The 56,617-nt window shown below is 67.9% G+C and carries 52 protein-coding genes, 1 tRNA gene and 1 riboswitch (1 of these 54 cut by a window edge); of the genes, 28 read left to right on the top strand and 25 right to left on the bottom strand.

The window, feature by feature from the left end; all coding sequences use genetic code 11:
- Positions 1-708: 708 nt before the first annotated feature.
- The 6 genes from gcvH to IEX13_RS01250 form a co-directional block, all read right to left on the bottom strand.
- Positions 709-1,104, bottom strand: a complete 396-nt coding sequence (gcvH, locus tag IEX13_RS01275) for a glycine cleavage system protein GcvH (protein WP_188660277.1) — start codon at positions 1,102-1,104, stop codon at positions 709-711.
- A gap of 82 nt (positions 1,105-1,186) precedes the next feature.
- A complete protein-coding gene (gene gcvT, locus IEX13_RS01270) occupies positions 1,187-2,278 on the bottom strand; it encodes a glycine cleavage system aminomethyltransferase GcvT (protein ID WP_188660275.1) in 1,092 nt (363 codons plus the stop codon).
- A 160-nt stretch (positions 2,279-2,438) separates the two neighbouring features.
- Positions 2,439-4,025 (bottom strand): ABC transporter permease, encoded by a 1,587-nt coding sequence (locus IEX13_RS01265; protein WP_188660272.1) that lies wholly within the window; start codon positions 4,023-4,025, stop codon positions 2,439-2,441.
- 4 nt (positions 4,026-4,029) lie between these two features.
- Positions 4,030-5,022: an extracellular solute-binding protein gene (locus IEX13_RS01260; RefSeq protein ID WP_188660269.1), complete on the bottom strand. Its 993-nt coding sequence runs from the start codon at positions 5,020-5,022 to the stop codon at positions 4,030-4,032.
- Positions 5,023-5,106: 84 nt separating this feature from the next.
- Positions 5,107-5,538 carry an NfeD family protein gene (locus IEX13_RS01255; RefSeq protein WP_188660266.1) on the bottom strand — a complete coding sequence of 144 codons (432 nt, stop codon included), beginning with the start codon at positions 5,536-5,538 and terminating at the stop codon, positions 5,107-5,109.
- A 3-nt stretch (positions 5,539-5,541) separates the two neighbouring features.
- On the bottom strand, positions 5,542-6,510 hold the full coding sequence (locus IEX13_RS01250) for an SPFH domain-containing protein (RefSeq protein ID WP_188660263.1): 969 nt from the start codon (positions 6,508-6,510) through the stop codon (positions 5,542-5,544).
- Between the two features lie 148 nt (positions 6,511-6,658).
- Here IEX13_RS01250 and IEX13_RS01245 point away from each other — a divergent pair, with 148 nt between their 5' ends.
- From IEX13_RS01245 to IEX13_RS01220, 6 genes are all read left to right on the top strand, one after another.
- Complete coding sequence (locus IEX13_RS01245) at positions 6,659-8,860, top strand: TonB-dependent receptor family protein (RefSeq protein ID WP_188660260.1); 2,202 nt, start codon at positions 6,659-6,661, stop codon at positions 8,858-8,860.
- Between the two features lie 92 nt (positions 8,861-8,952).
- On the top strand, positions 8,953-9,525 hold the full coding sequence (locus IEX13_RS01240; RefSeq protein WP_229668412.1) for an RNA polymerase sigma factor: 573 nt from the start codon (positions 8,953-8,955) through the stop codon (positions 9,523-9,525).
- Positions 9,518-10,087: a hypothetical protein gene (locus IEX13_RS01235; RefSeq protein ID WP_188660257.1), complete on the top strand. Its 570-nt coding sequence runs from the start codon at positions 9,518-9,520 to the stop codon at positions 10,085-10,087. Before IEX13_RS01240 ends, IEX13_RS01235 begins: the two co-directional genes overlap by 8 nt.
- A 24-nt stretch (positions 10,088-10,111) precedes the next feature.
- Positions 10,112-11,269 (top strand): PDZ domain-containing protein, encoded by a 1,158-nt coding sequence (locus IEX13_RS14315; protein ID WP_188660254.1) that lies wholly within the window; start codon positions 10,112-10,114, stop codon positions 11,267-11,269.
- Between the two features lie 68 nt (positions 11,270-11,337).
- Positions 11,338-12,366: a hypothetical protein gene (locus tag IEX13_RS01225; protein ID WP_188660251.1), complete on the top strand. Its 1,029-nt coding sequence runs from the start codon at positions 11,338-11,340 to the stop codon at positions 12,364-12,366.
- Positions 12,363-13,331: a hypothetical protein gene (locus IEX13_RS01220; protein ID WP_188660249.1), complete on the top strand. Its 969-nt coding sequence runs from the start codon at positions 12,363-12,365 to the stop codon at positions 13,329-13,331. Before IEX13_RS01225 ends, IEX13_RS01220 begins: the two co-directional genes overlap by 4 nt.
- 1 nt (position 13,332) lies before the next feature.
- On the opposite strand, the gene IEX13_RS01215 is transcribed toward IEX13_RS01220, so the two are convergent.
- Entirely contained in the window at positions 13,333-14,316 is a 984-nt protein-coding gene (locus IEX13_RS01215) for a DUF6607 family protein (protein ID WP_229668411.1), read from the bottom strand.
- Between the two features lie 16 nt (positions 14,317-14,332).
- Positions 14,333-16,528 carry a TonB-dependent hemoglobin/transferrin/lactoferrin family receptor gene (locus IEX13_RS01210; protein ID WP_188660246.1) on the bottom strand — a complete coding sequence of 732 codons (2,196 nt, stop codon included), beginning with the start codon at positions 16,526-16,528 and terminating at the stop codon, positions 14,333-14,335.
- 211 nt (positions 16,529-16,739) lie between these two features.
- On the opposite strand from IEX13_RS01210, the gene IEX13_RS01205 reads away from it, so the two are divergent.
- The 5 genes from IEX13_RS01205 (at position 16,740) to dusB (ending at position 21,868) form a co-directional block, all read left to right on the top strand.
- Positions 16,740-17,306, top strand: a complete 567-nt coding sequence (locus IEX13_RS01205; protein WP_188660243.1) for a TMEM165/GDT1 family protein — start codon at positions 16,740-16,742, stop codon at positions 17,304-17,306.
- Positions 17,307-17,382: 76 nt separating this feature from the next.
- Complete coding sequence (locus tag IEX13_RS01200) at positions 17,383-18,519, top strand: GGDEF domain-containing protein (RefSeq protein ID WP_188660240.1); 1,137 nt, start codon at positions 17,383-17,385, stop codon at positions 18,517-18,519.
- 64 nt (positions 18,520-18,583) lie between these two features.
- On the top strand, positions 18,584-19,876 hold the full coding sequence (locus tag IEX13_RS01195) for a NupC/NupG family nucleoside CNT transporter (RefSeq protein WP_188660237.1): 1,293 nt from the start codon (positions 18,584-18,586) through the stop codon (positions 19,874-19,876).
- 1 nt (position 19,877) lies between these two features.
- Positions 19,878-20,834 (top strand): ribokinase, encoded by a 957-nt coding sequence (locus IEX13_RS01190; protein WP_188662935.1) that lies wholly within the window; start codon positions 19,878-19,880, stop codon positions 20,832-20,834.
- Between the two features lie 35 nt (positions 20,835-20,869).
- Complete coding sequence (dusB, locus tag IEX13_RS01185) at positions 20,870-21,868, top strand: tRNA dihydrouridine synthase DusB (protein WP_188660235.1); 999 nt, start codon at positions 20,870-20,872, stop codon at positions 21,866-21,868.
- Here dusB and IEX13_RS01180 read toward each other — a convergent pair.
- The 4 genes from IEX13_RS01180 to IEX13_RS01165 all read right to left on the bottom strand — a co-directional run bounded on the left by IEX13_RS01180 (position 21,814) and on the right by IEX13_RS01165 (position 26,262).
- Positions 21,814-22,917, bottom strand: coding sequence for a metal-dependent hydrolase (locus IEX13_RS01180; protein ID WP_188660232.1), 1,104 nt, complete (start codon positions 22,915-22,917; stop codon positions 21,814-21,816). The genes dusB and IEX13_RS01180 overlap by 55 nt on opposite strands.
- A gap of 47 nt (positions 22,918-22,964) precedes the next feature.
- On the bottom strand, positions 22,965-23,786 hold the full coding sequence (locus IEX13_RS01175; RefSeq protein ID WP_188660230.1) for a UDP-2,3-diacylglucosamine diphosphatase: 822 nt from the start codon (positions 23,784-23,786) through the stop codon (positions 22,965-22,967).
- Positions 23,783-25,507, bottom strand: a complete 1,725-nt coding sequence (olsF, locus tag IEX13_RS01170) for a bifunctional ornithine lipid synthase OlsF (RefSeq protein WP_188660227.1) — start codon at positions 25,505-25,507, stop codon at positions 23,783-23,785. The genes IEX13_RS01175 and olsF overlap by 4 nt, the downstream gene beginning before the upstream one ends.
- 155 nt (positions 25,508-25,662) lie before the next feature.
- Positions 25,663-26,262, bottom strand: a complete 600-nt coding sequence (locus IEX13_RS01165) for an OmpA family protein (RefSeq protein WP_188660224.1) — start codon at positions 26,260-26,262, stop codon at positions 25,663-25,665.
- A gap of 175 nt (positions 26,263-26,437) precedes the next feature.
- Between IEX13_RS01165 and metK the strand changes: the two genes are divergently transcribed.
- A complete protein-coding gene (metK, locus tag IEX13_RS01160; RefSeq protein WP_188660221.1) occupies positions 26,438-27,652 on the top strand; it encodes a methionine adenosyltransferase in 1,215 nt (404 codons plus the stop codon).
- Between the two features lie 78 nt (positions 27,653-27,730).
- On the opposite strand, the gene IEX13_RS01155 is transcribed toward metK, so the two are convergent.
- Positions 27,731-28,474 (bottom strand): SDR family oxidoreductase, encoded by a 744-nt coding sequence (locus IEX13_RS01155; RefSeq protein WP_188660218.1) that lies wholly within the window; start codon positions 28,472-28,474, stop codon positions 27,731-27,733.
- A 93-nt stretch (positions 28,475-28,567) separates the two neighbouring features.
- Between IEX13_RS01155 and IEX13_RS01150 the strand changes: the two genes are divergently transcribed.
- Entirely contained in the window at positions 28,568-29,473 is a 906-nt protein-coding gene (locus IEX13_RS01150) for an AraC family transcriptional regulator (RefSeq protein ID WP_188660215.1), read from the top strand.
- Here IEX13_RS01150 and IEX13_RS01145 read toward each other — a convergent pair.
- Positions 29,459-30,577 carry an McrC family protein gene (locus IEX13_RS01145; RefSeq protein ID WP_188660212.1) on the bottom strand — a complete coding sequence of 373 codons (1,119 nt, stop codon included), beginning with the start codon at positions 30,575-30,577 and terminating at the stop codon, positions 29,459-29,461. The two genes, IEX13_RS01150 and IEX13_RS01145, sit on opposite strands and share 15 nt — an antisense overlap.
- Positions 30,578-30,720: 143 nt before the next feature.
- Entirely contained in the window at positions 30,721-32,937 is a 2,217-nt protein-coding gene (locus IEX13_RS01140) for an McrB family protein (RefSeq protein WP_188660209.1), read from the bottom strand.
- 568 nt (positions 32,938-33,505) lie between these two features.
- Between IEX13_RS01140 and IEX13_RS01135 the strand changes: the two genes are divergently transcribed.
- From IEX13_RS01135 to ahcY, 4 genes are all read left to right on the top strand, one after another.
- Positions 33,506-35,719: a DEAD/DEAH box helicase family protein gene (locus IEX13_RS01135; protein ID WP_229668410.1), complete on the top strand. Its 2,214-nt coding sequence runs from the start codon at positions 33,506-33,508 to the stop codon at positions 35,717-35,719.
- Positions 35,716-36,897: a restriction endonuclease subunit S gene (locus tag IEX13_RS01130; RefSeq protein WP_188660202.1), complete on the top strand. Its 1,182-nt coding sequence runs from the start codon at positions 35,716-35,718 to the stop codon at positions 36,895-36,897. The genes IEX13_RS01135 and IEX13_RS01130 overlap by 4 nt, the downstream gene beginning before the upstream one ends.
- A 2-nt stretch (positions 36,898-36,899) precedes the next feature.
- Positions 36,900-38,813, top strand: a complete 1,914-nt coding sequence (locus IEX13_RS01125) for a class I SAM-dependent DNA methyltransferase (protein WP_188660198.1) — start codon at positions 36,900-36,902, stop codon at positions 38,811-38,813.
- Between the two features lie 190 nt (positions 38,814-39,003).
- A riboswitch (S-adenosyl-L-homocysteine riboswitch) is annotated at positions 39,004-39,092 on the top strand.
- A gap of 55 nt (positions 39,093-39,147) precedes the next feature.
- Positions 39,148-40,584, top strand: a complete 1,437-nt coding sequence (gene ahcY / locus IEX13_RS01120; protein ID WP_188660195.1) for an adenosylhomocysteinase — start codon at positions 39,148-39,150, stop codon at positions 40,582-40,584.
- 72 nt (positions 40,585-40,656) lie between these two features.
- Here the strand turns inward: ahcY and IEX13_RS01115 are convergent, their stop codons facing one another.
- Positions 40,657-41,211, bottom strand: coding sequence for a DUF3228 family protein (locus IEX13_RS01115; RefSeq protein WP_188662934.1), 555 nt, complete (start codon positions 41,209-41,211; stop codon positions 40,657-40,659).
- Between the two features lie 96 nt (positions 41,212-41,307).
- On the opposite strand from IEX13_RS01115, the gene metF reads away from it, so the two are divergent.
- The 3 genes from metF to IEX13_RS01100 all read left to right on the top strand — a co-directional run bounded on the left by metF (position 41,308) and on the right by IEX13_RS01100 (position 43,847).
- Positions 41,308-42,132 carry a methylenetetrahydrofolate reductase [NAD(P)H] gene (gene metF / locus IEX13_RS01110; protein ID WP_188660191.1) on the top strand — a complete coding sequence of 275 codons (825 nt, stop codon included), beginning with the start codon at positions 41,308-41,310 and terminating at the stop codon, positions 42,130-42,132.
- Between the two features lie 21 nt (positions 42,133-42,153).
- The gene (locus IEX13_RS01105) at positions 42,154-42,873 is read left to right on the top strand and encodes a DUF4124 domain-containing protein (RefSeq protein ID WP_188660189.1); all 720 of its coding nucleotides are present in this window, start codon (positions 42,154-42,156) and stop codon (positions 42,871-42,873) included.
- Between the two features lie 62 nt (positions 42,874-42,935).
- Positions 42,936-43,847 (top strand): branched-chain amino acid transaminase, encoded by a 912-nt coding sequence (locus IEX13_RS01100; protein WP_188660187.1) that lies wholly within the window; start codon positions 42,936-42,938, stop codon positions 43,845-43,847.
- A 34-nt stretch (positions 43,848-43,881) separates the two neighbouring features.
- Here IEX13_RS01100 and IEX13_RS01095 read toward each other — a convergent pair whose 3' ends face one another.
- The 6 genes from IEX13_RS01095 to IEX13_RS01070 all read right to left on the bottom strand — a co-directional run bounded on the left by IEX13_RS01095 (position 43,882) and on the right by IEX13_RS01070 (position 48,066).
- Positions 43,882-45,162, bottom strand: coding sequence for a sensor histidine kinase (locus IEX13_RS01095; protein WP_188660185.1), 1,281 nt, complete (start codon positions 45,160-45,162; stop codon positions 43,882-43,884).
- 3 nt (positions 45,163-45,165) lie between these two features.
- A complete protein-coding gene (locus IEX13_RS01090) occupies positions 45,166-45,846 on the bottom strand; it encodes a response regulator transcription factor (protein WP_188660184.1) in 681 nt (226 codons plus the stop codon).
- A 3-nt stretch (positions 45,847-45,849) separates the two neighbouring features.
- Positions 45,850-46,317, bottom strand: coding sequence for a hypothetical protein (locus IEX13_RS01085; protein ID WP_188660182.1), 468 nt, complete (start codon positions 46,315-46,317; stop codon positions 45,850-45,852).
- Positions 46,318-46,578: 261 nt separating this feature from the next.
- The gene (rimK, locus tag IEX13_RS01080; RefSeq protein ID WP_188660180.1) at positions 46,579-47,502 is read right to left on the bottom strand and encodes a 30S ribosomal protein S6--L-glutamate ligase; all 924 of its coding nucleotides are present in this window, start codon (positions 47,500-47,502) and stop codon (positions 46,579-46,581) included.
- Complete coding sequence (locus tag IEX13_RS01075) at positions 47,499-48,020, bottom strand: ATP-dependent zinc protease family protein (protein ID WP_308423878.1); 522 nt, start codon at positions 48,018-48,020, stop codon at positions 47,499-47,501. Before IEX13_RS01075 ends, rimK begins: the two co-directional genes overlap by 4 nt.
- Positions 47,993-48,066: transfer RNA gene (locus tag IEX13_RS01070), tRNA-Gly, on the bottom strand. Before IEX13_RS01070 ends, IEX13_RS01075 begins: the two co-directional genes overlap by 28 nt.
- A gap of 66 nt (positions 48,067-48,132) precedes the next feature.
- Here IEX13_RS01070 and thiS point away from each other — a divergent pair.
- From thiS to IEX13_RS01050, 4 genes are all read left to right on the top strand, one after another.
- Entirely contained in the window at positions 48,133-48,333 is a 201-nt protein-coding gene (gene thiS, locus IEX13_RS01065) for a sulfur carrier protein ThiS (protein WP_188660178.1), read from the top strand.
- 66 nt (positions 48,334-48,399) lie between these two features.
- Positions 48,400-49,203, top strand: a complete 804-nt coding sequence (locus tag IEX13_RS01060) for a thiazole synthase (protein WP_188660176.1) — start codon at positions 48,400-48,402, stop codon at positions 49,201-49,203.
- A 13-nt stretch (positions 49,204-49,216) separates the two neighbouring features.
- Positions 49,217-49,930: a tRNA (guanosine(46)-N7)-methyltransferase TrmB gene (gene trmB, locus IEX13_RS01055; RefSeq protein ID WP_188660173.1), complete on the top strand. Its 714-nt coding sequence runs from the start codon at positions 49,217-49,219 to the stop codon at positions 49,928-49,930.
- Positions 49,931-49,945: 15 nt separating this feature from the next.
- Positions 49,946-51,784, top strand: coding sequence for an SLC13 family permease (locus IEX13_RS01050; protein WP_188660170.1), 1,839 nt, complete (start codon positions 49,946-49,948; stop codon positions 51,782-51,784).
- Here IEX13_RS01050 and IEX13_RS01045 read toward each other — a convergent pair.
- Positions 51,781-52,122 (bottom strand): Rieske (2Fe-2S) protein, encoded by a 342-nt coding sequence (locus IEX13_RS01045; protein ID WP_188660167.1) that lies wholly within the window; start codon positions 52,120-52,122, stop codon positions 51,781-51,783. The two genes, IEX13_RS01050 and IEX13_RS01045, sit on opposite strands and share 4 nt — an antisense overlap.
- A gap of 32 nt (positions 52,123-52,154) precedes the next feature.
- On the opposite strand from IEX13_RS01045, the gene IEX13_RS01040 reads away from it, so the two are divergent.
- The 4 genes from IEX13_RS01040 to IEX13_RS01025 all read left to right on the top strand — a co-directional run bounded on the left by IEX13_RS01040 (position 52,155) and on the right by IEX13_RS01025 (position 55,073).
- Positions 52,155-52,421 carry a hypothetical protein gene (locus IEX13_RS01040; RefSeq protein ID WP_188660164.1) on the top strand — a complete coding sequence of 89 codons (267 nt, stop codon included), beginning with the start codon at positions 52,155-52,157 and terminating at the stop codon, positions 52,419-52,421.
- 17 nt (positions 52,422-52,438) lie between these two features.
- Positions 52,439-53,128: a fumarylacetoacetate hydrolase family protein gene (locus tag IEX13_RS01035; protein WP_188662932.1), complete on the top strand. Its 690-nt coding sequence runs from the start codon at positions 52,439-52,441 to the stop codon at positions 53,126-53,128.
- A 54-nt stretch (positions 53,129-53,182) separates the two neighbouring features.
- Entirely contained in the window at positions 53,183-53,599 is a 417-nt protein-coding gene (gene mscL, locus IEX13_RS01030; protein WP_229668409.1) for a large-conductance mechanosensitive channel protein MscL, read from the top strand.
- Between the two features lie 61 nt (positions 53,600-53,660).
- Positions 53,661-55,073 (top strand): M28 family peptidase, encoded by a 1,413-nt coding sequence (locus tag IEX13_RS01025; protein WP_188660160.1) that lies wholly within the window; start codon positions 53,661-53,663, stop codon positions 55,071-55,073.
- Between the two features lie 22 nt (positions 55,074-55,095).
- Here IEX13_RS01025 and IEX13_RS01020 read toward each other — a convergent pair whose 3' ends face one another.
- Together IEX13_RS01020 and IEX13_RS01015 are read right to left on the bottom strand one after the other, a co-directional pair.
- Positions 55,096-56,007, bottom strand: a complete 912-nt coding sequence (locus tag IEX13_RS01020; protein WP_188660157.1) for a class I SAM-dependent methyltransferase — start codon at positions 56,005-56,007, stop codon at positions 55,096-55,098.
- Positions 56,007-56,617, bottom strand: the final stretch of a protein-coding gene (locus IEX13_RS01015; protein ID WP_188660154.1) for a M61 metallopeptidase family protein. Its footprint extends 634 nt past the window's final position; 611 of the gene's 1,245 nt are visible here — the last part of the coding sequence; its start codon lies beyond the right edge, outside the window; the stop codon is at positions 56,007-56,009. Before IEX13_RS01015 ends, IEX13_RS01020 begins: the two co-directional genes overlap by 1 nt.

The raw sequence follows: 56,617 nt of genomic DNA, 5'->3' as shown, positions 1-56,617 counted from the left end.
TTGGACTGCCCAGTCTCAAAGGCACCGTCACGGGTCAGGGCCCGGGACGTACCGCCACCACGGTCATGCCGTGGCGATCGGATTCTTGCCGGCGCGGGGCGGCGCCGGATACACAAACGCCCGGGCCGCAACCGGTCCGGGCGTTGGAAAAAGGGATGTCGCTGCGGGACGAATTCGATTTCGCGAAGGGATGTTTGCCCTGATCCACCATGATGATTCCTGGGGTGGACTTGAGTTTGGTGGCTCGCGTTGTCGATACGTTCCTGATCACTCGCTTCCGCAGTTTGCATCTGCTGGGCGAAAGCTAATCAGGGGATTTCGGGATGTCAACAACTTTGCACAATAATTTTCAAGGGGTGTCGGCCAGGTTGCGACCCTCCGGCTTCGCCTTGCCGGTCCGTGGATGCACGCCCGTCGTCGCGTACGAAAACGCGCATTGAAAAAAACATCGGTAAAAAAGCCTCCGTTGCAATTGCATGCAAAGCGCGACGAGCACGAAGACAGGCTTTCGGCAACCGCCACCTGCAGCCCGAAGCGACACAACCGCAGCTTAAAAAAACATTTCGCCCGCCCGCCCGGAACCGGCGATTGCGCACCGCAAAAAGCAAAACTGCGCGGATTTCCGACGCCCCCGGCGCCGGTTCGAACACCCGAAAAAAAGACGGCCGCCCAAGGGCGGCCGTCTCCATGCGACGCGGAAAGGCGGGGTCAGTGACCGTCGTCCTCGAGCAGCTGGGCGTAGTCGTCCGGGGAAAGCAGCTCCTTGAGCTGCTCGGGTTCGGAGGGCTCGACCACGAAGATCCAGCCTTCGCCGAAGGCGTCTTCGTTGATCGTCTCGGGCTTGTCCGACAGCGCCGAGTTGACCTCGACGATGGTGCCGGCGATCGGCGAATAGACGTCGGAGGCAGCCTTGACCGACTCGACCACGGCGCTGGCGCCGCCCTGCTCGACCGTGTCGCCGACGTTGGGCAGCTCGACGTAGACCAGGTCGCCAAGCAGGCCCTGGGCGTGGTCGGAAATGCCGACGGTGACGCGCCCGCTGTCTTCGACGCGGGCCCACTCGTGGGACTTGAGGAACTTCAGGTCGCCGGGAATTTCGCTCATGTTCTGGGCCTCGGTTCGGGGGCAGCGGGGGTGGCCGCTAGTTTAAACGCGGCCGGGGCGACATGGCACCCGGCCGGGCGGATCAATCGAGCACGCCGGGCTGGGCGGCGCCGTCGCGCACGAACGGGTACTTCACGACCCGCACCGGCAAGTGGCGGCCGCGGATATCGACCGTGACCTCGCCCAGCTCGCCCGCCGGCACGCGCGCCAGCGCGATGGCCTTGCCCAGGGTCGGCGAAAAGGTGCCGGACAGCACCTCGCCCTGGCCGGCGGCGGTGGCCACCGCCTGGCCGTGGCGCAGCACGCCCTTTTCGTCCAGCACCAGGCCGACGATGCGGCGCGGCACGCCGGCGGCCTTCTGGGCCTCGAGCGCGGCGCGGCCGTTGAAGTCACGGCCTTCGTCCAGCGACACCGTCCAGTCCAGCCCCGTTTCCAGGGGCGTCACCGATTCGTCCATGTCCTGGCCGTACAGCGCCATGCCCGCCTCCAGGCGCAGCGTGTCGCGCGCGCCCAGGCCGGCCGGCTTCACCCCGGCGTCGAGCAGGCGGTTCCAGAAGTCCACCGCCATGGCTTCGGGAACGATCACCTCGAAGCCGTCCTCGCCGGTGTAACCGGTGCGGGCGACGAACAAGCCGTCGGCTTCGCAGGCTACGAACTTGCCCAGTTTGCCGGCGGCGTCGGCCGCCGCGGGCGACAGCAGGCCCAGCACCTTCTCGCGCGCCTTGGGTCCCTGCACGGCGATGATGGCCAGGTCGCGGCGCTCGGTGACGTGCAGGCCGAACGGCGCGGCCTGGGCGGTGATCCAGGCGATGTCCTTGTCGCGGGTGCCGGCGTTGACCACCAGGCGGAAGAAGTCCTCGGCCAGGTAATAGACGATCAGGTCGTCGATGACGCCGCCCTTTTCATCAAGCATGCATGCGTAGAGCGCCTTGCCCGGCTTCTTGAGCTTGTCCACCGAGTTGGCCACCAGCTTGCGCAGGAAGGCGCGGGACTGGTCGCCGCGCAGGTCGAGCACGGTCATGTGGGAGACGTCGAACATGCCGGCGTCGCGGCGCACCTGGTGGTGTTCCTCGATCTGCGACCCGTAGTTGATCGGCATGTCCCAGCCGCCGAAGTCCACCATCTTGGCGCCCAGCGCCCGGTGGGTGTCATTCAATACCGTCTTCTTGCTCATTGGCCTTCGCTGCCCGCGGGAAAGCCAGCATTATCGCAGGATGAAGAGCCCCCTTGGTCAAGGGGGCGCGCCGACAGGCGCGGGGATCGGGAGGAATGAGCCGGGGCCCGCGATCTGCGCAGCAGATCGTGGGGGTGATCCTGCCGCGAATGCGGGAGGATTACCGCTGCTGGCGCACCAGCCACCACACGGGCAGCAGGCCGATCAGGCACAGCCACAGCGCCGGCCAGGCCGCCTGCATCCACAGGCCTTCGCTGGTGTAGGCGTGGATCTTCACCGCCAGGGTGTCCCAGCCGAAGGGACGCAGCATCAGGGTGGCCGGCAATTCCTTCACCACTTCGACCAGCACCAGCAGGCCGGCCGCGACCAGGCCCGGGCGAAGCAGGGGCAGCACGACCCGGCGCAGGCGCTGCCAGGGCGAAGCGCCGAGCAGGCGCGCCGAATCGAGCAGCGAAGGCCGCAGCGCAAGGAAGGCGGCATCGATGGTTTCGTTGCCGACCCGGAAGAAGCGCGCGGTCAGCGCCAGCAGCACCGCCAGCACCGAGGAACTCAGCGCCAGCGTGCCCAGCCAGGGCGCGGCGCCTTCGGCCGCGACCAGCAGCCACATCGCGCCGACCGCCAGCACGGTGCCGGGCACGGCGTAACCCAGGCCGGCGACGAAGGCCGCCGAACGCACGCCGCGGTCGTTGCCGCTGCGCCGCGACAGCACCGCGAACACCAGGGCCAGGGCCAGCACGATCGTCGCCGCCATCGCCGCCAGCAGGGCGGTGTTCAGTGCCGCCTCGCCGACCTCGGGCAAGGACGTCCGCACTTCCCAGGACCAGGCCAGCAACTGCGCCACCGGCACGACGAATCCCAGGCCGACGGTGGCCGCGGCGGCGGCCGTCACCGCCCAGCCGCGCCAGCCGCGCAGGGGCCGGCGCGCCGGCGGCATCAGCTGCTTGCTGGCGTGGCTGGCGCGGCCGCGGGTCCAGCGCTCGAGCAGCAGCACCAGTACGACCAGGCCGATCAGGCCGCAGGCCAGCTGCGCCGCCGCCGGCAGCGAGTACAGGCCGAACCAGGTCTTGTAGATGGCGGTGCTGAAGGTGTCGACGCCCAGGATGCTGACCGCGCCGAAGTCGGCCAGGGCTTCAAGCAATACCAGTGACAGGCCGGCCGCCCACGCCGGACGCGCCATCGGCAGCGCCGCGCGGAAGAACGCCGACAGCGGCCCGTGGCCGAGCGAGCGCGCCGCGTCCATGGCGGCGCTGCCCTGGCGCAGGAAGGCCGCGCGCACGACCAGGAAGACATAGGGATAAAGAACGAGCCCGAGCACCGCCGCGGCACCGGGCACGCTGCGCAACTCGGGGAAGGACGCCGGCGGCAGGCCCAGTGCGCGCCAGCCGGTCTGCATGGGACCGGCGTAATCGGCCAGGCCGACATAAACGAAGGCCACCACGTAGGCCGGCAAGGCCAGCGGCAGCACCAGCGCCCAGTCGAACAGGCGCCGGCCCGGCCATTCATACCTTGCGCTGGCCCAGGCGAAGCCGACGCCCAGCACCATCGCGACCACGGCAAGCAAGACCAGCAGCCCCAGGGTGTTGCGCGCCGCCAGCGGCAGCACCTGGTCGAACAGGTGCGGCCAGACCCCGGGCTGCGGCACCGCGAAGGACGTGGCCAGCCACAGCGCCGGCAGCACCAGCGGTGCCGCCAGCAGCCAGGCCAACAGGCGCGACCTGCGCAGGCCGCCGGTCGCGCCAGGGCTCATGCGCTCAGCGCCAGCCCGCCCGGTCCATCAGGCGCACGGCTTCGGCCTGGCGTTCGCCGGCCACGGCCACGTTCACCGGATCGGGCTTGAACGGGCCCCAGGCGGCGACCACCGGGTCGAGCGCCACGCCTTCGCGGGCCGGGATCTCGTAGTTGATGCTGGCGAAGTCGGCCTGAACCGACTCCGAGGCCAGCCACTCCAGGAAGTCGCGTGCGGCGCCCTTGTTCTTCGAGGCGGCGACGATGCCGGCGCCCGAGACGTTCACGTGCGCGCCGCCGGCGCCCTGGTTGGCCCAGAACACCTGCACCGGGAAGTCGGGTTCGTCGGCCTGCAGGCGTCCCAGGTAGTAGGTGTTGATGATGCCGACGTCGCACTGGCCGGCGGCGATCGCCTTGGCCAGCTGGGTGTCGTCGGCGAAAGGCGCGGTGGCGAGGTTGGCGACCCAGCCGCGCACCACGGTTTCGGTTTGTTCGGCGCCGAGGCGTTCGATCATCGTCGCCACCAGCGACTGGTTGTAGACCTTCTTGGACGAACGCAGGCACAGGCGCCCCTTCCATTCCGGCGCGGCCAGGGCTTCGTAGGACGAAAGCGCCGAAGGCTTCACGCGCTCGGTGGAATAGACGATGGTGCGCGCGCGCTGGGACAGTGCGAACCAGCGGCCCTGGGGGTCGCGCAGGTGGGCCGGGATGGCGGCGTCGAGCGCGGCCGATTCGGTGCTTGCCAGCAGCTTGCGTTCGGCGGCCTGCCAGAGGTTGCCGGCGTCCACGGCCATGAAGATGTCGGCGCGGGAATTGGCGCCTTCCGCGGCCAGGCGTTCGATCAGCACCGGCGCGCCGTCGGAAAGCACCCGGATGCGGGTGCCGGTTTCTTCTTCGTAGCGGTCGAACAGCGGCTTGACCAGCGGCTCGCGGCGTTCGGTGTAGACCACCAGTTCCGCCGCCTGCAGGGCGGGGGCGGCCAGGCTGGCCAACAGCAAGGCGATAAGGGTGCGGGACATGGACGGCTCCTCGTGGGGACCGTTAGATGATAATGGTTCTCACTTCCAACGCCAAGGCATCGGGGCGGAAACGTGGCGGGCCGTTCAGCCCGCGTCCCTGACCTGTAGCGCCATGTTGTGCGCCGACATCACCCGCACCCGGGCGCCGACCGGCAGATCCGGCCCTTCCACGGGCCAGAAGGCATCGCCGACCTTGACCCGGCCCCGGCCGTCGACGATGGCCTGGTCGAGCACGAAGACCTGGCCGACCAGCTGTTCGCCGCGACGGTTCAGGGTCGGGTGGTCGCTGGGCTTTTCCCGGCCCCGGAAGTACTGGATGTAGACGCCGATGGAAACGAAGCCCAGCACCACGAAGGTCAGGGCCTGCCAGACCAGCGGCAGGTCCACCACCAGCAGGATCAGGAACATCGCCGCGGCGGCGAAGCCCAGCCAAAGCAGGAACACGCCCGGCAGCAGCGCCTCGGCCGCGATCAGCAGCAGCGCCACGCCGGCCCAGACCACCAGTTCGATGCGCATGCGTCAGCCCCCGGGGAACTGGGCGCGCGTGGACGGCTTCGACGGCGGCGGCGTCGGGTCCGCCTTGCCACCCAGGGTTTGCCTGGCCAGTTCGGCGATGCCACCGAGCGAACCGATCACGCCGCTGGCCTCCATCGGCATCAGCACGAACTTCTGGTTCGGCGCCTCGGCCAGGGCCTTGAACGCCTCGATGTATTTCTGGGCGACGAAATAGTTGATCGCCTGCAGGTTTCCGCCGGCGATGGCGTCGGACACCATGCGGGTGGCGTTGGCTTCGGCTTCGGCCAGGCGCTCGCGGGCCTCGGCTTCGCGGAAGGCGGCTTCGCGTTCGCCTTCGGCTTCCAGGATCGCCGCCTGCTTCTCGCCTTCGGCGCGAAGGATTTCCGACTGCCGGTGGCCTTCGGCTTCCAGGATGTTGGCGCGCTTTTCGCGCTCGGCCTTCATCTGCCGGGCCATGGCGTCGACCAGGTCGCGCGGCGGCTGGATGTCGCGGATCTCGATGCGGGTGACCTTGATGCCCCAGGGATTGGTGGCCTGGTCAACGACGTTGAGCAGCTGCGCATTGATGGTTTCGCGCTGGCTCAGGGACTCGTCCAGGTCCATCGAACCGATGACGGTACGGATGTTGGTCTGCACCAGGGCGATGGTGGCGATCTCGAGGTTGGACACCTCGTAGGCGGCCTTGGCGGCATCGAGCACCTGGAAGAACACCACGCCGTCCACCTTCACCACCGCGTTGTCCTTGGTGATGACGTCCTGGCTGGGCACGTCCAGCACCTGTTCCATCATGTTGATCTTGCGACCCACCGTCTGGATCACCGGCACCAGCAGGTGCAGGCCGGGCGTCATGGAGTGCGTGTACTTGCCGAACCGTTCGACGGTCCATTCAAAGCCCTGCGGGACCATGCGCACCGCCTTGAACAGCAGCACGACGCCGGCGAGCAGGATGATGACGCCCAGAATCTCCAACATGACCGCTTCCCCTGGTTGGCAGGGACGCAGTCTAAATCCAAGCCGGTGGGGCATGGGGGCATTGGTATTGCGAATCATTCTCGTCCGCAGTAACATTCGCAGCACCGGGCCTTCCGGCCCTGCCCCGCCCACCTAAAGACAAGAATCCATGTCCACCCTGCTCCGTACCGCCATCGCGCTGGCCCTGCTGCCGGCCGCGCCCGTCCTGGCCGCCACCGAGGCCGCCACCGACCCCAACCAGAGCCTGGTCCGCCTGGACCGCGTGAACGTCTTCGGCAACCGCGCCGAGGTCGAAAAAACCGCCGGCTCGGCCCACTACATCGACCAGGCCACCCTCGAGCGCTTCAACTTCCGCGACGTCAACCGCGTGCTGCGCCAGGTCCCCGGCGTCTACGTGGTCGAGGAAGAAGGTTTCGGCCTGCGCCCGAACATCGGCATCCGCGGCTCGGGCACCGACCGCAACAACCGCATCACGGTGATGGAAGACGGCGTGCTGATCGCGCCGGCACCCTACGCCGCGCCGTCGGCGTACTACTTCCCGACCATGGCGCGCATGCACGCCGTCGAGATCAAGAAGGGCGCGGCCTCGGTGCAGGCCGGCCCGCGCACCACCGGCGGTGCCCTGAACCTGCTGTCCACCCCGATCCCCTCGGAAACCGCCGGCGAGCTCGACCTGGCCATGGGCAGCAACGGCAGCTTCCTCGGCCACGGCTGGGTGGGCACCATGGGTGAACGCTTCGGCGGTTTGATCGAAGGCACCCGCCAGCAAACCTACGGTTTCAAGCAGCTCGACGGCGGCGGCGACACCGGCTATGAACTCAACGACTTCGTCGCCAAGCTGCGCTGGACCAGCGCGCCCGACGCCGCGCGTTACCAGCAGGTGGACCTGAAGCTGGGCCGCAACACCCAGGACAGCGACGAAACCTACCTGGGCCTGACCGAGGACGACTACGCGGCCACGCCTTTCCGCCGCTACGCCGGCTCGGCGCTGGACAACATCCAGACCCGGCAAAAGCTCTACGAGCTGCGCCACCTGATCGAGCTCACCGACAGCGTCGACCTGACCACTGTCGCCTACCGCACCGAGTTCCAGCGCAACTGGTTCAAGCTCAACGACGTGCAGGGCGTGTCCATCTCCTCGATCCTGGCCGACCCGGCCACCTACGCCGACCAGTACGCCTGGATCAGCGGCGAAGACAGCCCGGCCAACGCCCTGCGCCTGCGCAACAACAACCGCAGCTATTACGCCCAGGGCATCCAGGGCGTGCTGGGCCTCGGTTTCACCACCGGCGAAGCCAGCCACGACCTGGAAATCGGCCTGCGCGTGCACCGCGACCAGGAAGACCGCTACCAGAACGACGACCGCTTCCAGATGCTGGGCGGCGGGCTGGTACTGACCACCGACGGCGCCCCGGGCACCCAGGACAACCGCGTCGGCGACGCCGAGGCCCTGGCACTTTACGTGCAGGACACCATCGAATGGGGCAACTGGATCCTGACCCCGGGCGTGCGCTACGAACAGATCGACCTGACCCGCACCAACTACTCCACCGCCACCGGCCAACGCGACGTCGTGCTGTCGCGCGTGGAAACCGACGTGGACGCGCTCATCCCCGGCATCGGCGCCACCTACCTGGTCGGCGACAACCTCGCCGTCTTCGCCAGCGTGCACCGCGGCTTCAACCCGCCGGGCCCGGGCTCGAACGCCGACCCCGAGGAAAGCGTGAACACCGAGTTCGGCCTGCGCTACGGCCGTGACGCCCTGTCGGCCGAGCTGGTCGGTTTCGTCAACGACTACTCCAACCTGGTCGGCACCTGCACCGCCTCGACCGGCGGCAACTGCACCATCGGCGACCAGTTCGATGGTGGCGAAGCCCGCATCCAGGGCATCGAGGCCAGCCTGGGCTACGACTTCGGCGCCAATGGCCCGGTCTCGATCCCGGTGGCCCTGGCCTACACCTGGACCGACGCCGAATTCCGCACCAGCTTCAGCTCCAGCTTCGAAGAGTGGGAAGACGTGCAGTCGGGCGACAACCTGCCCTACCTGCCCGAACAGCTGCTGCACGCCAGCGCCGGCCTGCGCGGCGAGCGCTGGCGCCTGGACCTGGCCGGCAACTACATCGGCGAGATGCGCACCCACGCGGGCCAGGGCAGCGTGCCGGCCGGCCAGCGCATCGACTCGGTGCTGCTGTGGGACCTGGCCCTGGGCGTCCAGGTGACCGAACGGCTCGAGCTGTACGGCCGGGTCGAGAACCTGTCCGACGAGACCTATGTCACCGCCCGCCGCCCGGCCGGCCTGCGCCCGGGCCTGCCCCGGACCACCGTGCTGGGCCTGCGCTACAAGTTCTGATCCAACGTCCAGGGAAGGGACGACAGGGCCGGGGGAAACCCCGGCCTTTTTTATGTGCGACGCTTTTGCCTCCCGGCGCATCCAAGACCGATGTGAGCCCACCCTCCTCCTTCGCCATCGACCTGCCCGACACCCTGGTCCAGCGCGCCCAGCGCGGCGAAGCCAGTGCCTTCGAGCAGATCTACCGGCGTTTCGAGCGGCCGGTGTTCACCCTGGCGCTGCGCCTCACCGGCCAGCGCGAAGAGGCCCAGGACGTGCTGCAGGACACCATGTTCAAGCTTTTCGACCGCATCGGCGAATTCCGCGGCGACAGCCCGTTCTGGGGCTGGCTGCGGCAGATCGCGGTCAACGAGGCATTGATGCGCCTGCGCCGGCGCAACCGCCAGCCCTTCACCGAAGACAGTGACGAGGTCGAACTCGAAGGCCATGACGTGCTGCTGCCGCCCGCCGCCGCCGACGCGGCCCTGCTTGCCCAGGCGCTGGACAGGCTGCCCGACGCCACCCGCAGCGTGATCTGGCTCTACCACGCCGAGGGCTACACCCACGAACAGATCGGCGGCCTGATGGGCAAGACCGCCAGCTTCTCCAAATCCCAGCTCGCGCGCGGCACCCGCCGCCTGCGCGAGATGCTGAAGATCACCCAGGAGGTGGACTCCCATGCCTGACGACATCCGCTCCGCGCCGCCCGGCCTGCCCTTGTCCGAAGCCATCGCGCGCTTGCCGCTCGAAGCGCCGGACCGCAGTGCCTGGCCGCTGCTGGCCGAACGTTTCGACGCCGTGCGCACGCGGCCGCTGGGGCCACGCTGGCCCCTGGCGCTGGCCGCGGCCGCCGCGGCGGTGCTGGCCCTGGCCCTGGTGCTGCCGCTGCCGCGCGACCAGGCGAGGGATTCGAACGAGGCTTCCCCGACAGTGGCTACCGTGTCTTCCGAACCCGCCGGCCTGGAAACGCTGATGGCCGAATCAGCCCAGCTCGAAGCGCTGCTGGCGACGGTGTCGCGCGACGAGGTCGGCTCGGCCAGCACCCTGCTGCTGGGCCTGGAGCTTGAAGACCGCATCGCCCGCGTGGACGCCGCGCTGGCCGGGCCCGGCCTGTCCGATTCCGAACGCACCGACCTGTGGCACCAGCGCGTGGCCACCCTGCGCGACTACGCCGGCCTGCAGGGCACGGCCCAGTGGGTCGCCGTGCAGGGCGACCAGCTCGACGGCGCCCTGGTCGCCACCTTCTGACCCTCCCCCACCGAGGAAACCGACATGAAACTCCGCCTTCTCTCCTTGCTGGTCGCCGCCGCCTTCGCGGCCACCGCCCACGCCAACCCGGAAACCGACGCGGCCGAAGCCGCCCGCCGCGCCGAACTCGACCAGGCCCGCGCCGAACTGCAGGCCGCGGCCCGGCGCGTCGCCGAACTCAGCCGCGGCGAGCACCGCGCCCGCATCGTCGACGTCGAACGCATCCGCAGCGAAGCACGACGGGCCCGGCTGGGCATCGTCATGAGTCCCGAACCCGGCGTCACCGGCGTGCGCATCGCCGCCGTCACCCCGGAGGGCCCCGCGGCAAAAGCCGGCCTGCGCAGCGGCGACCAGCTCGAAAGCATCGACGGCAAGGCCATCAGCGCCAAGGGCGAGGCCGCGGTCGAACAGGCGCGCGAGCTGCTGGGCAAGCTGGAAAGGGACCAGAAGGTCCGCCTGGGATATCGCCGCGACGGCAAACCCGCCACGGCCACGGTGATCGCCGGCGACGCGGCGCGGGTGATGATGTTCACCGGCGGCGACGATTTCGAGTTCCATTTCGGCGAGGAGTTCGAAAAAGCCGTGGAGCTGCGCGAGCTCGCGCAGCTGCGTGCCCAGCCGCTCATCCACCCGGGCATCGAAATGGAGATCGCCCGCATCGCCGCCGCGCCCTGCGCGCCGGGCGACGCCGACTGCAAGCTGCCGGTGCTGGCCCAGGCGTTCCGCTGGAACGGCCTGAACCTGGCGTCGGTGGACGCCAGGCTGGGGCGCTATTTCGGCACCGACCGCGGCGTGCTGGTGCTCAGTGGCGGCCAGGGCCTGGAGACGCTGGAACCGGGCGACGTCATCCAGCGCATCGGCGACACCGAGGTGAACACCCCGCGCGACGCCATGCGCGCCCTGCGCGGCGAGGACGCCGGCGAAAAGCTGCAGGTGCAGCTGCTGCGCGACCGCAAGTCGCGCAGCGTGCAGGTGACCGTGCCCGAGGCGCCGACGATGAAGTGGTTCGCCCCGCCGGCGCCCCCGGCGCCGCCTGCACCGCCCTCCCCGCCCTCCCCCCCCGGCGTGCCCGCACCGCCGGCTCCGCCCGCCCCGCCGGCGCCACCTGCGGATGACGCCGCCGTGGTGTTCGCCGATGGCGTGGTGACGCGCATTGCGACGCGTGGGCAGCACGTGGACTGAGTCGCCGGACTTGCCGCCAGCCGCGGGGGAAGGGTTCAATGCCCTTCCCCCCGGAAGTTGGCGATTGAATGCGACGTTCCCGATGGGCCTGGCTGGCCCCGACACTGGTCCTTGCCCTGGCGCTTGTCCTCGTCGCCACGACAGCCTGGTTCTTGCGCGTTGACCACGCGGATGGCGGCACGTCCACCGCCGCCCCGCCCGATCAGGCCTGGATCGCCGACTCGCCGGCCGCGCCGGCAGCCGAACCTGCCCGGCAGTTGCCGCCGCTTCCTGCCAGGGACCAGGCGATCCTGCCAACCCACGTGCGCGACCTGGTCGCACGCGCCGACGGCGGCGATCGCCGCGCCGCCTGCCGCCTGGGCAGCCTGCTGGCGCATTGCCGGCTAATTAATCCTGACTTGCTGACCGACGATTTCCTGGCCGCACTACACAAGAACGAGGACGACATGGCGGCGCGCGGCGAGCTGTCGGCAGCCAACGAAGCCGCGTCGATGATCCTGAATCTGACCACCCTGCGGCGGCAGTGCGACGGCATTCCACCCTCCCTGTCCCGGCGTGCCCCGGCCTACCTGCGGCAGTCGGCGCTGGCCGGCGAACCCGAGGCGGTGGTGCGCTACCTGCGCGGCGACGCCTTCGTCGGCCTCGGCGCCACCGACAGCAGCGATCTGCTGGGACCGGACTTCGACCAATGGCGGCGCGAAGCCCCCGCCCTGCTGCAGGCGCAGCTGGCAATCGGCCGCCCCGAAGCTGCGCTGCTGCTGCTCGAGGCCCATTCGCACCATGGCACCACCCTGTCCTTCATCACCCCGGAAGACCCCCTGCGCGACCAGGCCTACCTGCGGCTGGCGCAACGCCTGTTCGAGGACTTCGAACTGCCGGATTACTGGATGACCGACGAGCCCGGCCCGGACCTGGCGCGTGATGCCGACCTACTGGCCCGCGAATGGCAAGAACGTTTTTTCCAGGACCGCCGGTTCCGGATCAGCAAGGATCTGGTGGGACTTGGCAACGCCCTGCTCCCGGAGGGTGATTCCACCTGGCCGGCGGCGGAGTCGTGGCGACCGGCCTGCGCTGAACCAGAGGACGACTTCCCGTGAACCGGCATCGTCGCGCCCTGCTGTTGCTGGCGCTTGCCGCCGCGCTTGCCGGACTGGCCTGGTTCGGAATGCAGGCCGCGGAGCAGCAGCCCGGCCGCCCCGCCGCCGTAACCGCTGCGCAGCTCCCCGAGCGGGATGCCGGGCCAGCAGGCGAGGACGACAGGGCCGCCGACCGAGGTGCACTGCCGCCCCTGCCGGCCCAGGACCTGCCGTTTTCCCAGGCGCTGCCGGACCTGCTGGCGCGTGCCGACGCAGGCGACGCCCGGGCCGCCTGCCGGCTGGGCCACGGCCTTCTGCGCTGCCAGCACTCGGCGCGCTGGAACAAGATCATCGGCCGGCTGGTCGGCCGACCGGACCTCGAGACGGAGTACGAACGCCGAGGCGACCTGGCCGCCGCCAACCGCGTCGCCGCGGAAGAACTCTGGAGGCTCGAGGTCGCCCGCGACTGCGACCTGCTGCCCGCGTCGCTGCACGACCAGGGCAGCCGTTACCTGCGCGAGGCTGCCCTGGATGGCGATCCCGAAGCGATGCTGGCCTACGGCCTGGGCCACCAGTGGAATCCTGGTGGCCGCGGCGTTGCCGCCGGCAGCGACTTCGATACCTGGCGCAACGAAGCGCCGGGCATGCTGCAGCGGGCCCTTCGCGCCGGGCACCCGGCCGCGGCCTTCGCCCTGGCCTCGGCCTATGGCGACGACTTCGGGTTTCCCAGCGTGCTGGTCCCCAACGACGACTACCGGGCCGCCGTCTACCACCTGCTGTCGGTGGCCCTGTTCGGCCAGCGCGAAGACCGCCGGCTGCTGCAGCGCCTGGACGCCAGCGCCCAGGTCGCGGCGCGGGGCGAAGCGCGGCGCCTGCACGTCGACGTGTTCGACGAACGCACGTTCGGCGGCGAACACGCCTTCCTGCAGCCACCCTTCCTGAAGCGGCCCGACGACATGCCGGCGCCCTGCGAACTTCCGCAGTAGATCAGGGCCCGTCAGGCGCCAGCACGAAAGTGTCGAAAACGGCGCGGATGTCGTCCTCGGCCACCGGCACGCCCTTCCGGACTTTCTCGGCCTGCGCGAAGGTGGCGACGATGACCGGCATGCCGTCGACGTCGGTCTTCAGGTGCACGCCGCCATGGGCGTCGAAGCGGGACTGCCAGAGCGCACGCACCTTGGCCCAGTAGCCCTGCGTGGCCTGCCAGTAGCGATAGGCCGGGCCGAAGTCGAAGCCTTCGAGCTTGCGGTAGTCGTTGAAGCCAAGCTCGCGCACCAGGGTGTGGTCGGTGCTGCCATCGGCACGACGCACCACCTTGGTGTTGTCCTGTTCGTGCGTCCAGCCCCCGGGCACGATGGTGTGGCGGTTCTCGACGTTGAGCGCGTTGTAGTCCTCGCGGGTGGTGTATTCGCGGCGCGGCAGCGGACGCCAGCTGCGGTCGGAGGTCCAGGTGGCCACGCCGTACTTGTGGTTGAAGCGGCCGGTGCCGCAGTAGCGCGGCGCGTCGCTGACCTCGAACACGCACTGGGTCCAGGCACCGCGCGTCTTGCCGGGCTCGATGGCACGCACGCGCCAGGTCTGGTCGGCGCTGAACTCGAAGCGCTCGCCGGCTTCGTAGTGCCAGTCCTGCCGCCAGTGTTTGGTGACGTGCCCGTTCTTCGAGACCAGCAGGTGCTGCAGCACGATGCGGTCGCCGGTGTCCTCCACCAGCAAGACGACTTCATACGCGCCGGTGCGCTTGGCCGGACGGGTCTGGTAGCCGTCCCTGAGCACGACGGTCTCCCGGAAATCGAAGTCCACCTCGTATTCGCCCAGCATCGCCAGGATGGCCTTGCGGTCGGCTTCGTAGGACGTGGTGTCGCCTTCCCGTGGGACCGCGGACACGGCGGGCGCAGGCGCGGTAGCGACGGGGGTGGTCACGCAGCCGGTCAGGGTCAGCGCGACGGTGGCGAGCAGAAGATTGCGGATCATCGTGGGTCTCCGTGGTTTACCACTGAACTTGCAGGCTGAGCGCGACGTGGCGCCCCGGTCGGGTGTAGCGGTCCAGGACGGCGCTGTCGGCGGCGACGCCGGGCACGTCGGCCCAGTCCCAGACCTTGCGGTCGCCCAGGTTGAACACGCCGAGGTTGAAGGTGGCCCCAGGCGCGAAGTCCCAGTGCACGAGCAGGTCGAGCACGCCGTAGCCGGGCGGCGCAAAGGCCGGCTGGCCGGGAGAGAGTTCGGCCAGGCGGTCCTTGCGCTGCGCGAAACTGCCCACCAGCTCGACGCCCCAGGCATCCGCTTCGTAGCCAATGCCGAGCACGGCGCGCGCCGGGTCGACCGAACGCAGCGGCTCGTCGGCGACACGGTCGTCGCCGCGCTGCCAGGACATCGCCGCATGCGCGCGCCAGCCATGCAGTCGGTCGGCCAGGGCGCCCAGGTCCAGCCCGGCCTTGAGTTCTGCGCCGCGGATGCGCGCCTGGTCCACGTTCTGCGACTGGAACACGATCAGCCCCATGTCGTTGAAGCCGACGAAGCGCAGCGACTCGATGAAGTCCTCGTAGTCGTTCTGGTAGGCCGACAGGCTGAGCCACAGGGCGTCGCCGCCGTAGCGCAGGCCGGCCTCGTAGCCATCGCTGGTCTCGGGCCTGAGGTCGGGATTGGGGATGGCTGTATAGCCGAAGGCGAAATTGGTGAAGCCGAGATTGACGTCGTTGTAGGGCGGCGAACGGAAGCCGCGTGCGTAGCCGCCGAACAGCGACCAGCGGTCCGCGAAGTGCCAGACCGCTCCCAGCTTGGGCGAGACACTGGTTTCGCGGACGTCCGACAGCGGCACGCCCGGATTGTCGGCGATGAAGATCGGGTCGGCCTCGGGCCTTAGTTCGTAGCGATCCACGCGCAGGCCCGGCACCAGCCGGAAGTCGCCGTCGGCGAACAGCATTTCGTCCTGCAGGTACAGCGAGGTGGTCGTGGTCCGGCTGACCGGGAAATCACGCACCGGAAACACGTCGGGCATGACGACGGGCGTCGCCGCGCCGGTGGCCAGATTTATGGACAGGCCGTCGCGCTTTTGCCGGATATCGGTGCGCGCGACCTCCAGGCCGTAGGTCAGCTCATGCCGAACGCTGCCCGTGTCGAAGCCCTTGTGCGCGGTCAGCATCGCGCCAAGCACGCGCTGGTCGAAATTGAATTCGCGCTCACGCCGGGTGTTGTTGCTGCGGTCCTCGAAGGTCCACTGGGTGGTTTCGCTGTCCTGGCGATAGACCTGCCAGTCCAGCGCGTCGGCGAACGCCCGGTCGATCACGTCCATTTCGTGGGCCAGTGAGAGCCGGGCCCGCGTCTGGCTGTCTTCGCCGGCCAGGGAAAGCGTGGTGGCGTTGACCGAGGTCAGCACGTCGGTGGCGGTCACGTCTTCGTTACCCTCGACCGTCAGTCGAAAGCGCTGGTTGCCGTCCGGGGCGAACACCAGCTTGCCCAGCAGCGACTTGCCGCGCGTGTCCTGCGGGTTCGTTGCGGTGCGCCCCGCGCCCACGCCCGCATCATCACCGAAATTCTCGACTTCCCGGCCCTTGCGCGCGCTGACCGCCAGCAAGCTCGACCAGCGCTCGCCCGCGAACGCGGTGGTCGCGCCGGCGAACAGGCCGCGCGTGTCGCCGTGGTAGCCGAACTTCAGGCCGACGTGCCGGTCCTGGTCCGCGTCCAGGTAGTCCTCCGGGTCCTTGGTGACGAAGGCCACCACGCCGCCCAGGGCGTCCGAGCCGTAAAGCGCGCTGGCCGGGCCGCGCACGATCTCGACGGCCTTGAGCGTGTCGAGGTCGACGAAGTTGCGGTTGGCGTTGGAGAAACTGCCGATCGAAAAGGCGTCCGGCACCGCGATGCCATCGGTCTGGATGCGCACGCGGTTGCCGTCGAGTCCGCGGATGCGGATGCCACCGAGGCCGAAGCGGCCGAAGCTCGAAGTGACCGACACGCCGGGTTCGTAGCGCACGAGGTCCTTCAGGTCCCGCGCCAGCTGGCGGTCCAGTTCCTCTCGGTCGAGCACGTTGACGGTGCTGGGCACGTCGTCGAGCGCCCGCTCGGTTCGGGTGGCGGTGACGGTGATGGTGGCCAGGGTGGTGGCGCCGTCGGGAGACGTGGGCTCGGCGGCCGTGGCCGGCGCCGACAGGGCGAGGCCCAGCGCGAGCGCCAGGGGAGTGCGATGCATGGCGATGATTCCTGCGTGCGTCCGCCGCGCGGGGCGGCGGAGGGTTCCGGTGTTCGGCTGGCAACGCAGGGGGCCCGAGGGCCCGTTTCAGCGGCTGGCTGGTTAGGTGATGATAATCATTCGCATTTGCGAAGGTCAACAAGACCGGACATGACCGCTAACATGCGCACCGCGCTCCCGCACCGGGATGCCAGCCACCCGCGGGATACGCATGGACGCTTTTTTCGTTTCCACCCTCGCCGTCGCCATCGCCGAAATCGGCGACAAGACCCAGCTGCTGGCCCTGGTGCTGGCGGCCCGCTACCGCAAGCCCTGGCCCATCGTGGCCGGCATCCTGGTCGCCACCGTGCTCAACCACGCGCTGGCCGGCTGGCTGGGCGCGCTGGTGTCGGGCTGGGTGGACCCGATGTGGCTACGCTGGGGCGTGGCGCTGTCCTTCCTGGCCGTGGCCGCCTGGGCCCTGGTGCCCGACAAGCTCGATGAGGACGAAGCCAGGGCGCCGCGCTTCGGCCCGTTCCTGGCCACGCTGGTCGCTTTCTTCCTGGTGGAGATGGGCGACAAGACCCAGGTCGCCACCGTGGTGCTGGCGGCGCAGTACGACCCGCTGTGGCAGGTGGTGGCCGGCACGACCCTGGGCATGGTGCTGGCCAATGCGCCGGTGGTGCTGCTGGGCTCGCGCTTCGCCGCGAAGCTGCCGCTCAAGGCCGCGCGCTACGCCGCCGCGGCCCTGTTCGCGGGCCTGGGCCTGTGGGTCGCCTTCACCGGCCTGCCCGGCTGAAGGTAGGCCGCGGCAGACGGCCGGGCAGCCCCGCGGGTATGCTGGCGCGGAATCCAACCAGGCCACGACCCCCGGCGTGAGTAACCTGCGAGACACCCTGGACGACCTCGCCAGCGCCCTGCGCGAGCGTCCCGACGACCTGCTGCTCGAGATCGGCGCCGGCGGCGAACTGCTGGTCGCGCGCCTTCGGGTGTTCGTCGCCTGCCTGTTGCTGCTGCTGCCGGTGCTGAACTGGCTGCTGGGTGGCCAGGCCAACGAGTCGCTGGCCGGCCTGGCCGGGGCCACGGGCGTGCTGCTGCTGTCGGCGGCCTGGCTGCGCCTGGCCCTGCGCAGCCGGCGCCTGGCCTGGCTGCCGATGTTCTCTTCCTGCTTCGACGTCACCCTCGTCACCGGCGTGCTCGCCCTGCTTGGCCTGTCGGGCCAGCCGGTGGCCACGCTCAACAGCACGGTGGTGTGGTCGTGTTACCTGCTGGCGATCTTCGCCACCGCGATGCGCCACGACCTGCGCGTCACCCTGGCCGCCGGCGCGCTGGCCTTGGTGCAGTCGTCGCTGCTGTGGCTGGTGGTGGTGGCCACGGCCGATGGCCCGCTGGTGTCGGCCGACTACGGCACGGTGTCCACGTCCACCCAGATCCAGCGCCTGGTGCTGGTGGCGGTCGCGACCCTGGTGACCGCGGTGATCGTGTTCCGGGCCCAGCGGCTGGCCCAGTGGTCGGCCACCGACGGCCTGACCGGACTGCACAACCGCAGTTTCCTCAACACCCAGATCCCCGCGAAGGTCGAAGCGGCGCGCCGCGAAGGTCGCACGCTCTGCCTGGCCCTGGTGGACCTGGACAACTTCCGCCACATCAACGCCGAACTGGGCCACCTGGCCGGCGACCGCGCCCTGCGCCACGCGGTGGCGGTGATTCGGCGGGAACTGGGCCGGGAAGAGCCGATGATCCGGGTCGGCGGCGAGGAGTTCGTGCTGATGCTGCCGCTGCCGGTGGGCGCGGCCTGGGAGCGCATGGAGGTGCTGCGACGCAAGCTCGAAGCCGCGCCCTTCATCCCCGAGCCCGACGTCGAGCCGCGCCGGCTGACCCTCAGCGCCGGCGTGGCCTGCTGCCCGCAGGACGCCAACGACCTGTCGGGCCTGATGAAACGGGCCGATCAACGCCTGCGCGCGGCCAAGGCGGCCGGCCGCAACCGCGTGGTCGCCCGCGACGGGGACTAAGTCCGCCTTGCCCGGGCGGGGGGCGTGAACTACCCTGCCGCATCCTTCCGCGGTCTTGCCTCCCATGGTTTCCAGCATCTTCTTTGGCCTGTTCGGGCTGTCGGTCCTGATCGGCATCGCCTGGCTCTTCTCCAACAACAAGCGGGCCGTGGACTGGCGCCTGGTCATCACCGGTATCACCCTGCAGATCGCCTTCGCCGCGCTGGTGCTGCTGGTGCCCGGGGGCCGCGAGGTCTTCGACTGGCTGGGCAACCGCTTCGTGGACCTGCTGGAATTCGTGAAGGCCGGCTCGACCTTCATCTTCGGCAACCTGATGGACACTGAAACCTACGGGTTCATCTTCGCCTTCCAGGTGCTGCCGACCATCATCTTCTTCGCCGCGCTGATGGGCGTGCTCTACCACCTGGGCGTGATGCAGTTCGTGGTGCGGGTGATGGCCTGGGCCATCACCAAGGTGATGCGCGTTTCCGGCGCCGAAACCACCAGCGTCTGCGCCAGCGTCTTCATCGGCCAGACCGAGGCGCCGCTGACGGTGCGGCCCTATATTTCGCGCATGACCGAGTCCGAGCTGATCACGATGATGATCGGCGGCATGGCGCACATCGCCGGCGGCGTGCTGGCGGCCTACGTCGGCATGCTGGGCGCCGGCGACCCGGTGCAGGGCGCGTATTACGCCAAGCACCTGCTGGCGGCCTCGATCATGGCCGCGCCGGCCACCCTGGTGATCGCCAAGCTGCTGATCCCGGAAACCGGCAACCCGCTCACCCGCGGCACGGTGAAGATGGAGGTCGAAAAGACCACCAGCAACATCATCGACGCCGCCGCGGCCGGTGCCTCCGACGGCCTGCGCCTGGCGCTGAACATCGGCGCGATGCTGCTGGCCTTCATCGCGCTCATCGCCATGATCAACTGGCCGCTGACCTGGATCGGCGACGTCACCGGCCTGGCCGCCTACCTGGGCAAGCCCACCGACCTGTCCACCCTGTTCGGTTACGTGCTGGCGCCCATCGCCTGGGTGATCGGCGTGCCCTGGCAGGACGCGAACACGGTTGGCTCGCTGATCGGCCAGAAGATCGTCATCAACGAATTCGTCGCCTACCTGCAGCTGGCCGAGATCGTGAACGGCCGCGTCGAAGGCGTGGAGCTGACCGACAAGGGCCGGCTGATCGCCACCTATGCACTGTGCGGTTTCGCCAACTTCAGCTCGATCGCGATCCAGATCGGCGGCATCGGCGGCCTGGCCCCGGAGCGACGCCAGGACCTGGCCCGCTTCGGCCTGCGCGCCGTACTGGGCGGCACCCTGGCCACCTTCATGACCGCCACGATCGCCGGCGTGCTGACTTCGCTGGGTGCCTGACATGGCCGGCCGGGTGCTGGTGGTCGGGTCCTACAACCAGGACCACGTCTGGACCTGCGACCAGCTGCCCGCCCCCGGCGCCACGCGCCTGGGCACCTACGCCAGCGGCCCCGGCGGCAAGGGTTTCAACCAGGCCGTCGCGGCATCCCGCGCCGGCGCCCGCACGGGGTTGCTGACGGCACTGGGCGAAGACGCCGCGGCCGGCACCGCCCGAGGCCTTGCCGGCGCCGAAGGCATCGAACTGATTGCCGAAGTCCACCCCGCCCTGCCTTCGGGCACGGCCGGCATCTTCGTGGACGCGGCGGGCCGGAACGTCATCACCGTCGCGCCGGGCGCCAACGGCGCGCTGTCGCCGGCGTACGTGCGGGCGGCGCGCCCGGCATTCGCCGGTGCCGACGTGGTGCTGGCGCAGCTCGAGGTCGCCCCCGAAGCCGTGCTCGAAGCCCTTGAGCTCGCGCGCGACACCGGTGCCACCACGGTGCTGAACCCGGCGCCGGCCAATGCGCCGACCAGTCCGGCACTGCTTGCGCTGGCCGACATCCTTACCCCGAACGAAACCGAGTTCGCCGCGTTGCTTGCCCGCCACGCGCACCAGACCGTGGATGCCGACACGCTGCACACCCTGGCCGACGACGCCTTGCACGCCTTGTGCCAGGCCCTGCAGGCCGCCACCTGGGTGATCACCCTGGGCGGGCACGGCGCCTTCGTCTCGCATGCGCCGGGAAATCACCGCGGCGACCGCGACCCGGCCTATCGCGTGCCGGCCCACCCGGCCCAGCCGGTGGACACCACCGGCGCCGGCGACGCCTTCAGCGGCGCGCTGGCGGCCGCGCTGGCGGCGAACCCCGACGCGCCCTTCCGGGACGGCGTCAGTTTCGCAAGTCGCTACGCGGCCCGTTCCACCGAACGCCACGGTGCCGCGCTGGCCATGCCCCGCCGCGACGAACTGGCCGGCTGAGCAGGCCCCGCGGCGGGCGGCTAGAATGCCGCCCCATGCACATCGGCCCCTACGCCATCGACCCACGCGTGGTGCTGGCCCCCATGGCCGGCGTCACCGACAAGCCGTTCCGGATGCTTTGCAAGCAGCTGGGCGCCGGGCTGTGCGTGTCGGAAATGACCACGTCCGATCCGCGGCTGTGGAAAACGGCCAAGTCGCTGCACCGCATGGACCACGCCGGCGAACCGGATCCGATCAGCGTGCAGATCGCCGGCACGGTGCCCGAAGTGCTGGCCGACGCCGCGCGCCACAACGTGGACCTGGGCGCGCAGATCATCGACATCAACATGGGCTGCCCGGCCAAGAAGGTGTGCAATGCCTGGGCCGGTTCGGCGCTGATGCGCGACGAGGCGCTGGTGGGGCGCATCCTGTCGGCGGTGGTCGCGGCGGTGGACGTGCCGGTGACGCTGAAGATCCGCACCGGCTGGGCCGCCGGCCAGAAGAACGCGCTGGCCATCGCCCGCATCGCCCAGGACAGCGGCATCGCCGCGCTGGCCGTGCACGGCCGCACCCGCGACCAGCAGTACACCGGCGTCGCCGAGTACGACACCATCGCCGCCGTCAAGGCCGCGCTGGACATCCCGGTGCTGGCCAACGGCGACATCGATTCACCGCACAAGGCCGCCTTCGTGCTGCGCCACACCGGCGCCGACGCGGTGATGATCGGCCGCGCGGCGCAGGGCCGGCCCTGGATCTTCCGCGAAGTGGCGCACTACCTGGCCACCGGCGAAACGCTGCCCGAGCCGGGCGTGGCCGAAGTGCGCGACATCCTGCTCGCGCACCTCGAGCACCTGCACGCCTTCTACGGTGAAGAATCCGGCGTGCGCATCGCCCGCAAGCACCTGGGCTGGTACGCGAAGGACCGCCCGGAAAACGCCGCCTTCCGCGGCGTGGTCAATCGCGCCACCACGGCCGGCGAGCAGCTGCGCCTGACCCGCGATTATTTCGACGCGCTGGTCGCGGGCGTGTCGCCGGAGTTCGCCGCCGCGGCCTGAACCGGCACCACGCGGGTGCCGGCCGCGATGGCCTGCAGTTCCCCGGGCGGCCGGGTCCAGATGCGCTCCCACATGGCCGACAAGCGCCGCCGCGCTTCCCACGGCCACTGTGCCTGCTCGGGCCCGTAGGCCCGCCAGCCGCCGCCGTCGCGTTCGGCCACCACGAAGCGGAAGCTGTAGTCGGGCTCGGCGCCCATGCGCAGGTCGGACAGCACCAGGCGTTGGTCGCGAACCTCCGCCTTCATGAAGCCGTGGTTGAACCACAGCAGGCGACGCACCACCGGCAGCGACTTCGTTTCCGCCAGCGCCTGGGTGTCCGACGCGTAGGCCCGGAACAGCATCGGCCCGTCATCGGCGACCAGCGACCGTTCGCCTTCCAGGAAACCATCCGGCGTCATCACCACCACCCGCCACAGCAGCGTGTTGAAGGGCATCGGCACGGAAAAACGCGGCGCGTCCTGCAGGCCCTGCGCGGCCAGCGTTCGTTCGGCGGCGCGGTCGACCATGGCCTTGGCCGCCAGCGACCAGCCCAGGTAGACGCTGCTCAGCGCCAGCCCGGCCACCAGCGCCTTCTGCGCCGACGGCCGCCAGCCGCGCACCAGCGCCACCAGGCAGCCCAGCAGCAAAGGCAGCGTGTACAGCGGATCGATGATGAACAGGCTGGCCCACATCGCCGGCGACGGCGGCAGCGGCCACCAGAGCTGGGTGCCGTAAACCGTGAAGGCATCAAGCAGCGGGTGCGTCACCAGCGCCAGCGTGATCGCCCAGAACCAGCGTGTCGGCGCTTCCGCCACGCGCCCGCCCGTGCGCTTGAACAGCGACCAAAGCAGCGCCGCCAGCGGCAGCAGCACCAGCAGCGAATGCGAAGGCCCACGGTGCCAGGTCATGTTGGTCACCGGGTCCAGGCCCATGAACCACATCGGCAGCGAGTCGAGGTCCGGCAGGGTGCCCAGCGCCGCGCCGGCGGCCAGGGCGGCGCGGCGGTGCCTGGCCGGGGCGATGGCGCCCGCGATGGCGGCGCCCAGGACGATCTGGGTGAGGGAATCCATCCCCGGATGCTAACCGCCCCGGGCGTCGAAGCGCCGTGAGCCGGGGCTCAGGCGGCCAGGCCGGTCTGCAGCGGCGCCGGCATCACCCGGTCCACCGGCGACGGCAGCCGCGCCAGCTCGCCGCCGTCGTGCCGCAGCAGCACCAGCGACCCGTCAGGCTCTTCCGCCAGCGCGGTGAGGCTTTCGACCCAGTCGCCGTCGTTGGCGTAGACCAGGCCGCCCGATTCGAACAGGCCGGCGCGGTGGATATGGCCGCAGACGATGCCGTCCAGGCCGCGGCGGCCGGCGTCGTCCAGGCCGGCCTGCACGAAGCGGGCGATGTAGCGTTCGGCGGCGCCGCTGCGCGATTTGAGGAAATCGGCCAGCGACCAGTAGCGCAGGCCCAGCCGGCGCCGAACCCGGTTGGTGAGGCGGTTGCCGGCCAGGATGCGTTCGTAGAGCCAGTCGCCGAAACGTTCCTGCAGGTTGCCGAACTGCGTGACCGCGTCGTAGTCGTCGCCGTGCGTCACCAGCAGGCGGCGGCCGTCGGCGGTGACGTGGATGGCGCGCCGGCGCAGGCGCATGTTCGGCAGCACCAGGCCGCAGAAGTTGCGCACGGGGCGGTCGTGGTTGCCCGGCACGTACACCAGTTCGCTGCCGGTGCGGGCCAGGGCCTGCAGGGCGTCGATGACCCGGCGCTGGTCCGGGCCCCAGGCCGCGCGGCGTTCGGCCATCCACCACAGGTCGATGATGTCGCCGACCAGGTATAGCCGGCGCGTGCGCAGGTTTTCCAGGAAGTCGGCCAGTTCGGCGGCGTGGCAGTGCGCCGAGCCCAGGTGCACGTCGGAGATGAAGACGGCCCGGTGGCGCGGGGCCGTCGACGCCTTCACGCGGCCTCCGGCCCGGCGGCGGCGCGCGGCGCCGGTGCCTCCAGGTAACGCTCACGCTTGCGTGGCCGTACCCGCGCCAGGTCCAGTTCGATCAGGCCATCCACCGCGTGGTTGAAGTCCGGATCCACGCCGAAGGCCAGGAATCGCGCGCCGCCCGGTTCGCACAGTTCGGTGTACTGCTTGTAGAGCGTGGGCACGCGCGCTCCCAGCGATCCCAGGTTGGCCTTGAGCACCCGGAAGGCGTCGTCGGCCCCGAGGTTGCCGAAGTCCGGCGGTGCGGCCAGGAAGCGGAAGGGCCGGTTCGCCGCCACGCCGTCGCCGGCGTCACCGAAATAGCGCGTGTAGTAGGCGACCATCTGTTCGCGCGCCGCCAGCGGCAGGTCGGCGCTGATCGATACCGGGCCGAACAGGTAGCGCGCGCCCGGCTGGTGGCGCAGGTAGGCGCCGATGCCCAGCCACAGGGTGTCCAGGCTGCGGCTGCCCTGGTAACCCGGCGCCACGAAGCTGCGGCCCAGTTCCACGCTTTGCATCAGCCGCGGCAGCAGGTGGCAGGGGTAGGTGAACAGCGACGCGCTGTACAGGCCCGCCAGCCCGCGTTCGACGAACACGCGTTCGCAGGGCGCGACCCGATAGCCACCGGCGATTTCCAGCGCCTCGCCGTCCCAGAGCACGATGTGGTCGTACCAGGTGTCGTAGGCGTCCAGGTCCAGGCGCTGGCCGGTGCCTTCGCCCGCGGCGCGGAAGGTGAGCTCGCGCAGGCGGCCGATTTCGCGCAGCAGCGGCGAGTCGGCCGCCAGCGGACCGGCGTGGATGCGCTTGCCGTCGGGCGTGCGGCCCAGTAGCGGCAGGCGCGAGAGTTCGCGCACCAGCAGGCGGCGGTCGACGGCGTGCGCCAGCGGCTGCGGACCCTGGGGTTTGGCCTCGCGCCGCGACCCGATGGCGCCCAGCGCCTGCCGCACCGCCGACAGCGCCCGCGAATCGGTTTCATCCGCGGCGATGTGCCGGGCGTGGCCCAAGCGCAGGCCGATGCGGCTGCCGCGCCGGGCGAACACCTCGCGCGCCAGCAGCAGCATGCCGGCAGGCCGGTACAGGGCCGACACGCCGTAGAAGAGCGCGGAGTTGCGCGCCTGCACCTGCACCGGCAGCACCGGCGTTTCGGTACTGCGGGCAAAACGCAGGAAACCCCGGCGCCAGCGCCCGTCGCGCACGCCGCGCCAGCCCAGGCGCGAGACTTCGCCGGCGGGGAAAACGATGACGCACTGCTCCTGCTCCAGCGCCGCTTCCACCGCCCGCAGCGATTCGGCCGTGGGCCGGCCGCCGACGATGCGCACCGGCAGCAGCAGGTCGCGCAATGGCGACACCGCGCCCAGCAGGTCGTTGGCGACCACGCGTACATCCCGGCGCACGCTGCCGACCAGGTGCAGCAGCGCCAGGGCATCGAGCGCGCCGCTGGGATGGTTGGCAACCACCAGCAGGCGGCCGGTTTCCGGAATGCGTTCGCGTTCGACCTGATCGACCGTGTAGCGCACGTCCAGGTAGCGCAGCGCCGCTTCCACGAAGGCCAGGCCGCGCAGGTGGCCGTGGGTTTCCAGGAAGTCGCCGGCTTCCGCCAGGCCCGACACCTTCTGCACCTTGCCCAGCAGCGGCTTCACCAGGCGGGCGTGCGGGCCCTGGAACCAACGGGGATGGCGCTTGGCCATCTGGCGCTCGAGATCAAGCATGCGGCGTCCGTGGACGGGGGGATTGCCGCGAAGCTTGGGCCGCTTGCCTTGCAGCCCGGTTACCCGGAGGCGTCAGGCCGGTGACAGGCGGGCCCGGAAACAAAACAGGCCGGGCACATTGGCCCGGCCTGTCGGTGAAACGAAGGCGAACCGCCTCAGCGCGCGGCGACGGCCTCGACGAAGTCGATGACCAACGCGACGCGGCGATTGGCCAGGCCTTCGTCACCCCAGGCGCCGGGGCGGATCTGGCGGTTGTTGGCTTCGCCGTAGCTGACCGCGCGCACCTGGTCGGCGGCCAGGCCCTGGCTGACCAGGAAATCACGCACCGCGTCGGCGCGGCGCTGGCCCAGGCGCTGGTTGTAGCTGGCCGAGCCGGCGGGGTCGGTGAAGCCTTCCACCGTCACCACCACACCGTCGTGGTGTTCGGACAGGGTCTTGGCGAAGTCGGCCAGCATCGGCTTGTCGGCCTCGCGCACGTCGGCCTTGCCGTAGTCGAAGTGGGCGGTGGTTTCGACGTGCAGCCGGCCCTCGAACTGGGCGAAGCGGGCGTCGTACTGGCCAAAGCGCTCTTCCATGCTGGCCTGCAGTTGATCCAGGCGCTGGTTCTGGGCCTGGTCGGCGGCGCGCAGTTCGGCGACGGTGGCATTGAATTCGTCGCGCTTGACGTAGCTGGCACAGCCAACGAGGCCGGCTACGGCAAAGGCGGCGACAAGGGGGCGAAGGGAACGGGCAAGGGAAACGGTAGGAGTTCGCATGCGGGAAATTCCTCATGTGGCCGGGAATGGCAGTCCCGACCCTAACCGCTGGCCACCGCCCGGGGCTTAACGCTGCGGAAACGGGCCGGGCGGCAGGATGCACCCCGGGGCCGGGGCGTGTATCATTTCGCCCCTTCACCCATCCTTTCATCGCAATCAAAGGATATAAGACCGAATGTCCAGCTACCTCTTCACCTCCGAGTCGGTTTCCGAAGGCCACCCGGACAAGCTCGCCGACCAGATTTCCGATGCGGTGCTGGACGCGATCCTCGCCCAGGACCCGAATGCGCGCGTTGCCTGCGAAACCCTGGTGAAGACCGGCGCCGCCATCGTCGCCGGCGAAATCACCACCAACGCCTGGGTGGACATCGAGGAGATCACCCGCAAGGTGATCAACGACATCGGCTACGACAACTCGAACGTCGGCTTCGACGGCCACACCTGCGCCATCGTCAACATGATCGGCAAGCAGTCGCCGCACATCGCCCAGGGCGTGGACCGCAAGAAGCCCGAGGAACAGGGCGCCGGCGACCAGGGCCTGATGTTCGGCTACGCCTGCAACGAGGCGCCGGAATTCATGCCGGCCCCGATCTATTACGCCCACCGCCTGGTCGAACAGCAGGCCAAGGTGCGCAAGTCCGGCAAGCTCAAGTGGCTGCGCCCGGACGCGAAGAGCCAGGTGACCCTGCGCTACGACGGCAACAAGATCGTCGGCCTCGACGCCGTGGTGCTTTCGACCCAGCACGACCCGGGCGTGAAGCAGAAGGACCTGGTGGCGGGCGTGATGAAGCACATCCTCGAGCCCGTGCTGCCCAAGGCGTGGCTGAAGGCGCTGCCGAAGTCGAAGATCCACATCAACCCGACCGGCAAGTTCGAGATCGGCGGCCCGGTGGGCGACGCCGGCCTGACCGGCCGCAAGATCATCGTGGATACCTACGGCGGCATGGCCCGCCACGGCGGCGGCGCGTTCAGCGGCAAGGACCCGTCCAAGGTCGACCGTTCGGCCGCCTACGCGGCGCGCTACGTCGCCAAGAACGTGGTCGCCGCCGGCCTGGCCGACAAGTGCGAAGTGCAGGTTTCCTACGCCATCGGCGTGGCCGAGCCGACCTCCATCTCGGTCACCACCTTCGGCACCGGCAAGATCAGCGACGAGAAGATCGAGAAGCTGATCCGCCAGCACTTCGACCTGCGCCCCTACGGCATCATGAAGATGCTCGACCTGCTGCACCCCATCTACCGCGCCACCGCGGCCTACGGCCACTTCGGCCGCAAGCCCAAGCAGATCACCTACACCGACGCCAAGGGCAAGAAGCACACTGCCACCGCGTTTTCGTGGGAAAAGACCGATAAGGCCGAAGGCCTGCGCAAGGCTGCTGGCCTGAAGAAGTAATGCGCCTACTCCCTCTCCCGCTTGCGGGAGATGGCTGGGGTGAGGGAAAACGGGCCGCGAAAGCGGCCCGTTTCCATTTCACCGCCCCTGCGCCAACGCCACCGCGTCCGCACCCGCCGGAAACCGCAGCTGCCCCGTCGTGTCGTGCACCGCCCGCCACACCGCCTCGGCGACGTCGGTCTCACGCGTGGTCACCGACACATTCGCGAATTGAGCAAACACTTTCTCGGCGAACGCCGCATAAGCCGGCGGCACCAGTCCCTGCATCCGCTCGCCGCCGTTGGCCGCGAACGCCGTGGTCGGCCCGTACCCCGGCAGAACCAGCTTGGCCCGGATACCGAACGGCTCTAGCTCAAATGCCAGCGACGCCGTGAACGCATCCACCGCCGCCTTGCTGGCCGAATACACGGCCGCCAGTGGCATGCGCGCCAGGGTGACGCTGGAAGTGACGTTGACCAGCACGCCCGCGCCCCGCGCCCGCAGCCGCGGGATCGCCGCCTGGCAAACGGCCATGGTGCCGAAGGTGTTGGTGTTGAAGACCTCGTCCACCGTCGCGGCGGGCATGGCTTCGAAGGCACCCACTACCCCGATGCCGGCGTTATTGACGACCACGTCCAGCTCGCCGGCTGCGTCGAAGGCGGCATGGATACTGTTGGCATCGGTAACGTCCAGCGGCAGCAGCTGCAGGTTCGGCGAGGCCGGGAACAGGTCGGGCTTCGGGCTGCGCATCGTCGCAACGACGCGCCACCCGTGGGCGACGAAATGGCGGGCGGTGGCCAGGCCGTAGCCGGACGAACAACCGGTGATGAGGATCGACTTCATGGCGGGACTCCTTGGTTTGGGGAGTCCAGCTTGGCGCCCGGCACCCGGACGGACTACGCTTCAGAATCCCGTTTTCATTCGCGAGCGTCCGGAATGAGCGATCCCCTCTCGGAAGTCATCCGCCGCCTGCAACCGCGTGCCGTGTTCTCCCGGACCATTGAGGGCGCCGGCGACTGGGCCGTGCGCTACGGCGCCTTCGGCCAGCCCGCCTTCACTGTGATCCTGGCCGGCCAGGCCCGCCTGGCCGTCGACGGCCAACCGCCGCTGGACCTGCAGGCCGGCGACTTCGTGCTGCTGCCCGCCACGCCGGGCTTCACCCTATCCGGCGGGGCCCCGACTCCGCCGATGTCGCTGGACCCACAGGCTGGGGCCGTGGTCCTGGACGACCGCCTGCTGCGCCATGGCCGCCTGGGCGGCGACGCCGACTTCGTTTCCCTGGGTGGCTGGTTCGAGTTCGCCGCGCCCGATGCCGGGCTCTTGGTATCCCTGCTGCCCGGTCAGGTGCACGTGCGCGGCGCCGACCGCCTGACCCGCCTGGTGCAACTACTGCGCGAAGAGGCCACCGACATTCGCCCGGGTCGCGAATTGATGCAGGCCCGACTGGTGGATGCGCTGCTGATCGAAGCCCTTCGGAGCCAGGCCGAGAAGGCCAGTGCGCCGCCCGGGTTGCTGCGCGGGTTGGCGGATCCGCGAATCGCAGTGGCCCTGCAGCGGATGCACGCGGAGGTTGGGCGGAAGTGGACTATGGCGGCGCTGGCGAAGGAGGCGGCGCTGTCGCGGTCGGCACTTTTCGAACGGTTCACACAGGCTGTGGGGGTACCCCCGATGGAGTACTTGTTGAGGTGGAGGATGGCGGTGGCGAAGTCACTCCTGCAACCAGGCGGCCCCAAGATTGCCGAAGTGGCCGAACGAGTCGGATACAGCTGCGCGAGCACCTTCAATTCGTCATTCAAACGAGTTGTCGGGACATCACCTAGGCGCTTCTCACGAGGTCTCTGAACCATCCAGAAAGTGGAAACAACCGTGCCTGGCCGGAAAATCGTCGCTGCCGACATCTACACAGACCACATTCAGACGAACCGGTCCTCCACCGCGCCGCTTCAAATGGAAGACGGAGGGCGCGGCTGAGTCCACTCCCGAATGCCAAGGATAAACGAGGTAGAACTCCTCACAGCCGAACGCGCTCGCGTAGGCATTCATCTGGTACACGTGAGACGCTTCGGGCTCGATACGGCCGGATCTTCCAGGCGCTGACAGCGTCCATTTGGTATCCACAATGGCCACCAATGATCCGTTGCTGCGTAGCACCATGTCAGGCCGTAGCTTGAAGGCAGGATGCGACTCGCGATCCTCCAATTCATGACTGGTGTCTTGCACTGAAAGCTCGACCCCCAAGGGTCGGCCGCGCCTTTTCAGATTCGCTGCAATGGCCGCCTCGAAAAGTCGATTCATGTCGAAGAGCATTTCAGGCGCCGGACTATTACCTGAGCGCAGGTTTGGCGAGAGCAGCCTTAGTATCAGCTCCGCCCAACGAAGCGCATCTTGGTAACGAATGGCCCGGCGGTCTGGCAGCAATCCATCAATCACTGGAAGGGCATTTCGCAACAAGGCGGCCCCTTCAAACGCGGCACCAAGCTCCGCCACTCGACGCGCGGCGTCCACGCTCTCAATCCAAGGTCGAACTACCGAAAGCGCGGTGCGCAGCACCTGGTTCCTCGGATTGTCGATTGAAAGCTCGTCAAACCGGCAGCTGATCACGTCCGGACGCATGCCGTGTACGGTCGCCTGACGCGTGACTTGAAGCCGGCCACGAACCACTCGCAGGTCGTCAGTTAGCGATTGGTACTGGCGAAGTAAGCCCCCTCGCACCAACAGGGATACCTCCTCGAGGAAGGCGTCGATGAATACGCCCAGCAGAGTCCGCCGCTCGACACTGTGACCGACCGCTCCCCGCGAATGGATAGGCACGCGCTTGGCGGCATGGAGCAATCGAAGGAACGTTCCACGGTCCGCAGAAGCATCGTTGGAACTAGCGACTTTTGGCAGCACCTCAAGTACACGACCGCCCAGATTCACCAAGCCGGCAAATTGGGCCAGCCGCACACTCCGATTTCCCAGAGTGCAAAAGCCGGGCCGAGTGCGGCTAATGGAGGCCAGCATATCCACCTCAGACGCAGACAGGTCTCGAGCGCCTTGGCCGATCGCAAGGGTTTCGTGCTCCCACGCCGTTAGTAATGCGGGCATCTTCAGGCCTGGACAGCCTTGTAGAGACTGATGAAGTCCAGCGAACTCCAACCCGCCGGGTCAGTCACGCGATAGCGGAACTGTGGAGCTAGATCGCTAAACTCGGAACCCCCGAAGAGCTTGCGTGCTTCAAGCACCTCGCGGGCCAGGAGTGGCGAGTGCCCTGAACCATTCGACAGCACCATCTCCACGCGGCTCCAGTCGTCGAAAAAGTATTCCTGCAGCAACGGAATGATGCGGCCATGGAATACCGCCCTCAGATCCGCGATCGACCGTACGCTGGTCAGATAGGCATGCCCGACAAGACGATCCCGGTCCGCCAGGAACTCGATTCGATCATTGATCGCCCGCAACAGCCGGGCTAAATCAACATCCTCGACATGCCGGTCAATCACGGAGTACTCGGGGCCGATCTCACGAAATTCGAAGCGACGGCGCAACGCGATGTCCAGCAGGGCGATTGACCTATCCGCGGTGTTCATGGTGCCGATGATGTCCAGATTGTCGGGAACGCCGAAGCGCTCGTCTTCACCTTCCTCCAACCCCGTACCTGGCAATTGCACTTCCATGCCCGCCACAAGGTTGCCCGCCCCGTCATAGCGGGCACGCTTGTCGAGCTCGATCAAGGTGATCAGCTCGCCAAATACCTTGGCGATATCAGCGCGATTGATCTCGTCAATAAACAACGCGTGGCGCCGCGTCGGATTGGCCCGGGCCTCGGCACAGGCCTGCTTGAAGATGCCGTCCACCATTCGAAACCCTACGGCGGCACCAGAGTCCGTGTTCGCCACGGGCCGAAGCCCGACAACAAAATCCTCGTAGGAATATGAGGGGTGGAAGGTCACAACGCGATACCGCTTTACTGGCGCCGCGTTCTTGGCAGGACCAGCGAGCCAGCGATCGTGAAGCTCTGCTGCCTCTGCATCCTCATCCCGCCAATCCTTGACGACCGACCAAAAGGAGTCCTCATCCTTCTCGAAGGTATAGGGGGCGCGGTGAACTGCCACGTTCACCGTATTCGGCTCCCGACTGGCATGTTCCTGCAAGTACCCCCAAATGGTCGGACGTACCGTTCCTGTCCGATTCCTCTGCGCGGCCTTTGCGCGAATGATCGGGTGCCCCTCCAGGTCCGCAACCTTAGTGCGCGCCCCGATCTGCGCCAAGGCAACCGCGATGACTGCGCGCCAACCGTAGGCCGCAACCAACTGCATTTCCCAAGCCCTACGATCAATATCAGCCGGCTGATCCGTGTAGTCGCGAAACATTTGCTGCAGCCGGTAGGTCTTGCCCGTACCGGGAGGACCGAAAAGTATCAGATTCTTGGCGCGGACCATTGCCAGGGCGTAGACCGACACCCCGGGCTCGCTGACCCCTCCTGCCAGCGCCTCTTCATCTGCCTCCACATCAGCAGGACCCTCGTTCGGCTTCTGCCATTCGTCTCGCAAGGGATGCAGGTAAAAGTCTAAGTCCGTTGCACCGAAGCGCGCTTCTTGCGCCAATCGCAGTTTCAACAGCTCGTCGTCCAGCTGGCGATCGGTCCATCTTCTCGTGACGTTGACCGGGGCGACGCCGAACCCAGCAAGGACTCGGCGTCGGTCTCCATTGCTGGACATCCGCTCAACCCGATCCGGGAACAGAAAGTACCGGAGCATGTGACGGAATTGACGCTCGCCTTCCATTGGCACAGTACCGATCCAATGCATGAATTGATCGTAGTCCGTTAGCACGGTCCTTCGAGTCGCCTCGGGCAGCTGCTTGATCGTCTTGCCAAGCGCGATCAGGTAATTCACCTCGCGCCAGCGATTGGTATTCATGCCCATGCCCGCAGAGCCGATTCCATCCAGCAGGTCGTCAGCAAGTAGCGGATGGCCTGGATCGAGCGAGTCGCCAGACCAACCCCATACGTTGACGATGCTCTCGCGCTTCATCTCCTCAGTGATGTTGCTGGGGAACAAGAGGAGCGCCCAGAGCATTTCAGCCATCAGCTTCCTGGCGCCGGGCGGCGCGTCGGCGACCTGAAGTTCTAGCTTTTCGTAGAAGCTTCCATCCCCGGCGTCGGGCCGCTGAACCACAAAACGATCCAGCGCTTCGAAGTTTGCTACCGTCCAGACCTCCTCTTTTGAGAAGACACTGCCATCAACAATCAAACAGTTGTCTATCCACTGCTGGGCGGCAGCGATGATGGGAGCAGAATCGTGCGGCGGGGAGTATCGGGCCACGGGACACCTTTAGATTCAATTGCCGAAGCCTAGGCGGCGGCAAGAGCACCGCAGGAGGCCCATTTGTTATCACACTTGCCCTCGTTCCGGACCAAGTATCCCTTGAGAATAATAGGAAGCGGCCACACAGACCAAAGCCGCCCCCCGTCCTGCCCCCAATCCTGTCCATGGACCTCCGGGTGGCCACGTATTGATACCCTGCCAAAGGTTGTATGGCCAAACCGTGCCTCTACGGGCATTCACACAGTAGTATTCGGATCTAGCCTGCCAGCATCTGGCAGGTCGTTAGGCGGGAAGCCTGGGGCAGTCAAGTCTTTCTTTAGTCCTGTTGACAAAAACAAGCTGGCCACTCAGCAGTAAGGCGGTTTTCCCGATGAGCATGAATGAGGCGGATACTCGCTACCACTTGATTGATCCCATCCTTCGCGAGAAGGGCTACGTCAGTCGCGACCAAGTTACGCTTGAGACGATCCTGACCCCCGCACCGGTAGAGCCAAGCGGACCAAAGGGGCGTCGACGTAGAGGTCCGGGCCGAACTGACTACCTACTTTGCGTTCTAGTGGGGTCGATGCCCAAGCCACTACCGGTGGCTGTACTTGAGGCCAAGAAGGAAAAGGAAGATCCACTCAAAGGCATGCAGCAGGCCAAAGGCTATGCCCAATGCGAACGCTTCGACGTGAAGTACGTGTTCGCCACCAATGGCCATCGCTATGGCGAATTCGATTGTGTCACCAGCCTGCAAGGCGGCCCATTCCCCTTCGCCGACTTCCCGCCGCACGCCGACCTGACCGCCCGCTACGCCAAGGACACCGGCATCAATCTCAGCCAGCCGGAAGCCGCCCTGCTGTTCCAGGCCGACAGCCCGGCCTGGGCGCTCTCGCGCTACTATCAGGACGCCGCCATCCGCGCGGCCTTTGAAAAGATTATCCTGTGTCAGCAGAACGGCGAGCCCGCCCGCGTGCTGCTCACCCTGGCTACCGGCGCCGGCAAGACCATCATCGCCACCAATCTGCTGTGGCGCATGAGCCAGGCGGGGCAACTGCCGAAGCCCGCCTTGTTCCTGTGCGATCGCAACGAACTGCGCGAACAGGCCTACGCCAAACTGAAGGCGGCCTTCGGTGACAACGCCCGCATCGTGCGCACCGAAAAGGGTGGCAACGCCGCGCAGAATGCCCGCATCCACATCGCCACCTACCAGACCTTGGGACTGGATGACGAGGAGGGCTTCGCCAGCTTTCTGACCGAGCAATACGGTGACGACGCCTTCAGCGTCATCATCATCGACGAGTGTCATCGCTCCGCCTGGGGCCGCTGGTCGGAAGTACTGCGGCGCAACCCCAACGCCATCCACATCGGCCTGACCGCCACCCCGCGCAAGCTGGAAGAGTCCAAGAACGCCAGCGCCGAAGATCAAGAGATAACCGCCAACAACCGCAAGTACTTTGGCGAGCCGGTCTACGAATACACCCTGATCGATGCGCAGGAGGACGGCTACCTCGCCGCCTGCGAGATCGTCAAACGTAAGGCTAGCATCGACAACACAACCTTCACCAAGGAGGAGATCCTTCGGGCCGGCGTCAAGGACATCAAGACCGGCCTGCCGCTGACGGCCGAAGACCTGACAAAGAACCAATACACTGGCAAGGACTTCGACGACGAACTGTTTATCGAACTGCGCACGCCCAAGATGTGCGCCGATCTGTTTAAGCTACTGTGCGAGAACGGCGGACCGGAGCAGAAGGTCATCATCTTCTGCACCCGCGAAATTCACGCCGACCGTGTGGCACAGCACATGAACAATCAGTATGTGCGCTGGTGCCGGGAGAACGGCCAGACGCCCAAAGATCACTACGCCTTCAAGTGCATGGGCGGCGCCAACAACGGTTCCGAAATGATCGAGCCCATGCGTGGCTCCGGCGAGCGCGCCTTCATCGCCTGCACCGTGGACCTGCTGGAAGCCGGAGTAGACATCGAGCGCCTGAACGCCGTGGTGTTCTTCCGCTACCTGCAATCGCCCATCAAGTTCTACCAGATGGTCGGGCGCGGCACCCGCATCCACGAAGAAACCCAGAAGTACAAGTTCTGGCTCTACGACTACACCGACGTCACCAGCCTGTTCGGCACCGACTTCATCACCAAGCCGCCGCGCCCCGGCGGCGGCGGCAAGGGCGGCGGCGGTGAAGGGCCGGGGGGTGGCGGAGAAGATGAGGGTCCGGCCGTGGCGGAGATCGGCGGGCAGTATGTGGTCGTGAATCCCCAAGGCCGCTTCATCCTCGTTCAGCGCGACGGCCGCGACACCCCGATTCCGGTGGACGAATACCGCCGCGAAGTGATCCACCGCGTGCTGAGCGAGGCCCACAACCTCGATGAGTTCCGCGCCCTGTGGATCGAGGCTCCCAAGCGCCGCCAGTTGATCGACCACCTGCTGGGCGACAACTTCAGCCCGGAAGTGATCCGCGAGATCGACCAGATGAACGACTTTGACCTCTACGACTTCTTCGGCCACCACGGCTACCACGCCCTGGCGCTAAAGCGTCCCGAGCGCGGCGAGCTGTACATCAGTCACAACCAGGGCTGGTTCAGCGCCATGGACAATAGGGCAGCCATCGTGCTCAGGGGCCTCGGCCACCAGTTCGCCCAAGGCGGCACCGATGCGCTGGAAAGTCAGAACCTGTGGGAGGTGCCGGAGATCAAGCGGGCCGGCGGGCTGAATGCGTTGCGTGGCGTCGGTGTTCCGGCGCAGGTAATGCATGACGCCAAAGCGAGGTTGTTTGGGGTATGAGCTGGCTTACTGCGCCACTGGGCGCAATCACGACCATTTTGAGTGGAACTACACCCGATTCTGCTAACCCTGCCTATTGGCATGGTGATCTTGTTTGGGTCACGCCAACGGATCTTGGGAAACTGGGCGCAACTGTCATCAGTACATCGGCGAGACAGATTAGCGAGCTTGGTCGTGCAAGCTGCAATCCCGCTTTGGTCCCGAAAGGGTCGGTGTTGATGTCGTCCAGGGCACCCATCGGGCACCTTGCGATTGCTGGATGCGATCTGCACACCAATCAAGGCTGTAAGAGCTTCGTTTGTTCAACCGCGTTAGACGGAGAGTTTCTTTACTTCACCCTGAAACATCGGATGGCTGACATTCAAGCGCTTGGAAGCGGTGCGACGTTTGTGGAGGTTTCCAAGTCCGCGTTGGAAGCGTTCGAGATCAGATATCCGGAATCCATCGAAGAGCAACGCCAAATCGCCGCCCGCCTGAAGCCCCAACTGGCCGAAGTGGAGACCGCCCGCCAGGCGGCGCAAGCGCAGTTGCGTGACGTCCGCCTGCTGCGCGCGCGTCTGCTCAAGACCTTCTTCGCCGAACTGGATGCCGCGCCGAAAAAGAAGCTCGGCGACCATGCCCCCACCACCAGCGGCTCCACGCCCTCGCGCGGCAACAAGCAATACTGGCAGCCGGCGGAGATCGCGTGGGTGAAAACCGGGGAAGTCGCCTTCGCGCCGATCACGACCACCGAAGAAGCCATCTCCTGCAAGGCGCTGGCGGAATGCTCGCTGACCTTGCTGCCGCCCAAGAGCATCCTGATTGCAATGATCGGACAGGGCAAAACGCGCGGGCAATCGGCCATTCTGGAAATCCCTGCCACAACGAATCAGAACTGTTTCGCCGTAATGCCGAACGATACCTGGGACCCGGACTTCCTCTGCCTGTGGATGCAGGCGTCCTATCAGGATCTGCGCGATCTTTCGGCGGAGCGGGGTGGAAGTCAGGCCGCCCTGAATGGCGCGCTGCTGAAGGCACTGGAAGTACCTGCACCAGACAAGACTGAACAACAACACCTCGTGGCCCGCATCCAGGCCGCGATGACCGAAATCGATGCCATCGAGCGTGCCAGCAAGACCTCACTGGAGGACATCGACCGACTCCCCCGCCGCGTGCTCGCACAGGCCTTTGAGGAATAAACATGGCCAGGAAGAAAGCCACCACCAAACAACCCAAGGGCATCACCTCCACCCAGTCTCTGTCCAGCTTCGTCAAGAGCATCTGCGATGTGATGCGCCGCTCCAACTGCGCCAGCGCCTTGCAGTACGTGCCGGAGCTGACCTGGATTCTTTTCCTGCGCATCCTCGATGCCCAGGAGACCAAGGAGCGGGAAGAGGCCGAGGCACTGGGCGCCAGCTTCTCGCCCGCGCTGCAAAGCCCCTACCGCTGGCAGGACTGGGCCGCGCCGTACTCGGACAAGTCCGATCATCCCAAAACTGCCGAAGGCAAGCCCTTCGGCTGGAAACGCCAGGAGCTGTTCGCCGCCGGCGACGGCAAGCTGTTCGACTTCATCAACAAGGAACTGCTGCCGCACCTGCACAGCCTGGACATCGACACCCGCACCGGCCTGCCCAACCCGGCGGCCAGCCGCAAGCAGCGCATCATCGGCCGCACGATGACGGCGGTGGAAAAGCTGCGCGTGGACAGCGAGGCCAACCTGCGCGACATCCTCGACAAGGTGCACCAGATCAACATCGACCATGTCGACGACACCCACTTCTTCACCCTGTCGCAGGTTTATGAGGACCTGCTACTGAAGATGGGCGAGAAGAACTCCGACGGCGGCCAGTTCTTCACCCCGCGCGAGGTTATCCGCGCCATGGTGCACACGGTGGATCCGCAACTAGGCCAGACGGTGTACGACCCCTGCTGCGGCACCGGCGGTTTTCTCGCCATCGCCTATGAGCACATCGCCCGCCATATGGGCGCAAGCGCTACCAGCACTGACATCGACACCCTCAAGCACGACACCTTCTTCGGTCGCGAGAAGGAGAACCTGGTGTTCCCCATCGCGCTGGCCAATCTGGTGCTGCACGGCATCGACCAGCCAAACCTGTGGCACGGCAACTCACTGACCCGCCGCGCTATCTACGCCGCGCTGTTCGACAACGCCCCCAAGCAGTTCGACGTGATCCTGACCAACCCGCCCTTTGGCGGCAAGGAAGGCAAGGACGCACAGAAGAATTTTCCGTACGAAACCAGCGCCACCCAGGTGCTGTTCGTGCAGGACATCCTCGCCGAGTTAGCGCCAAAGGGTACCTGCGCCATCGTGCTGGACGAAGGCCTGCTGTTTCGCACCAACGAGGGCGCCTTTGTCGAGACCAAGCGCAAACTGGTGGACGAGTGCGATCTGTGGGCCATCGTGAGCCTGCCCGGCGGCGTGTTCTCGACCGCTGGCGCTGGCGTGAAGACCAACCTGCTGTTCTTCACCAAGGGCAAAAAGACCGAGAAGATCTGGTACTACGACCTGTCGCATGTGAAAGTCGGCAAAAAGACGCCGCTCACGCTGGCACACTTCGGGTTCGCATCGGATGGTACGGTATTGGCCGACGACGCGCTGCCCGCTATTCTCACCGCCGATTGGCGGACCGACGAGGCAAACGCCGGCAAACCCTTCCCCAGTTACGCCCGCATGCTCCAGCACCGAGGGAATCCCGAGGGTGAAAGTCGTTATTCCTGGACAGTGGACATCGCCGCCCGCCGGGCCAAGGCCCGGACTGAGATGCAGCCATTGCTCGATGAGGCAGCGCGGCTCAAAGCCACGGTGGTTGACCTTAAGGATCAGCTCAAGCGTCTGAGGAAGGATAAGCACTCTGAGGACAAACAACATGTCCTAACCACGCGGATACAGGAACAGGACCGGACCGCCCGGGATTTGGAGGCCCGCGCTTCCGACATTGATGCTGCTGTGTTCGATCTGAAGGCTGTCAATCCAACCGCCGCTGTGCAAGTAGATACTCGCACGCCGCAACAGATCATCAACCATATTGGGAACCATGGTCGTATTGTGGCCGACGCGTTGGCTAGGCTGAACACGCTGATGAATTCGGCATAGTTGGACGCAGCGTTCCTTACCACTAGTTGTTGATTCTTCCTGCAAATCAGCTCATCGCACCGAACGGCCTCCGGCCCTCCGCGGCTTCGGCACTAAATAGCCCGCCAGAAGGCCGAACCTGCCGTGGGAGGCCATTCATCCCCCCATCGCGAACAAGCGATATAATGCCCGCCGGCCCCCCGGGGCCCACCCCGCCGAGGGGCGCTGCAAGCCCGGCCCCGCAAGGGGGCAAGGGATCAGGCTCGGCGAAGGTTCCAAGTTCAACCGCGCCCGTTAACGAGCGACCCCCGAGGCCCCTGCCCGGCCGGCGTCGCCCACCAACGGAGCTTTACCTATGAACGCTGTTACTCCCCTCAAGCACGACTTCAAGGTCGCCGACCTGTCCCTGGCCGATTGGGGCCGCAAGGAAATCGACATCGCCGAGCACGAGATGCCGGGCCTGATGTCCATCCGCCGCAAGTACGCCAAGGACGCCCCGCTCAAGGGCGTGCGGGTCACCGGCTCGCTGCACATGACCATCCAGACGGCCGTCCTGATCGAAACCCTCAAGGACATCGGCGCCGACGTGCGCTGGGCGTCCTGCAACATCTTCTCCACCCAGGACCACGCCGCGGCGGCCATCGCCAAGACCGGCACGCCGGTCTTCGCCTGGAAGGGCGAGACCCTGGAAGAGTATTGGGACTGCACCCTCGACGCCCTGTCCTTCCCGGACGGCAAGGGCGGTTTCCTCGGCCCGCAGATGGTCGTGGACGACGGCGGCGACGTCACCCTGCTCATCCACAAGGGCTACGAGCTCGAAAAGGGTGACGACAGCTGGGTCAACAGCCCCGGCGCCAGCCACGAAGAACAGGTGATCAAGAACCTGCTCAAGCGCGTCGCCCGCGAGCGCCCGGGTTTCTGGACCACGGTCGCGAAGGACTGGAAGGGTGTTTCGGAAGAGACCACCACCGGCGTGCACCGCCTCTACCAGCTGGCCGAACAGGGCAAGTTGCTGGTGCCGGCGATCAACGTCAACGACTCGGTCACCAAGTCCAAGTTCGACAACCTCTACGGCTGCCGCGAGTCGCTGGCCGACGGCCTCAAGCGCGCGATGGACGTGATGCTGGCCGGCAAGGTGGCCGTGGTCTGCGGTTACGGCGACGTCGGCAAGGGTTCCGCTGCCTCGCTGCGCGCCTACGGCGCCCGCGTCGTGGTCACCGAAATCGACCCGATCTGCGCCCTGCAGGCCTCGATGGAAGGCTTCGAGGTCAACACCGTTGAATCGACCCTGGGCCGCGGCGACATCTACGTCACCACCACCGGCAACAAGGACGTGCTGACGCTCGAGCACATGAAGGGCATGAAGGACCAGGCCATCGTCTGCAACATCGGCCACTTCGACAACGAAATCCAGGTCGATGCCCTTTACAACTCGGGCGCCAAGAAGACCAACATCAAGCCGCAGGTCGACAAATTCACCTTCGACAACGGCAACTCGATCTTCCTGCTGGCCGAAGGCCGCCTGGTGAACCTGGGCTGCGCCACCGGCCATCCCAGCTTCGTCATGTCCAACTCCTTCGCCAACCAGACCCTGGCGCAGATCGAGCTGTGGGCGAACAAGGAAAGCTACGAGCCCAAGGTCTACATCCTGCCCAAGAAGCTGGACGAGGAAGTGGCCCGCCTGCACCTGGAGAAGATCGGCGTGAAGCTGACCACCCTGACCAAGGAACAGGCCGATTACCTCGGCGTGGCCAAGGAAGGTCCGTACAAGCCGGAGCATTACCGCTACTGAGGAATCGGGACTGAAGTCCCTCCCACGGTCGGAATCGAAACGGGCGCCGCGAGGCGCCCGTTTCTTTTTGGGTCAGCGCCAGTTGGCGTGGCTGTTCCAGAAGGCGACGGCGCGCTGGTAGGCCTCGCGATCAATCGGCACCCCGCTGCCGCCCTCCTCCACGCCCAGCGCGTTGCGCAGCATGGTGATGGGCACCATCGGGATTTCGGCGGGCTCCATCGTGTACAGGCAGCCGACGATGCCCCAGTCGGCGTCGATGGTGGTGCCCTCCTTCGCCAGTTGTTCTCGGTCGTAGAGGATAGGCACCAGATATTTGGCCACCGGCGGCTCCAGGCCTTCGAACCAGCGCACCAGCACCGGTAGCTCGGCCGGCGTGCGGGCCTCGTAGGCGCTGCACAGCAGCTGGCGGTTTTCCGGCGTGATGGGGATGGCCGAACACCGCGTCGCGGTCCAGTTGCGATGCACGTGCAGCCGGCAGAAGGGCGCATAGCCGGGCAGCACGGCCTCCGGGGCCTCGCTGTTCAGGCGTTCAACGAAGGCTTCGGCGCTGGTGTCCTGGATGGCGGTGCGGCGGCCGTCGCCGGGGAACAGGCGGCGGCGGGCGAAGTCGGTCATGGCGATGGTCATGGGGGGATTGTCGGGGAAAACCGGGGGTCGGTTCATGTTTCCTTTCATCCGGATGAAAGGATATAGTCGGCCCAGGCCCCGCCCGATCCCTTTCGCATGACTTCATTCAGCCTCGAGTTCTACCCGCCCAAGAACGACGAGCAGCGTGCCCAGCTCGACCGCACGGTGCGCAAGCTCAAGCCCCGGGGACCGGAGTTCGTCTCGGTCACCTTCGGCGCCGGCGGCTCGACGCTCAGCTACACGCCGGAAACCGTGCGCCACCTGCGCGCCGACCACGGCCAGGATGCCGTGCCGCACCTGAGCTGCATGGGCGGCACCCGCGAAGAGCTGGGCGAACTGCTCGACACCTACAAGGCCATGGGCTGCACCCGCATCGTCGCCCTGCGCGGCGACCTGCCCTCGGGCATGGCCCGGGCCGGCGATTTCCGCTACGCCGCCGACCTGGTGGCCTTCATCCGGGAAACCCACGGCGACCACTTCCGCATCGAAGTGGGCTGCTACCCGGAAACCCACCCGCAGGCCGAAGACGCCCTGGCCGACCTGCGCAATTTCCAGGCCAAGGTGGCCGCCGGCGCCGATTCGGCGATCACCCAGTACTTCTTCAACGCCGACGCCTACTTCCGCTTCGTGGACGACATGCGCGCGGCCGGCATCACCATCCCGATCATCCCGGGCATCATGCCGATCTCGAACTACAGCCAGCTGCGGCGCTTTTCCGAAGCCTGCGGCGCCGAAATACCGCGCTGGATGGCCAAGCGCATGCAGGCCTATGGCGACGACGCCGACAGCATCCGGGAATTCGCCGCCGACGCGGTGGCGGCGATGTGCCGCCGATTGCTCGAAGGCGGAGCGCCCGAGCTGCACTTCTACACGCTGAACCTTGCCCGGCCGACCGAAGCCGTTTTGTCCCGATTGGGCTGACAAGGCGCTAGGCTGCGCGGCATGTTCCACCCTGCCGCACCCCTGCTGCTTGCCGCCACCCTGCTGGCCCTGCCGGCCGGCGTGCACGCCCAGGCGGTGAACCGCTGCGTCGGCGCCGATGGCCGCAATGTCTACAGCGACCAGCCCTGCCAATCCGAAGGCGCGGTGGCGCGCCAGGGGCCGTTCCGGGCCCTGGACGGTGCGGCGTCGCCGGCACCGGTCCGGCCGGCGGCGGCCGGCGCCCACGGGTTCACCACCGGCACCGGCACCGTCGGCGCCGGCTGTGCCCGCAGCATCGATTCCCTGCTTCTGGGCGTGCGCGGCGCGCTGGAGTCGGGCGACGTGAACCGCCTGGCCACGCACTACCACTGGACCGGCACCAGCGCCCGCGGCGGCCGCTACCTGATGGACGAACTCGAGGCCATCGCCCGGCGACCGCTGGTGGCGATCGACTTCGTCTATCCGGAGCCGTTACCGACCCTGCCCGAAGCCACCGACTACAGCGCGTCGGGCGACTTTGCGCCCGCACCGCCCCGGGACCCCGCCACCGCACCGCAGCAAACCGACTACCCGATGGGCCGCGCGGACGGCAGCGAAGACGGCAGCACCCCCGCACCCTCCCGCCAGACCCGGCCCCGGGCGCTGCGCATCGAGCAGGCCAGCAGCGCCACGGACGCGGGTTCGGCACGCACCGACTTCCTGCTGCGCCGCAACGCCGGCTGCTGGTGGATCGAACTCTAGGCACACGCCGCCTTCGCCGCGCCGAGGCTAGAATGCCGGCTTCGCCACGGAGCCCGACGCGCATGAACTACCCCGAACACATCTGGCACAACGGCCAGGTCAAGCCCTGGGCCGAGGCCACGGTGCACGTGATGGCCCACGGCCTGCACTACGGCAGTTCGGTGTTCGAAGGCATCCGCAGTTACGCCACGCCCCAGGGCCAGTCGATCTTCCGGCTGACCGACCACCTGCAGCGCCTGCACGCCTCGGCGAAGATCTACGACATGCCGGTGCCCTACGACGTCCAGGCCCTGGCCAAGGGCTGCCGCGACGTCATCCGCGCCAATGGCCTGGAACGGGCCTACCTGCGGCCGATCGCCTACCGCGGCCTGGGCGGTTTCGGCCTGTCCGCGGAAACGCCGGTGGACGTGGCCATCGCCGCCTGGCACATGGGCCCCTACCTGGGCCCGGATGTGCTGGAAGCCGGCATCGACGCCTGCGTGTCGAGCTGGCAGCGCTTCGCGCCCAATACCATCCCGGCCGGCGCCAAGGCCGGCGGCAATTACCTTTCCGGCCAGCTGGTGGCGCGCGAGGCGCGGCGGCTGGGCTTCGGCGAAGGCATCGCCCTGGCCTCGACCGGCCTGCTCAGCGAAGGCGCCGGCGAGAACCTGTTCCTGGTCTTCAAGGGCGCACTGCACACCACGCCGGTCAGCGCGGCGCTGCTCAACGGCATCACCCGCGATTCGATCATGGTGCTGGCGCGCGAGGCGGGGCTCGAAGTGGTCGAGCGCGACATGCCGCGCGAATACCTGTACCTGTGCGACGAGCTTTTCATGTGCGGCACGGCGGCGGAAATCACGCCCATCCGCAGCGTCGACGGCCGCCCGGTCGGCACCGGCAAACCCGGCCCGGTCACCCGCCGCATCCAGGACCTGTTCTTCGGCCTCTTCGACGGCGCCACGCCGGACAAACACGGCTGGCTCGAGAGGGTTTGATTTATTGGCCGCGGATCTACGCGGCAAAGACCTGCTACGGCCCGAAGCGAAGGATCGCCACCGCACCGTGTTCGGGGCGGGGGGCGATGCTGACTTCCCAGCCGTAGAGTTCGCACAGGCGGCGCACGATCGAAAGGCCGATGCCGCCGCCGACGGTGCCGCCGGCGCCCGAGCCGCGGTAGCCGCGTTCGAACAGGCGCGCGGCGTCTTCTTCGCTCAGGCCCGGGCCGGTGTCCTCGATGCGCACCTGGTTGGCCTCGACCACCAGGCGCACTTCGCCTTCGGCGGTGTATTTGCAGGCGTTGCCCAGCAGGTTGCCGATGGCCACCGACAGCACCGCCTCGGGCGCCTCGACCAGGGCGTTTTCATCGCCCTCGCACAGCACTTCAAGCTGTTTGCCGCCCAGCTGGGTGCGCGCGGCGTCGGCCAGCTGCTGGCAAAGCTTCAGCAGCGGCGTGTGGCCGGTGCCGCGCTCGTTGCGTGAAAGCATCAGCAGCGCCGTGGTCAGGTCGGTGCACTGCAGCGCGGCGCGGTCGATGCGCAGCAGGCGCTGGCGGGTTTTTTCCGGCAGGTCCGGGTTGGCCAGCAGCAGTTCGGTGGCGCCGCTTATCACCGCCAGCGGCGTGCGCAGCTCGTGGCTGACGTCGGAATTGAATTCGCGGTCGCGCTTCACCAGGGTGGTCATGCGTTCGGCATAGTCGTCCAGCGCCGCCGCCAGCTGGCCGACTTCGTCCTCGGCGAAGTGCGGCGCGAGTTTTTCGGGTCGCTCGCGGCCGGCGAGGCCCTCAAGCCTTCTGGCAAGTTCCGTCACAGGGCTGATCACCCGCTTCGACGACCAGATGCCGATAAAAAGAGAAAGCACCGAGAACAGCGCCACTACGCCGATCAGCGCGTAGGTCAGCTGCTGCTGGCTAGCCCTTTCCTGGGCGATGTCGTAGCTGAGGAAGAACCAATAGTCCGCGTCCTTCTTGACGGCCAGCTTGTAGGTTCGCGTCCGGCCGCGCTCGTCGGTTTCGGTCAGTTCGTGCACGCCGTCGGGCAGGTCACGCCACTCGAAAGGCACGTTGCCGAAGCGCCGTTCGCTGAACATGTTTCCCTTGATCTTCTCGAAAACGATCAGCTCCCCGCCTTCGGGGTTTTCGTAGAAGCTGCTTGCGAAGTCCGAAACGTTCTCCAGCAGCGCCTCGCCGATCAGCTGATCCTCCAGCTGTTCGCGCAGCAGCACCGTGGCCACGGCGAACAGCCCCGTCAGCCCGAAGCCGAGCAGGAAGAAGGACAGGATGATCCGGCTGCGGAGTCTCCGCCGGTAGCGCATGGCCTAGCCCGCGTCGGGATCGGCGATGCGGTAACCGATGCCGTGGCGGGTCTGGATCAGCGCCTTGTCGAAGGGCTTGTCCACGGCGGCCCGCAGGCCGTGGATGTGCACGCGCAGGGAATCGGAATCGGGAAGCTCTTCGCCCCAGACGCGGGTTTCCAGCTCCTGGCGGGTCACCACCGAGGGCGAGGACTCCATCAGCGACTGCAGGATCTTGAGCGCGGTCGGGTTGAGCTGCAGCAGCTTGCCGCCGCGGCGAACCTCGAGCGTGTCGAGGTTGTATTCAAGGTCGGCGACGTTGAGCACGCGCGGCTGCGCGGCCTTGCCACGCCTGGCCAGGACGGCCAGGCGGGCTTCGACTTCCTGCAGCGCGAAGGGTTTGACCAGGTAATCGTCGGCCCCGGAATCAAACCCTTCCAGCTTGTTGTCCAGCGAATCCCGGGCCGTGAGCATCAGCACCGGGGTCTGCTTGCGGCCTTCCTGCCGCAGCTTGCGGCAGACCTCCAGGCCGTCCATGCCCGGCAGGTTGAGGTCGAGCACGATGGCATCGAAGTCGTTGACGACCGCGAGGTGCAGGCCGGTGACGCCGTCGGCGGCGTAATCGACCGTGTGGCCGCGGTCCTCGAGGTAATCCCCGAGGTTGGCGGCGATGTCGCGGTTGTCTTCTACGACCAGGATGCGCATCGGTCAGTTGTTCGCCGGGCCGATGCCGTTCTGGATCCTGCGCTGCAGGTGGTCCTGGTCGGCCTCCATGCGGCGGCGGCGCTCGGCCACGGTCCGGCACTTGGTGACCTTGCGGTGGCTGCCGGTCGGGCGGCTGTGGTCGCAGACCATCTGGCTGTCGGCCTTGGCCTGGGTCAGGATGGTGTTGATGCGTTCCTGTTCGTTGAACACGGTGACCTTGGCCGGCTCGGCCAGTTCGGCCACCGAATCCACGCCCTGGAGTTCACGGGAAATGCGGTCCAGCGCTTCGCGCACTTCGGCGCGGTCGCGGCTGTTGATTTCGGCATAGGTCTTGCCGTCGGCCAGGTCTTCTTCGATTTCGGCGCGCTGCTCGGCGAAGTCACCCTCGGCGAGGGCCAGATGGGACTCCTGGGCGGCGAAGACGAACGCCGGCGTCACGGCCAGCAGCAGGGCAATCAGGGTCTTTTTCATGGGGACGGTTCCTCTGGCTTCGGTGCTTTGCGAATGAGCCTTTGATTCTTACCACACGTCAAGGCCATGTAAACAGGCCGGAGGTCCCGACGGACGGGCAAAGAAAGGCCCGGGAGGCGCCTTCGCGACTGGCCCGGGCCGAAAGGTTGCTTACTGCCCCGATTGCCGTAATCCATGGAAACCACTCTGACGAGGAGGACCACTGGTTTACCGGCCGAGCAAGCCTAGGCGCGAAGGTATTAAGACCGCGTTAAATCGGCTTCAGCCTTTGGTTAATCCGCGGGCCCGCCGGCGGGGTGCCCGGACCGGGGGCCGGACCCCGGCCGCCGTGTAGTCGATGATCGCGCCGGCCACGTCGACGCCGGAGGCCCCTTCTATGCCCTCCAGGCCCGGGGATGAGTTCACTTCCAGCACCAATGGGCCAGAATTCGACCTCAGAAGGTCCACGCCTGCAACGCCGAGACCCATCACCCGGGCGGCCCGCAGGGCGGTGTCGATTTCCGGCTCGGTCAGCTCCACCGGGCTGGCACTGCCGCCCCGGTGCAGGTTGGACCGGAATTCGCCCTCCCCGGCCTGGCGGCGCATCGCCGCTACCACCCGGTCGCCCACCACGAAACAGCGCAGGTCGGCGCCCTTGGCCTCGGCCACGAATTCCTGCACCAGGAAATTGGCGTACAGGCCCCGGAAGGCCTCGATGACGCCGCGCGAGGCGCTGGCGGTTTCGGCCAGGATCACGCCATTGCCCTGGGTGCCCTCGTTGAGCTTGATCACGTGCGGCGGCTTGCCCAGCATGCCCAGCAGGTCGGTGGTGTCGTCGGGGTTGTCGCCGAACACGGTCAGCGGCAGGCCGAGGCCCTCGCCCGCCAGCATCTGGTGGCAGCGCAGCTTGTCGCGGGCGCGCAGGATGGCGTCGGACGGGTTCGGGCTGTAGGCGCCCATCAGTTCGAACTGCCGCAGCACCGCGGTGCCGTAGAAGCTCACCGAGGCGCCGATGCGCGGCACCACCGCGTCGATGCCGGCCAGTTCCTTGCCCTTGTAGCGCATCTGGAAGCGCCCGGGGGCGATGGACATGTAGCAGCGCAGCGGATCGAGCGTGCGCACCACGTGGCCGCGCTCGCGGGCGGCTTCGACCAGGCGCTGGGTCGAGTAGAGCTTGGCATTGCGCGAAAGGATGGCGAGTTTCACTGGGGCGGCACCGGGGGCTGTTCGCCCTGCAGGAAGGAGGCGGCGGGATCCACCACGAAACGGCCGGCCAGCGCGGTGCGGCCCAGCAGCATCGGGAAGAGCATGTTGCGGCGCTGGGCCAGGTTCACCTCGGCCAGCCATTCCAGGCCCGCCAGGCGCAGGCGGGTGCAGATGAAGATGCGTTCGGTGCGGTGGCCGCCCGAGTCGGTGACCTTGCGCCGTTCCAGCACCGGCGCTTCGCCATAGGCGTGCGGCGCGTGGTAACGGCCGGTGTCGAGTTCGAAGCGCACCCACTCGATGCCGTCGCGTTGGAAGGTTTCCTGGGAATCGACGTGCAGCGACGAGCTGCGTGCGCCCGTGTCCACCTTGGCACGCACGGCGGTGATGCCCAGGTCGGGAAGCGCCAGCCATTCACGCCAGCCCAGCGGCAGCGGTTTCGGCACGGCGTCCTCCGGGGGGCAAAACGACGGCGCGTGGCCGTCGTCGGGATTGGAGCGGGTGATGGGAATCGAACCCACGTTAGCAGCTTGGGAAGCTGCAGTTCTACCATTGAACTACACCCGCGTTCGGCCGCGATTATGACGGTGGCCCGGTGCCCCCGCAATGCGCGCGCGGCGATAGAATCGCGGCATGCACATCCAACTCAACGGCCAGCCCACCGAAGTCACCGGCACGCCCACCGTCGCCGGCCTGCTGGAGCAAACCGGCCTGGCCGGACGCAAGGTGGCCGTCGAGGTCAACCAGGAAGTCGTGCCCCGCAGCCGGCACACGCAGCACGCACTGGCCGAAGGCGACCGGGTCGAGATCATCCACGCCATCGGCGGCGGGTGAGATTTCCCTGAATATGTTCTTAAAAAAGGGTTAACCCGACCGGCAAAAGCGGCCATAATCAGGGGCATGACCCGCTCCCCAGACTCCCGGCCCGCCGATCCGCTGGTGATCGCCGGCAAGACCTACCATTCCCGCCTGCTGACCGGCACCGGCAAGTTCGCCGACCTCGAACAGACCCGCCTGGCCACCGAAGCCGCCGGCGCGCAGATCGTCACCGTCGCGATCCGCCGCAGCAACATCGGCCAGAACCCGGGCGAACCCAACCTGCTCGACGTGCTGCCGCCCGACCGCTACACGATCCTGCCCAACACCGCCGGCTGCTACACCGCCGACGACGCCGTGCGCACCTGCCGGCTGGCGCGCGAGCTGCTCGACGGCCACACCCTGGTCAAGCTCGAGGTCCTGGGCGACCCGAAAACCCTCTACCCGGACGTCGTGCAGACCCTGGCCGCCGCGGAAACCCTGGTGGCCGACGGCTTCGACGTCATGGTCTACACCTCCGACGACCCGATCCTGGCCAAGCGCCTGGAAGAAATCGGCTGCGTGGCGGTGATGCCGCTGGCCGCGCCCATCGGGTCGGGCCTGGGCGTGCAGAACCGCTGGTCGATCCTGGAGATCGTCGAAAACGCCAAGGTGCCCGTGCTGGTGGACGCCGGCGTCGGCACCGCCTCGGACGCCGCCATCGCCATGGAACTGGGCTGCGACGGCGTACTGATGAACACCGCCATCGCCGGCGCGAAGGACCCGGTGCTGATGGCCAGCGCGATGCGCAAGGCGGTCGAGGCCGGGCGCGAGGCCTTCCTGGCCGGCCGCATCCCGAAAAAGCGCAACGCCAGCGCCTCCTCGCCCCTGGACGGGCACTTCCTCTGAGGTGGGCCTGGGCATGACCGGCACGAACGACGAAGGCGCACCGGATCAGCCCGAGCGGCACCGCCCGATCCGCAGCTTCGTGCTGCGCCAGGGCCGCCAGACCGAGGCCCAGAAGCGCGCCTTCGAACTGCACTGGCCGGCCTACGGCCTGGAACACGCCGGCACGCCCCGCGACTTCGACCAGGTATTCGGCCGCCAGGCGGAGCGCGTGCTCGAGATCGGCTTCGGCAACGGCGAGCAGCTGCTGTTCTCCTGCGAACGCGAGACCAGCCGGGACTTCATCGGCATCGAGGTGCACGGGCCCGGCGTCGGCCGCCTGCTCAACGCCGCCGCGGCCGCCGGCCTGAACAACCTGCGTATCTACCAGCATGACGCCGTCGAAGTCCTGCGCGACGACGTGGCGCCCGGATCACTCGACGAGGTGCGCATCTACTTTCCCGACCCCTGGCACAAGAAGCGCCACCACAAGCGGCGGCTGGTGCAGCCGGCGTTCGTGGACCTGGTCTGCCAGCGCCTCAAACCCGGCGGCCTGCTGCACCTGGCCACCGACTGGGAAAACTACGCCGAACACATGTGGGACGTGCTCGACGCCGAACCACGCCTTCGCAACCGCGCCGGGCCGCGCGGCACCTCGCCCCGCCCCGACTGGCGGCGGCAGACGCACTTCGAGACCCGCGGCCTGAAGCTGGGCCACGGCGTCTGGGACCTGCTCTACGACCGTACCTGAGGACGCCGCCCACGCATGGACACCAGCCTCACCCTGACCCGCGACATGATGCTCGTGCTGGGGCTGGTCGGCTTCACCATCGTGATGTTCATGATCGAGCGCATCCGCGCCGACGCCACCGCGCTGGTCGTGCTGGTGCTGCTGGGGCTCACCGGCCTGGTGCCGGCCAACCAGCTCTTCGACGGCTTTTCGGGCAACGCCGTCATCGCCGTCATCGCCACCATGATCCTGGGCGCGGGCCTGGACCGCACCGGTGCGCTCAACCGCGTGGCTGTGTGGCTGCTGCGCGTGTCCAAGGGCATGGAGGAGCGGCTGATCCTGCTTACTTCCGCCCTGGCCGGCCTGATGTCGGGCTTCATGCAAAACCCGTCGGTGATGGCGCTGTTCCTGCCGGTGGTGTCGCGCCTGTCGGGCCGCACCGGCCTGAGCCTTTCGCGCCTGCTGCTGCCGGTGGCGGCCGCCATCGTCATGGGCGGCGGCCTCACCATGATCGGCAACTCGCCGCTGATGCTGCTCAACGACCTGCTGGTGGCCGCCAACCGCAACCTGCCTTCGGGCGTGGCGACGCTTGAACCGCTGGAGATGTTCGCGCCGCTGCCGGTCGGCCTGGCGCTGCTGCTGGTCGGGCTGGGCTACTGGCGCTGGCTGGGCCAGCGCTGGTTCGCCAAGGCCGAAGACAAAGGCGTGGCGCCCAGCCGCACCCAGAGTTATTTCGCCCGCGCCTACGGCATCGAAGGCGACGTCTACGAACTCACCGTCACCGCCGAAAGCCCGCTGGTGGGCATGAGCGTGGGCGAGGCCGAAGCCCAGCGCGACGCGCCGCTGCTGCTGGCCCTGCTCAGCGGCAACGAAGCCCGGCTGGCGCCGCCGGCCGACCAGATGATCTGGGTCGGCAGCGTGCTGGGCGTGATGGGCCCGCGCGAGGCCATCCAGGACTACGCGCAGAAGAACCTGCTGCGCATGTCGGCGCGGCTCCGGCATTTCGCCGACCTGTTCAACCCCAGCCGGTCGGGCATTTCCGAAGCGGTGATCCCGCCGACCTCGAGCTTCCTGGGCAAGTCGCAGTCGCAGCTGCAGCTGCGCAAGCGCTTCGGCATCAGCCTGCTGGCGATCAACCGCGACGGCCAGGTCTGGCGCGAGGACATCCGCAAGATGTCGTTCAAGGCCGGCGACATGCTGGTCTTCCACAGCATCTGGACCGACCTGGCCCAGGCCAGCGAAAGCCGCGACTTCGTCGTCGTCACCGACTATCCCAAGGGCGAACAGCGGCCGCAGAAACTGTGGTGGGCGCTGGCGGTGTTCGTCGGCGCGATGGCGCTGGCGCTGTCCACCCTGGTGCCGGTGCCGATCGCGCTGATGGCCGGCGCCGCCGCGATGATGCTGGTCGGCGTGCTGAACATGGACGAGGCCTACGCCGCGGTGAACTGGAAGACGGTCTTCCTGATGGCCTGCCTGATCCCGCTGGGCTGGGCCATGGACTCCACCGGCGCCGCCGGCTGGATCGCCCAGCAGGTGCTCGAGCGCATCGGCAGCGACGTACCGCATTGGGTGCTCGAGGCCGCCTTCGGCCTGCTGGCCACGGCCTTCGCCCTGGTGATCGGCAACGTCGGCGCCACCGTCGTGGTGGTGCCGATGGCGATCAACGTGGCGCTGGCGGCGGGCGGCAACCCGATGGCCTTCGCGCTGGTCGTGGCACTGTCGGCGTCGAACAATTTCCTCAGCGTTTCCAACCCGGTGCTGGCCATGGTGTCCGGACCGGCCGGCTACCGCGCCAAGGACCTGTGGCGCACCGGCGCCCCGCTCACCCTGGTCTACCTGGCGATCGTGCTGCTGGTCGTGAACCTTATGTTCTAGCCGGCGGCGCCGGCCACGGCCACGCGCATCGGCACCAGCGACGCGCCCTTGCACGGGCCCGCCACGCATTCACCGCGTTCGAGTTCGAAGCTGGCGCCATGCGCGGCGCAGACCAGCCGCCCCTTGTCGACCAGGAACTTGCCCGGCGCCCAGTCCAGCCGGCGGCCGGCGTGCGGGCAGACGTTCAGCCAGGCCTTAAGGGTCCCGCCCTGGCGCAGCAGCACCAGCGACAGCCGCGCCCCGTCCACGTCGGCCTCGGTTTCGGACAGGCCTTCGGGGGGCCAGTCGGCCAGCCGGATTAACGAACCACTTACACTTTCCACGCGGCGCCTCGCCATACTTCCCGTCCCCGAGTTTGCCACGGCGACGCATGACCTTCTTCTTCCATCGCATGTTCAGCTACTGCCCCTCGAAGCCGCGCAACCCGCTGCTCAAGGTGCTGGTCGGCCTGTTGGGCCTGGCGCTGCTGCTGGTGCTGGTCGGATTTGGCCTGGTGATCGGCCTGGGCATGCTGCTGTTCGCCGGCGCCCGCCGCCTGTTCCGCGCCACCCGCCGTCCGGCGGCGCCGCCGGCCGACGTGATCGAAGGCGAGTTCACCCGCGTGCGCGACCCGCATTCGCCGCTACACCTGCGCTGATCCCGCAACGCGTGGCCCTGCCCGAAACCGTCATTCCCCTGCCCGCCCCGACCCTGCTGCCAGTGCGCGGCGGCGGTGCCTTTCCCGTGCGCCGCATCTACTGCGTCGGCCGCAACTTCGCCGACCACGCCGCGGAGATGGGCGCCAGCGTCGATCGCGGCAATCCGGTGTTTTTCCACAAGCCCGCCGATGCCATCGTCGCCGGCGGTGGCGACGTGCCCTACCCCAGCGGTACCCAGGACCTGCACCACGAAGTGGAGCTGGTGGTGGCGCTGGGCCAGGACGCGAAAGGCGTGGTGGCGGTCGATGGCGCGATGGCCCTGGTGTTCGGCTACGGCGTCGGCCTCGACCTGACCCGCCGCGACCTGCAGGCCCGCGCCAAGGCCAAGGGCCTGCCCTGGGACACCGCGAAGGGTTTCGACCACTCCGCACCGGCCAGCGAACTGGTGCCGGCCGCCGAAGCCGGCGACCTCGACCAGCGCCTGCTGTGGCTGGACGTCAACGGCCAGCGCCGCCAGCAGGCCACGCTGGCCAGCATGGTCTTCAGCGTCGCCGAAGTGATCAACGAACTCTCGAAGCTGTACGCCCTCAAGGCCGGCGACCTGGTCTTCATGGGCACGCCCGCGGGTGTCGCGGCGCTGCAGCATGGCGATACGTTCCACGCCGGCATCGAAGGCCTGGTGGCGCTGGAAGGTCGTATCACCTGATCCGCCGTCCGGTGTAGATTCACGTTCGGACCAGAAACCGACCGGAGTCGCCACATGGGAATGGCCAAGGAATTCAAGGAATTTGCGCTGCGCGGCAACGTCGTCGACCTCGCTGTCGGCGTGGTCATCGGCGCCGCATTCGGCAAGATCGTCACTTCGCTGGTCAACGACATCGTGATGCCAGCCTTGGGTTACGCCATCGGCGGGGTTGATTTCGGCGACCTGGCCATCGAACTCAAGGCCGCCACCGTGGACGCCGCCGGCACCGAGATCCCGGCCGTGCTGGTCAAATACGGCGCCTTCATCCAGACCGTGGTGGACTTCGTCATCATCGCCCTGGCCATCTTCGTGGCCGTGAAGGTGATGAACTCGCTCAAGCGCAAGGAGGCGGCCTCGCCCGAGCCGCCGCCGGCGCCCAGCGAGGAAGTGAAGCTGCTCACCGAGATCCGCGACAGCCTCAAGTCGCGCTGATCGCGAACGATACACGCCGACGCCGGCCCCCGGGCCGGCGTCGCCTTGCCGGAGACACCGAATGCATCCCGTCCGCACCCTGCTTGCCCTGTCCCTGCTGGCCGCCGCGCCGGCCTTCGCCACCACCGGCCTGGACGCCGGCGACATCGCCGCGGCCGAGGCGCTGCGCGAGCGGGCGATGCGCGGCAGCGAGGCCTGGAACGTGGTCGAGTCCCTGACCACCGAAGTCGGCCCGCGCCTGGCCGGCACGCCGGCGGACGCCAAGGCGGTGCAGTGGGCGAAGGCGAAGATGCAGGCGATGGGCTTCGACAAGGTGTATCTCGAGCCCGTGACCTTCCCGGTCTGGCTGCGCCAGCACGAACGCGCCGAAGTGCTGGCGCCGTATCCGCAGCCGCTGGTGGTGACGGCCCTGGGCGGCAGCGTCGGCACCGGCGGGGCGCCGATCGAAGCCGAGATCGTGGCCTTCGCCAGCCTCGACGCGCTCAAGGCGGCGCCCGAGGGCAGCCTCGAGGGCAAGATCGCGGTCATCACCAACCGCATGGTGCGATTCAAGGACGGCCGCGGCTACGGCCCCGCCGTCGGCGCGCGCAGCAACGGTGCCGTCGAGGCGGCGCGCAAGGGCGCCATCGCCATCCTGATCCGCTCGATCGGCACCAGCAGCGATCGTTTCGCCCATACCGGCACCATGCGCTACGTCGCCGACGTGCCGCGCATCCCGGCCGCCGCACTGTCCAATCCCGACGCCGACCTGATCGAACACATGGTCGCGCGCGGCAAGCCGGTGCGCCTGCGCCTGGACATCGGCGCCGAGACGGTCGCCGACTACACCTCGCACAACGTCATCGGCGAGATCCGCGGCCGCGACCTGCCCGACGAAGTCGTCACCATCGGCGGCCACCTCGATTCCTGGGACCTGGGCACCGGCGCCATCGACGACGGCGCCGGCATCGGCATCACCTTCGCCGCCGGCGCCCTGATCGGCCAGCTCGAGCGCGCCCCGCGCCGCACCGTGCGCGTGATCGCCTACGCCAACGAAGAACAGGGCCTGTACGGCGGCAAGGCCTACGCCGAGGCGCGCGCCGCCGCCGGCGAGATCGGCGCGCACCAGCTGGGCGCCGAAAGCGACTTCGGCGCCGGCCGGGTGTATGCGCTGCGCGCCGGCGTCGACCCGGCCGCCTGGCCGGTGATCGAGCAGATCGGCCAGGTGCTGGCGCCGCTGGGCATCGCCACCGAACGCAGCGGCGGCGGCCCGGGACCCGACGTCGGCCCCATCGTCGCCAAGGGCGCGCCCTGGGCGCAGCTGGCCCAGGACGGCATCGATTATTTCGACTACCACCACACCGCCAACGACACCCTGGACAAGATCGACCCGCGTGCACTCGACCAGCAGGTCGCGGCGTACGCGGTGCTGGCCTACCTGGCGGCTGAATCCGACGTCGACTTCGGCACCCTGCCGGTCAAGGCGGACGACTGAGGCCGGGCCCCGCCTGCCGCGGTCAGCGGCGGGCGACCAGGGTCCACAGCCCGAACAGGCCCTCGCGCGGCGACCAGGTCCGCACCCACTGCGCACGCCGGAAGCCGGCGGCCTGGCAGGCCGACAGCAGGTCCCAGCCGAAGTGGTGGAAACACAGCACGCCGCCCGACACCGGGTCGCCGTGGATCTCCGGCGGCAGCAGGTGTTCGATGCTGCCGTCGTCGCGAACGCGGGCGCGCAGCACGCTGTCGGCGGCGGAGTCGATGAAGGGCACGGTCAGCACCAGCCTGCCGCCGGGGCGCAGGCAGCGCGCGAATTCACGCAGCGCCGCCGGGTAGTCGGGCACGTGCTCGAGGACGTCGAAGCTGCCGATGACGTCGAGGCTGGCGTCTTCAAGGTCGAGCCGGGTCACGTCCCGCTCCGCCAGTTCGCCCCGCCCGCCCATGCTGGCGTACCAGGACTGCAGATGCGCGCGTTTGACTGCGTCCAGTCCGTATTCGCTGCCGACCAGGCCCGGACACTGCGCCTGCAGCCACAAGTAGGCCACGGACGCCTGTTCGGTCAGGTACACCCGCGACTTGTCCAGGTCGAGTCCGTCAATGAGCAGGGCGAAGGCGGCACGGTTGCGGGCGATCAGCCGGCAGCGCGGGCAGGACATTTCCTCGCGCAGGTTCGGTGCCTGGCCCGAGGCCGCGGACGGCAGCGAAAACGCCACGGGCACGCGGCACAACCCGCACCAGCCGGACCAGCCATCGACCCCGGCGGCGGCGCCCACCTGGCCAGCGATCTGCTGCTGCGCCCGGGCGCGGGCGCTGCCCGCCATCGCCTGCCACTTGTCCCGGCCCGAGTACGCGTCGGCCTGCGGCGGGGCGGACACGCCGTCGGCGGCCGGCAAGGCCGGCGCCCGCAGCTTTCTCCGCAGCCAGCCGCGCATCAGTCGAGCAACGGCGACTGGAGCACCCGCGAGGGGCGTCCCATCACGATTGCGGCCTGCTCGCGCAGGTCTTCGCGCGACACTTCGCGCAGCACCAGCAGCTTGCGGACCACGTCGTCGAGGCTGCGCTTGCCGGCGGTGGCCTTGCGGATCTCGGCGTCGAGTTCGCGCAGCAGCGCCACGCCCCGGGCGGTGCGCGGGCCATGGGAGCGGTTCGAGGTCAGCGAGCCGACGTCCTTGCCGTGGCGGGCCAGCCAGTCCTGGGCCTTGTCCGCGCGCGCCTGGCTGAGCAGGCCGGCGCGGCGCATCAGTTCGATCGAGTAGTACTCGGCCACCGCTTCGGTGATCCAGTCGTCGCCGTCGGCGCCGCGCAGGCGGGTGAAGACGTGGCTGAGTTCGTGCACCAGGGTGCTGGTGCCGTTTTCGCTGATGAGCGGGCGGTCGGCGTGCAGGAACAGGGACCGCGGCCCCGACAACCCGCCCCGCCACATCGGGTCGCCGGCGCTGACGATCAGCACCTTGATCGGCAGCTTGCCGTACAGGCTTTCGAACTCCGGCACCAATACGTTGAAGAAGGCCAGCATGTCGTTGCGCCGGACCTCGTCGCCCT

The sequence above is a fragment of the Arenimonas soli genome (genome assembly GCF_014643775.1).
GTDB classification, from domain to species: Bacteria; Pseudomonadota; Gammaproteobacteria; order Xanthomonadales; family Xanthomonadaceae; genus Arenimonas; species Arenimonas soli.
Note: the sequence above shows the minus strand (reverse complement) of the source record. Positions and strands in the feature narration are given on the sequence as shown.

Coding starts and splice junctions, on each gene's coding strand:
- gcvH (WP_188660277.1), bottom strand. CDS start 1,104: ATGAGCGAAATTCCCGGCGACCTGAAGTTCCTCAAGTCCCACGAGTGG.
- gcvT (WP_188660275.1), bottom strand. CDS start 2,278: ATGAGCAAGAAGACGGTATTGAATGACACCCACCGGGCGCTGGGCGCC.
- IEX13_RS01265 (WP_188660272.1), bottom strand. CDS start 4,025: ATGAGCCCTGGCGCGACCGGCGGCCTGCGCAGGTCGCGCCTGTTGGCC.
- IEX13_RS01260 (WP_188660269.1), bottom strand. CDS start 5,022: ATGTCCCGCACCCTTATCGCCTTGCTGTTGGCCAGCCTGGCCGCCCCC.
- IEX13_RS01255 (WP_188660266.1), bottom strand. CDS start 5,538: ATGCGCATCGAACTGGTGGTCTGGGCCGGCGTGGCGCTGCTGCTGATC.
- IEX13_RS01250 (WP_188660263.1), bottom strand. CDS start 6,510: ATGTTGGAGATTCTGGGCGTCATCATCCTGCTCGCCGGCGTCGTGCTG.
- IEX13_RS01245 (WP_188660260.1), top strand. CDS start 6,659: ATGTCCACCCTGCTCCGTACCGCCATCGCGCTGGCCCTGCTGCCGGCC.
- IEX13_RS01235 (WP_188660257.1), top strand. CDS start 9,518: ATGCCTGACGACATCCGCTCCGCGCCGCCCGGCCTGCCCTTGTCCGAA.
- IEX13_RS14315 (WP_188660254.1), top strand. CDS start 10,112: ATGAAACTCCGCCTTCTCTCCTTGCTGGTCGCCGCCGCCTTCGCGGCC.
- IEX13_RS01225 (WP_188660251.1), top strand. CDS start 11,338: ATGCGACGTTCCCGATGGGCCTGGCTGGCCCCGACACTGGTCCTTGCC.
- IEX13_RS01215 (WP_229668411.1), bottom strand. CDS start 14,316: ATGATCCGCAATCTTCTGCTCGCCACCGTCGCGCTGACCCTGACCGGC.
- IEX13_RS01210 (WP_188660246.1), bottom strand. CDS start 16,528: ATGCATCGCACTCCCCTGGCGCTCGCGCTGGGCCTCGCCCTGTCGGCG.
- IEX13_RS01205 (WP_188660243.1), top strand. CDS start 16,740: ATGGACGCTTTTTTCGTTTCCACCCTCGCCGTCGCCATCGCCGAAATC.
- IEX13_RS01195 (WP_188660237.1), top strand. CDS start 18,584: ATGGTTTCCAGCATCTTCTTTGGCCTGTTCGGGCTGTCGGTCCTGATC.
- IEX13_RS01190 (WP_188662935.1), top strand. CDS start 19,878: ATGGCCGGCCGGGTGCTGGTGGTCGGGTCCTACAACCAGGACCACGTC.
- dusB (WP_188660235.1), top strand. CDS start 20,870: ATGCACATCGGCCCCTACGCCATCGACCCACGCGTGGTGCTGGCCCCC.
- IEX13_RS01180 (WP_188660232.1), bottom strand. CDS start 22,917: ATGGATTCCCTCACCCAGATCGTCCTGGGCGCCGCCATCGCGGGCGCC.
- olsF (WP_188660227.1), bottom strand. CDS start 25,507: ATGCTTGATCTCGAGCGCCAGATGGCCAAGCGCCATCCCCGTTGGTTC.
- IEX13_RS01165 (WP_188660224.1), bottom strand. CDS start 26,262: ATGCGAACTCCTACCGTTTCCCTTGCCCGTTCCCTTCGCCCCCTTGTC.
- metK (WP_188660221.1), top strand. CDS start 26,438: ATGTCCAGCTACCTCTTCACCTCCGAGTCGGTTTCCGAAGGCCACCCG.
- IEX13_RS01155 (WP_188660218.1), bottom strand. CDS start 28,474: ATGAAGTCGATCCTCATCACCGGTTGTTCGTCCGGCTACGGCCTGGCC.
- IEX13_RS01150 (WP_188660215.1), top strand. CDS start 28,568: ATGAGCGATCCCCTCTCGGAAGTCATCCGCCGCCTGCAACCGCGTGCC.
- IEX13_RS01135 (WP_229668410.1), top strand. CDS start 33,506: ATGCCCAAGCCACTACCGGTGGCTGTACTTGAGGCCAAGAAGGAAAAG.
- IEX13_RS01130 (WP_188660202.1), top strand. CDS start 35,716: ATGAGCTGGCTTACTGCGCCACTGGGCGCAATCACGACCATTTTGAGT.
- IEX13_RS01125 (WP_188660198.1), top strand. CDS start 36,900: ATGGCCAGGAAGAAAGCCACCACCAAACAACCCAAGGGCATCACCTCC.
- ahcY (WP_188660195.1), top strand. CDS start 39,148: ATGAACGCTGTTACTCCCCTCAAGCACGACTTCAAGGTCGCCGACCTG.
- IEX13_RS01115 (WP_188662934.1), bottom strand. CDS start 41,211: ATGACCATCGCCATGACCGACTTCGCCCGCCGCCGCCTGTTCCCCGGC.
- metF (WP_188660191.1), top strand. CDS start 41,308: ATGACTTCATTCAGCCTCGAGTTCTACCCGCCCAAGAACGACGAGCAG.
- IEX13_RS01105 (WP_188660189.1), top strand. CDS start 42,154: ATGTTCCACCCTGCCGCACCCCTGCTGCTTGCCGCCACCCTGCTGGCC.
- IEX13_RS01100 (WP_188660187.1), top strand. CDS start 42,936: ATGAACTACCCCGAACACATCTGGCACAACGGCCAGGTCAAGCCCTGG.
- IEX13_RS01095 (WP_188660185.1), bottom strand. CDS start 45,162: ATGCGCTACCGGCGGAGACTCCGCAGCCGGATCATCCTGTCCTTCTTC.
- IEX13_RS01090 (WP_188660184.1), bottom strand. CDS start 45,846: ATGCGCATCCTGGTCGTAGAAGACAACCGCGACATCGCCGCCAACCTC.
- IEX13_RS01085 (WP_188660182.1), bottom strand. CDS start 46,317: ATGAAAAAGACCCTGATTGCCCTGCTGCTGGCCGTGACGCCGGCGTTC.
- thiS (WP_188660178.1), top strand. CDS start 48,133: ATGCACATCCAACTCAACGGCCAGCCCACCGAAGTCACCGGCACGCCC.
- IEX13_RS01060 (WP_188660176.1), top strand. CDS start 48,400: ATGACCCGCTCCCCAGACTCCCGGCCCGCCGATCCGCTGGTGATCGCC.
- trmB (WP_188660173.1), top strand. CDS start 49,217: ATGACCGGCACGAACGACGAAGGCGCACCGGATCAGCCCGAGCGGCAC.
- IEX13_RS01050 (WP_188660170.1), top strand. CDS start 49,946: ATGGACACCAGCCTCACCCTGACCCGCGACATGATGCTCGTGCTGGGG.
- IEX13_RS01045 (WP_188660167.1), bottom strand. CDS start 52,122: ATGGCGAGGCGCCGCGTGGAAAGTGTAAGTGGTTCGTTAATCCGGCTG.
- IEX13_RS01040 (WP_188660164.1), top strand. CDS start 52,155: ATGACCTTCTTCTTCCATCGCATGTTCAGCTACTGCCCCTCGAAGCCG.
- mscL (WP_229668409.1), top strand. CDS start 53,183: ATGGGAATGGCCAAGGAATTCAAGGAATTTGCGCTGCGCGGCAACGTC.
- IEX13_RS01025 (WP_188660160.1), top strand. CDS start 53,661: ATGCATCCCGTCCGCACCCTGCTTGCCCTGTCCCTGCTGGCCGCCGCG.
- IEX13_RS01020 (WP_188660157.1), bottom strand. CDS start 56,007: ATGCGCGGCTGGCTGCGGAGAAAGCTGCGGGCGCCGGCCTTGCCGGCC.